We start from the raw sequence: 57401 nt of genomic DNA, 5'->3' as shown, positions 1-57401 counted from the left end.
GAGCCACCCCGCGGCGCCGCCGACGACGACCGCTACGAACGCGCCCACCCCCAGCGCCGCTGCCGCCTCACGCAGCCTCCGGCGGCCGAACCTGCGGGCCGGCCACCTGACCCCGTCCGCGAGGACGCGGCGCCACTTCCCTCCCGTACGTGCGGGCTCGGGTTGTGCCAGCAGGGCCCGCGTCCGGTGGCGCACGCCGCGTCCGCGCCACGACTCCCACGAGGAAGCCGCCGCGCACCCCGCGCTTCCGAGCAGGGTCGTCCACATCAACGTCCAGCCGACGAGGCCGGAGGAGCCTCCGACGCTCATGTCCGCTCCTCCCGGCGCTCCACCTCAGGTGCCTCACGGCGCCCCTCCGCCGTCCGTACGATCCTGGCGACCCATGCGATGCCCGCCCACTCCAGGAGCCCTCCGACGACGAGGCAGATCAGGCCGGCCTGGCTGTGCAGCAGCACCCGTACCGGCGCGGCGCCCATCGCCGTACCGAGCACGAGCCCGAACGCCGGAAGCAGCGCGAGCACGACGGCCGTCGACCGGGGCCCCGCCAGCAGCGACCGCAACTCCTCACGTCCGTCCCGCTCCGCGCGCAAGGCGTCGGCGACCTTGTCGAGACCCGCGGCCAGGCCCGCGCCTCCCTCGACGGCCACCTGCCAGCAGGCCGCGACGCCACGCAGCCCCTCCGCACCGGGACTTCGTGCCGCCTCCCGCATCGCGCCTGGGACGTCGCCGCCGAACCGCGCCGCGGCCAGCACCGCGGCGCCGCCGTCCCCCAGCTCCCTAAGCGCGATGCCTCCCGCCGACAGCAGAGCCCGGTCCGGGTGTCTCCCCGCGCGCAGTTCACCCGAGACGGCACCGCACAGCTCCACCACGGCCGTGGCCCTGCGCTCCTTCGCCCTGCCGCGCTCCCGCTTGCGCAGCCGGCTCCGTACGACCGGAACCGCGACGGCCCCCGCCGCCGGAGGAAGCCAGGACTCCCCCACCAGACCCAGGAACGCACCGCCCAGCGCACACCACCACGCGTGTACGCCCGGCCCTCCGAACCGCCCGCGTAAGAACGCGACGAATCCGGTCGGCCTCAAAGGCAGCCTCGGACCCGGCTCCGCTGCCTGGCCCGCCCCGGCCAGCAGCAACCGTGCCCGGCGGACCCCGTCGTCACCGCCCGCCATCAGCCAGGCCGCCGCGCCCGCGCACACCATCGCCGCGTACATCGGCGCCGACTCGGCACCCGCCACCGAATGCCCCACCATCCCCGTCACCGCGATCCCTCCTGCCGCGTGGCGCCGAGATCCACCGCGCATGCGGGAGGGGCGGGCCCCCGCTGCCTCTCTCCTCCGTGACCGAGGCCGCTCCGGCCCCGGCCGCACATCTCCCACAGCCGCGCCGCACCGCGCTTCTCCACGAATCCGCACTCGCCCCAGGCAACCGCCGGAACGGTTGTGACAAGCCCCTCCCGGTCCCTCGCCAGCACATGGATCTCCGCGATGCGCCGATTCCCGGACGAGTCCCGGACCAGGTGCACCAGCACATCGAGTGCCGCGGCCAGCTGACTGTGGAGAGCGATCCTGTCCAGCCCCGCCGTCGTGCCGAGAGCCTCCAGCCGTGCGGGAACATCGCCGGCGGCATTCGCGTGCACGGTGCCGCAGCCGCCCTCGTGCCCGGTGTTCAACGCCGCCAGGAGATCGGTCACTTCCGCTCCGCGGACCTCGCCGACGACCAGCCGGTCCGGACGCATGCGCAGCGCCTGGCGCACCAGATCGTCCAGGGCGACCCGCCCCGCGCCCTCCTGGTTCGCGGGCCGCGCCTCAAGACGTACGACATGGGGGTGGTCGGGGCGGAGTTCGGCCGAGTCCTCGGCGAGGACGATCCGTTCCTCCGGGCCCACGAGCCCCAGCAGCGAACTCAGCAGGGTCGTCTTCCCCGAGCCCGTACCGCCACTGATCATGAACGAGAGCCTCGACTCCAGCACCGCCCGCAGCAGCCGCTCGCCGCCCGGCGGGACGGTCCCCGCGTCGGCCAGCTCACGGAGGCTGAACGCCTTGTGGCGCACCACCCTCAGCGAAAGGCACGTCGACCCCACTGCCACGGGCGGAAGCACGGCATGCAGCCGCGTGCCGTCCGGGAGCCGGGCGTCCACCCATGGCCTCGCATCGTCCAGCCGCCGCCCCGCCGAGGTGGCGAGCCGCTGGGCCAGCCGCCGCACCGATGCCGCGTCAGGGAAGCGCACATCGGTACGCTCCAGGCCCTTGCCGCGGTCGACCCACACCTCGTCCGGACGGGTGACCAGCACGTCTGTGACGTCCGGCTCCGCCAGCAACGGCTCCAGCGGGCCGGTGCCCACCATCTCCGAGCGCAGGGCCTCAACCACGCCCAGCACAGCGCTGTCACCCAGCAGCCGCCCATGCGCGCGCAGCGCCGCCGCCACCCGCGCCGGCGTGGGCTCGGCTTCCGTCTCGGCGAGCCTCCTGCGCACCGCGTCGAGCAGGGTCCGCTCCCGTGCGGCGGCGGTGACCGCGCCGGAGCCCGCCGACGCCGGGCCTACACCCGGTTCGGCGTCCGCTCCCGAACCGTGTCCGCTCGCCACCGGCCTCTGCCTCGCGCTCATACGGAGACACCCCCGCCGCTCACTCCGCCACTCAGCGCCTGCGCCCAGAAGTCCCGGCAGAAGCGGGCCAGCACCCCGCTCGTACGCGTGCCCGGCGGCACTCCGCGCTCCGCCGCCTCCAACAGCCCTGGCTCCCATGGGAGTTCGCCGGCGAGCGGAAGACGCAGGAGTCTCGCGACCTCGCCCTCGTCAAGCCCGGGTCCGTAGCCCCGCGAACCGCCGGGGCCGCCTGGCGTCCGCACGACGGCCCTCAGGTCACGCAGCACCATCTGCGTACGCGAGGCGACCCGGTGCGCCGCAGCCACGGCACGCAACTCCGCGGGCACCAGCAGCAGCCCGAGATCCGTCTGCGCGAGGGCCTCGGCGACCGTCTCGTCCACACGCCTCGGCAGGTCTACGACGACCACGCCACCGCGCCGACGCGCGGCGGAGAGCACGGACTTCATCGCGTCCGCGGGGATCAGCACGGAGTCCCCCCGGTCCCAGCTGAGCACGCTCAAGTCGTGCAGTCTCGGCAGTGATTCCTCGAGCGCACCGCCGCCGACCCGCCCCCGCGACTCCGCGAACGCCGGCCATCGCAGTCCCTCCGTCCGTTCTCCGCCGAGCAGCACGTCGAGACCGCCGCCGAGGGCGTCTCCGTCGACGAGCATCGTGCGCTGTCCCTCCCGTGCGGCCGTGACGGCCAGGGCGCAGGCCAGCGTCGATGCACCGGCGCCGCCGCGCCCGCCGAGGACTCCGACCGTCAGGGCGGGACGGCCGACGCACTCCGACGCATCGGCGATACGGCCCGCGAGCCAGCTCTCGGCATCGGGCAGCATGACGACGCCCTCGGCTCCGATGCGGGCGCCGCGCTCCCAGACACCGGGGTCGTCCAGGTCCTTGCCGACGAGCAGCACGCCCGCCCTGCGCAGGATTCCGGACAGGTCCGGGCCGGGGGAGCCTCCGAACCCGTGGGCGCCCGCGCAGTCGTCACCGACGAGGACCAGCGGAGCCTTCTCCCATGCCTTCGCGCCGCTCCATCCCGCCCATGACATCCGGTCATGCGGCGCTCCGTGCACAACTTCCGCTTCTGCCCCGGCAGCCGCACACAGTCTCAGCAGATCGTCAAGGAGTTCTTCGTCTTCGGTGACAATCAGAATGGTTTCGGCCACGTTCCGGACCCCCTTCGCGGTTCACAGGCTCACTCCCGCAAACGCTTGCGGGCCCTGTCGGGAATCACTGTGCGGTGAACGCGAAAAGCTTGGTGATCATGGGTCAAAACTGTGGACAGACCCTTGGTTGTGAATAACTCCGTCACCCATCTTGGCGACTCCCGGAGAGCAGTCCGTCGATTACACTCAGTTACGAAGCGGATGCGCGGGATGATGAGCCCTCGAAGATCGCCGAGGAGGCGAAGGATGATCACTGAAAGGCGGAAAGGGCCTTGGACATGCGACGACCCCCGCCGGGGGGGAGAGCGGGGGTCGTCCCCAGGGCCGACTCGGGGGGGGAGGAGTCGGGCCGGGTTAGCACGGTCGCGAACGATCCGTGACTTCCATGGTGTACCCGAGGGCCTTCTCAGGCAAACCCACGCGCCCCAGCTTACGCCGAATGGTTGGCGCCTATGCTCGGCTTCGTGGAAAACCTAGCGATGCGCCGCACAGCCGCGTTCTTCGATCTGGACAAGACGGTCATTGCGAAGTCGAGCACGCTCGCCTTCGGCAGATCCTTCTACCAGGGTGGCCTGATCAATCGCCGTGCGGTACTCCGCACTGCCTACGCCCAGTTCGTATATCTCCTCGGGGGCGCGGACCACGATCAGATGGAGCGGATGCGCGAGTATCTCTCCGCCCTCTGCCGCGGGTGGAACGTGGAGCAGGTGAAGGACATCGTCGCGGAGACGATCCACGACCTCATCGACCCCATCATCTACGACGAGGCGGCATCCCTCATCGAGGAGCACCACCTCGCCGGGCGCGACGTCGTCATCGTCTCGACCTCGGGCGCCGAAGTCGTCGAGCCGATCGGCGAGTTGATCGGTGCGGACCGCGTGGTGGCGACCCGGATGGTCGTCGAGGACGGCTGCTACTCGGGCGAGATCGAGTACTACGCCTACGGCCCGGCCAAGGCGGAGGCGATCGCTTCGCTCGCGGAGTCCGAGGGCTATGACCTGAGCCGGTGTTACGCCTACAGCGACTCGGTCACCGACATCCCCATGCTGGAGGCGGTCGGCAATCCCTGCGCGGTCAATCCGGACCGGGCCCTGCGCAAGGAGGCGCTCGGCCGCGACTGGCCCGTCCTGACGTTCTCCCGCCCCGTCCGGCTCAAGGAGCGCATTCCCAGCCTGTCCATGCCGTCCCGGCCGGCGCTGGCCATCGCGGCGGCCGCGGTGGGAGCGGCCGCCGCCACCGCCGGACTGGTCTGGTACACGAGCCAGCGCAGGGGTGCCCGGTTCGAGCGTGTTTGACGGCAAAGGTAAAGATCAGAGGCCAGGGGTTCCACATCGTGGCAGCGCGCAGTACAAAGGAATTGACGGCCCGCGAGACCACCGGCAACAGAGAGTTCGCCGGTACGCACAAGGCCCCACGGACCGCCTTGCATGAATACCGGGCACCCACGCGACGCTGAGCCCGCGTAAAGGGCTGACCCGCCAGGAGACGGGCTAAGTCCTGGCCTGACGGGAACGATGAGAGCACGCACTGGTAACCCGGTATCCGTGCCAGCGGCGGCACTGTCCAGGACGGTGCCGCCGCAACTCTGCGCCCGTGGCACCACCCTTGCGTCCCGCAGTCCCGCACCTCCGGGTTCCGCCCCGCGGCGCTCTCTTCCCGTACTGGCGCTATGCGGCCCCGCGCTGCAGCGCCTCGCACACCGCCGTGGTCTCACGCGCACCGAGTTCGAGGGCTGTCCCGCAGTGCCCGATCCATGCGGCCATGCCCTCTGGCGTACCCGAGGCGTACCCGCCGAGCGCCCGCTCGTACGCGTCCCACCCCTGCTCGGCCTGGCCGACCTCGGCCGGACAGATCGACTTGGGGTCGAGACCGCTGCCGACCAGGACGACCCGCTCGGCGGCACGCGCCACGAGGCCGTTGTACGAGCCGAAGGGCCGCAGCGTGGCCAGTTCCCCGTGCACGACGGAGGCGAGCACCAGTGCGGGCGCCTCGCTGCCGTCCACCACGATCCGGGCGAGGGCGTCCAGCCGCGCCGCGACCTCGTCGGCGTCCGGCGGCTGACTCTCCAGGCCGGGCCCGGTCACCGGCTCGCCCTTGAGCCGCGGCCGGCCGGCCGTCCCGCCGGGCCCCGCTCCTCCCGCGGCGACGAGATGCAGCCGGGCCAGCACCCGCAGCGGCGACTGCCCCCATACGTCGAGGAGTTGACCCGCTTCAGCCGTCGTCCGGAGTGCGGCTCCGACCGTACGGGGCTCGCCTTCGTCTCCGAAGTCCGTGCGCCGGCGCAGCTCCTCCAGCGCCCAGTCGGCGCCTTCGAGCGCGGCGGAGGCCCGGGCACCGCGCAGCGCCGCCTCCGCGCTCACCTCGCTGCTGCGGCGGCGCATCACCCGGTGTCCGTAGATCCGGTCGACGGACTTCCTCACGGAATCCACGGCGTCCTGGACGCCGGGCAACGCCCCCAGGGGAGACAGGGGATCAGCGGTACTACTCATGCGGATGACCCTACGCGCAGGCCGTGCGGCAACCCCCGTCGCACGAACGAGTGGTCATTCCCAGCCCGTCCCGGCTCGTCCTCCACCCGCACCCCTACGCTCTTGTTCATGAAAATCGCTTTCGTTGGCAAGGGCGGCAGTGGCAAGACGACGCTGTCCTCACTGTTCATCCGTCAGCTGGCCGCAGCGCACGTGCCGGTGATCGCGGTCGACGCGGACATCAATCAGCACCTCGGTGCCGCGCTGGGAATGGCGGAGTCCGATGCGGCGGCGCTCCCCTCGATGGGTGCGCAGCTTCCGCTGATCAAGGAGTGGCTGCGCGGCTCGAATCCGCGTATCGCCTCGTCCGAGACGATGATCAAGACGACGCCGCCCGGCGAGGGGTCGCGCCTGCTGCGGATCACCGAGGACAACCCCGTCTACGAGGCCTGCGCGCGCACTCTTCCCCTGGAGGGCGACGATGTGCGGCTGCTGGCCACGGGGCCCTTCACCGAGGCCGATCTGGGTGTCGCGTGCTACCACTCCAAGACGGGGGCCGTGGAGCTCTTCCTGAACCATCTGGTCGACGAGCGCGACGAGTTCATGGTCGTCGACATGACCGCGGGCAGCGACTCCTTCGCGTCGGGGATGTTCACCCGGTTCGACATGACGTTCCTCGTAGCCGAGCCGACGCGTAAGGGCGTCTCCGTCTACCGCCAGTACAAGGAGTACGCGCGGGACTTCGGCGTCCCGCTGGCGGTCGTGGGCAACAAGGTGCACAGCGAGGACGACCTGGACTTCCTGCGGGAGGAGGCCGGGGACGACCTGCTGGTCTCCTTCGGCCACTCCGACTGGGTGCGCGCGATGGAGAAGGGGCGGCCCCGGCCGCTCATGGAGCTGGAAGCCTCCAACCGCCGGGCGCTGGAGGTACTTCAGGAGGCGGCGGACGGCGCGTACGAGACACGCGACTGGGAGCGCTACACCCGGCAGATGATCCACTTCCATCTGCGCAACGCCGAGAGCTGGGGCAACGAGAAGACCGGCGCGGATCTGACCGCCCAGGTCGATCCCGGTTTCGTGCTCGGCGAGGAACGGGTGCCCCAGCCTGTCCGATGAGATGCGAGGCCCCGGGAGTCCGCACCGCCGGGGGTCGCCCGGACCGCGGGCGGGAGCCCGTCGGCCGAGGCGCGACCGGGCAGCCAACGGGCAGACTGTGGACGGAGGATGAAGCACCGTCCGTCCACAGCCGTGCCGCAGGCCGGGCGCCGGCGGCTCAGCCGACCCGTCAGTCGGAGAGCAGCCGCGTGGTCCGCGCGTTCTTCAGGAACGGCTTCCAGCCGCGCTCCGGCCGTTCGCCGACCCCGAGTGTGCGCATCTTGGCCAGCACCTTCGGGTCCTGCTCGTCGAGCCAGTCGACCAGCTGCTTGAACGAGACGCAGCGGACATCGCGCTTCGTGCAGACCGACTTCATGACCTGCTCGACGGCATCCATGTACACGCCGCCGTTCCAGTCCTCGAAGTGGTTGCCGATGATCATCGGCGCACGGTTGCCCTTGTAGGCGCGCTCGAAGCCCTGCATCAGGCCGTCACGCATCTGTTTCCCGTAGGACGCGTGCTTCGCGGGCGGGCCGTTGACGGTCCCGGACTGGTTCGCCAGGAAGTTGTAGTCCATGGACAGGGTCTCGAACTTGCGCCCCGGCATGGGGACTTCCTGGAGCGGGATATCCCACAGGCCGCCCTTCTTCTTGGGCCAGACCTGGGTCCCGTTGCCGCTGGAGTCGTAGCGGAATCCCATGTCGCGGGCCGCGCGGACCAGATTCTCCTGGCCCTGGAGGCAGGGGGTGCGCCCGCCGACGAGTTCCTTGTCGTAGTCGAAGGGAAGAGGGTCCTCACGCTTGAAGCCCGTGGTCGTCTTCCAGTGCTCCACGAACCACTTGGCCTGGCGTATCTCGCTCTTCCACTGGTCCACGGACCAGCTGCCGACACCCCTGGGGCCGCAGAAGTGGCCGTTGAAGTGGGTGCCTATCTCGTTGCCTTCGAGCCATGCCTTGCGTACTTCGCGCAGGGTGGCCCGTATGTTCTTGTCCTTGAGGTAGCCGATGTCGGAGGCGCCGACCTCGTGGTTGGGGGGCGAGTACCGCTGGGCCCTGTCCTCGGGGAGCGTGTATATGCCGCTCAGGAAGAACGACTGCGACGCCCCGTACCGCTTGCCCGCCTTGCGGAAGCGGGAGAAGAGCTTCTTCCCGTCCTCCCCGGCTCCGTCCCAGGAGAAGACCACGAACTGCGGCGGCTTCTTGCCCTTGGAGAGCTTCCTGGGAGCCGGCTGATTCGGCTGCCGCCCGGTTATGGAGGTCGAACCGTCCCCGATGACGCGGGCCTGCTGCTCGGGCTTCTGTTCGGGGGCCGGGTGGCCCTTGCTTGCCGGGCTTCCCGTGGTGTCGCCGGCGCAGCCGCTCATCACAGTGGTGAGCGCCATTGCCGCCGATATGCCCACGAGCCACTGTCGGGTGGCTGTCATCGGATCACCTCGCCCTTGTAGATCTCTCTCCGTAACGGAGTGACTCCGGTACGTGAGTCAACCGTTGCATCTCAGGCATAACGGGCAACTCGGGCGGGGTCTTGGGGTGACGGCTTCACCCGTCGGGCGCAGCGGGGGGTGCTCCTCGCCGGGCCGCTCCGCACGACGCCAGGGGTACGGGCCGTACGCGGCACACCCGGGCGATCGGCGGCGGGGCACCCCCGTGACAGGTCTAAACCAATTTCGTCGCAAGCTCTTGTCACATGGGCGCAACGGCTGATGAGCTAGGGCGTGACCCTGGGACGAAGCCCAAGGTCGGGGGAGGATCAGGGCCTTGGGACCTGGACACAACAGACACCCTGGGAAAGGGAGATGTCGTGAGCAACGAAAGCCTGGCCAATCTGCTCAAGGAAGAGCGGAGGTTCGCGCCGCCCGCCGATCTGGCTGCCGAAGCCAACGTCACCGCCCAGGCGTACGAGCAGGCGCGGGCTGATCGGCTGGGCTTCTGGGCCGAGCAGGCACGCCGTCTGAGCTGGGGCAAGGAGCCGACCGAGACCCTCGACTGGTCCAACCCGCCGTTCGCCAAGTGGTTCAAGGACGGCAAGCTCAACGTCGCGTACAACTGCGTGGACCGCCACGTCGAGGCGGGCAACGGCGACCGGGTGGCCCTGCACTTCGAGGGCGAGCCCGGCGACTCCCGCAGCCTCACCTACGCCGAGCTCCAACGCGAGGTCTCCAAGGCGGCGAACGCCCTGACCGAACTGGGTGTGCAGGCCGGCGACCGCGTCGCCGTCTATCTGCCCATGATTCCCGAGACCGTGGTGGCGATGCTGGCGTGCGCCCGTATCGGCGCCCCGCACTCCGTGGTCTTCGGCGGCTTCTCCGCCGACGCGCTGGCCACCCGTATCGAGGACGCCGACGCCCGCGTCGTCATCACTGCCGACGGCGGCTACCGCAAGGGCGGCGCCAGCGCCCTCAAGCCCGCCGTCGACGAGGCGCTGACCAGGCCGGGCACCGACAAGGTGCGCAACGTGCTCGTCGTCAGGCGCACCGGCCAGGACGACATCGACTGGACCGAGGGCCGCGACGTGTGGTGGCACGACGTCGTCGACCGCCAGAGCGACCAGCACACGCCGCAGGACTTCGACGCCGAGCACCCGCTCTTCATCCTCTACACCTCCGGCACCACCGGTAAGCCCAAGGGCATCCTGCACACCACCGGCGGCTATCTGACACAGGTCGCCTGGACGCACCACGCCGTCTTCGACCTCAAACCAGAGAAGGACGTCTACTGGTGCACGGCCGACGTCGGATGGGTCACCGGCCACTCCTACATCGTCTACGGGCCGCTCGCGAACGGCGCCACCGAGGTGCTCTACGAAGGCACGCCCGACACCCCGCACAAGGGCCGCTGGTGGGAGATCGTCCAGAAGTACAAGGTCTCCCTCCTCTACACCGCTCCGACCGCGATCCGCGCCTGCATGAAGTGGGGCGACGACATCCCGGCCAAGTTCGACCTGTCGTCGCTGCGGATCCTGGGCTCCGTCGGGGAGCCGATCAACCCGGAGGCGTGGGTCTGGTACCGCCACCACATCGGTGGTGACCGCACGCCCGTCGTCGACACGTGGTGGCAGACGGAGACGGGCGGCGTCATGGTCAGCCCGTTGCCGGGCGTCACCGAGACCAAGCCGGGCTCGGCGCAGCAGGCGCTGCCGGGCATCTCCGCCACGGTCGTCGACGACGACGCCAACGAGGTTCCCGACGGAGGCGGCGGCTACATGGTGCTCACCGAGCCGTGGCCGTCGATGCTGCGCACCATCTGGGGCGACGACCAGCGGTTCCTGGACACCTACTGGTCGCGGTTCGAGAACAAGTACTTCGCGGGTGACGGCGCCAAGAAGGACGACGACGGCGACATCTGGCTGCTCGGCCGCGTCGACGACGTCATGCTCGTCTCCGGGCACAACATCTCCACCACGGAGGTCGAGTCGTCGCTCGTCTCGCACCCGAAGGTCGCCGAGGCGGCGGTCGTCGGTGCGACGGACCCCCAGACGACGCAGGCCATCTGCGCGTTCGTCATCCTGCGCGGCTCCGCCGCCGAGGACGAGGGGCTGGTGGAGGAGCTGCGCGGGCACGTGGCCAAGCAGCTCGGCCCGATCGCCAAGCCGAAGAAGATCCTTCCGGTCGCGGAGCTGCCCAAGACCCGCTCCGGCAAGATCATGCGACGGCTGCTGCGGGACGTCGCGGAGAACCGCGCGCTCGGGGACGTCAGCACGCTGACCGACTCCTCCGTCATGGAGCTCATCCAGGACAAGCTGCCGAGCGCGGCGAGCGAGGACTGAGAACCGGGAGATTCGAGAGGGCCAAGGACCGAGAGGGCCCAGGGCCGAGCGCGTACCGCGTGCACCGCGGACGCGGGAGAGACGCCCGGTAAGCGTGGAGGGGCATCCGGCACCGCCGGGTGCCCCTCCCGGCGTTCGGGGCGGCCTCGGCCGTACGCTTCGTCAACAACGGGACGGTCGGCGGCGCTTGCGGTTGTGGCCTCCTGGGCACACGTGCCGCACGATGGTCCGGCATGATCGGACCGGCGAGCAGGAACGGTTCGCGGTTCGAAGTTCCACGGTTCGACAGTTCCACGGTTCGACAGTCCGCCGGGTCCGGCCCGGGCCGGCGGAGAGACGGAGAGAGGAAGACACCCGATGAGTTCTGCCGACGACGGCCGCAGCCTCGGCCAGTTGGTCGCCTCGGCCACCGCCGAGTTGTCCGGACTGGTGCACGACGAGATCGCGCTGGCCAAGGCCGAGATCCGGCAGGACGTGAAGCGGGGGATCGTGGGCGGGGGCGCGGCGACGGTCGCCGGTGTGCTGCTGCTCTTCTCGCTGCCCGTGCTGAGCTTCGCCGCGGCCTACGGAATCCACAACCTGGGTCTGGGGCTGGCCTGGTCGTTTCTGATCGTCGGCGGCGCCTACATCGTCCTCGCGCTGATCCTTCTGCTGCTCGCGATGCGCAAGTTCAAGCGGATCAAGCCCCCGGAGAAGTCGATCGCCTCCGCGAAGGAGACGGCCTCGGTGCTTTCGCGGACCAAGCCGCATCCGCGTACGAGGCCCGCGAAGCAGCCGGAGAGCACCACTGCCGCATGAGCGTCACTGCCGCATGAGCGTGACTGCCGCATGAGTGCGGTTGCGGTCGCCGGCGCCGTGGCGGCCTGACCACCCGTTGCCGCACCAGCGGCGCTCCCGGCGTGAGCACCGCCGCCGCGAGACGTTCCGCGCACCCGGCGGACCCCGAGCCCGCCATGAGCGCGGCATTGACGGGTCGGGAAGTGTGACAGGCTCGGCACATGACCCATCCAGCAGGTCCAGCGAACCTGATCCGTCCCGAAGGCCCCTGGACGCACCGGGATGTCGCCGCGAACGGGGCCCGCTTCCACATCGCTGAGATGGGTGACGGACCTCTTGTGCTGCTGCTGCACGGATTCCCGCAGTACTGGTGGACGTGGAGACATCAGCTGACAGCGCTTGCGGACGCCGGGTTCCGTGCCGTGGCGATGGATCTGCGCGGTGTCGGCGGCAGCGACCGCACTCCCCGCGGCTACGACCCGGCCAACCTCGCCCTCGACGTCACGGGCGTCATCCGCTCGCTCGGCGAGCCCGACGCCGCCCTGGTGGGACACGACTTGGGCGGCTACCTGGCCTGGACGGCGGCTGTGATGCGTCCGAAGCTGATACGGCGTCTTGCCGTCTCCTCGATGCCCCACCCGCGGCGCTGGCGGGCGGCGATGCTCAAGGACATGCGCCAGACGGCGGCCGGTTCGTACGTGTGGGGCTTTCAGCGGCCGTTCGTCCCCGAGCGTCAACTCACCGCCAAAGGCGGCGAGTTGGTGGGCAAGCTGGTACGGGAGTGGGGCGGGCCCCGGCTTCTGGAACAGCCCGACGTGGACGAGGCGGTCGCTCGGTACGAGCAGGCCATGTGCGTGCCGTCGACCGCGCACTGCTCGGTGGAGCCCTACCGCTGGCTCGTACGGTCGATGGCGCGTCCGGACGGCTTCCAGTTCAACCGCCGCATGAAGCGGCCCGTTCGGGTGCCGACGATGCAGGTGCACGGGGCGCTGGATCCCGTGCTGCGCACGCGCAGTTCGGCCGGATCGGGACAGTACGTCGAAGCCCCGTACCGCTGGCGGCTGCTGGACGGGATCGGCCACTGGCCGCACGAGGAGGACCCGGCGGCGTTCTCCGCGGAGCTGATCGGCTGGCTCAACGACCCCGAGCCCGACCGCTGAGGGCGAGCCCGGTCATGGCGCCGGGAGGAACAGCCGCGTACGCCGTCAACACCGGCAACACGTGCCGCGCGCATAACCGTTTGATGACCCGTCAGACGGTTACCGGCTCCGGTACGGGGCAGAGTGCGCTGTATGGGCTGGACGCACGACTACCGTGACCTGGCACGTGGCCGCAGCGCGCGGAGGGGGATGATCCCCGGACAGCGTGTGTGGCGCTTACGACCGGACAGACTCGGCGAGGTCGCCGAGCCCGGAATCCCCCGGCTGCTCAGCCGCAGAGCGCGCTGGGTCGGGGCACGGTTGAGGCACTCGCGCAGCTGAGGCACCGCACAGCAGAGGCCGACGGCGGGTGAGACCGACGGCGGGTGAGAACCTTCGCGCGCCCCCGCCCGACTGCGCCTGCGCATGCCACGGGGCACACGCCCCGTACTCACATCGCACAACCCTGGCTGTCGGCCTGCCGCTCCGCGACGCGGCCGCGCCGTGCGTCGCCGCGCACCTCGTCCGCCGTGAGCGCGTATCCCGTACGGGAGTTGTCGAGCGACTTGGCGAAGATGACGCCGTAGACCTTGCCTTGAGGTGTGAGCAGCGGACCGCCCGAGTTGCCCTGGCGGATGGTCGTGTAGAGGGAGTAGATGTCGCGGCGGACCCTGTCCCGGTGGTAGATGTCCGGGCCGTCGGCGCCGACGCGGTCCCGTACGCGCGCGGAGCGCACATCGAACCCGCCGTTCTCCGGGAAGCCCGCGACGATCGCGCCGTCTCCCCTGCCCGCGTCCTCCGAAGCGAACTCCAGGGACGGGGCGTTCAGCGTCGGCACGTCCAGGACCGCGATGTCGCGCTTCGGGTCGTAGAGGACGACCCGCGCGTCGTGGATGCGGCCGACGCCGCCGATCTGCACCGTGGGCTCCTTGACGCCGCCCACCACGTGGGCGTTGGTCATCACACGCCGCGGGCTGAAGACGAAGCCCGTGCCCTCCAGCACCTTTCCGCAGCGCGTCGCGCTCCCGACGACCTTCGCGATGCTGTCCCTCGCCTCGGCCGCCACGGGGCTCCTGGCCAGCTGCGGGTCGGGGGCGGGGACGGCCCTGATCGGCTCGTTGGAGAACGGCGAGAAGACCTGCGGGAGTCCGTTCTGCGCGAGCGTCGAGGAGAAGTCGTTGAACCAGCTGTCGGCCTGCGGCGGCAGCACTCGCGAAACGCCCAGCAGCACGCTGGAGTTACGCACCTCCTTGCTTAGCGTCGGCAGCGACGTACCGGCCAGGGCCGAGCCGATGAGCCACGCGACGAGCAGCATCGCCAGCACGTTGACGAGCGCGCCGCCCGTGGCGTCCAGGGCTCGCGCCGGCGACCAGGTGATGTACTGCCGCAGCTTGTTGCCGAGGTGCGTGGTGAACGCCTGGCCGACCGAGGCGCACACGATGACGATGACGACCGCCGCCACCACGCCGAACGTGCCTGGAGGCGTCCCGTCCGTGAGCCCGTTCCAAAGCGGGGGCAGCACGAGGACGGCGACGAGCCCGCCGCCGAGGAAGCCGGTCACGGACAGGATTCCGACGACGAAGCCTTGCCGGTAACCGATGACGGCGAACCAGACGGCGGCAAGCAGGAGCAGGAAGTCCAGCACGTTCACGGGAGCCACCGTCTCATGCGGGAGGAGATGGACATCCGCCGCGGTCGGTTCGTACGACCGGAAGCGGAAGGGGGAGCGGAGACGGAAGCGGACAGCGGGTGCTGCGGGGAGGCGGGGCCACGGACCCGCTTCCGCTTCATGCCTTCCGGTCGATCGAGACGCGCCGCTCCCGGTCCCACGGCCGCTCCCAGCCCGCGTAGTGCAGCAGCCGGTCGATGACGCCCGCGGTGAATCCCCACACCAGCGCGGGCCCCACGCTGAACGCCGGGCTCATGTATCCGGAGGGATGGACGGCCGTCACGCGGTTGTCCGGGTCGGTCAGCTCGGACACGGGGACGGTGAACACCCGTGCCGTCTCGCCCGGATCGACCGGCGCGACGGGCGTCGGGCGCCGCCACCAGGCCAGTACGGGCGTGACGACGAAACCGCTCACAGGGATGTAGAGCGCGGGAAGCGTCGCGAAGATCTGCACGCCGGACGGGTCGAGCCCCGTCTCCTCCTCGGCCTCCCGCAACGCCGCGCGCAACGGGCCCTCGCGCTCCGGATCGCCGTCCTCGGGGTCGATGGCGCCACCGGGGAAGGAGGGCTGGCCCGCGTGGGAACGGAGACTGGAGGCCCGTTCCATCAGCAGGAGTTCGGGGCCGTGGGGGCCTTCACCGAACAGTACGAGCACGGCGGAGGGCCGGCCCGCGCCGTCCTCGGGCGGAAGGAAGCGGCTCAGCTGTCGCGGTTCGACCGTACGGGCCGCCCCAGCAACGGGGGCGAGCCAGCCGGGCAGCCCCAGGTCGTCGAACTCGACGCGGGGGACGTGCCCGGCCGGGTCCGGCCCGGGGCCAGGGCTCAGGCCGGGGTCGCGGTTCAGGTCGCGGTCGCGGTTCAGGTCGGGGTTCCGGGTCGGGTCCGCTTTCGGGGTCGGGCCGGAATTCGTACGGGGACGGCTCACCGGGCGGCCCCGTCGGCGCCCTCGGCGTCGCCGCCGCCGACAGCGTCGCCGGTACCGGCCGCGTTGCCGGTACCGGCCGCGTTGCCGGTGCCGTTGCCGACAGCGGTGCCGCTACCGCCGAGCGGGGGCGCGGGACGCCCGGGGTAGTCGGCCGGGGGCTTGAGACGCTGGCCCGGCAGCCCGCCCATCTCGTACTTGAGCAGCTTCTTCGCCTTGTCCGGGTCGAGCTCGCCCTCCCCGTACGAGGGACACAGCTCCGCGATGGGGCAGGCTCCGCAGGCAGGTTTGCGGGAATGGCAGATGCGGCGGCCGTGGAAGATCGTCCGGTGCGAGAACATCGTCCACTCGCTCTTGGGGATGATCTCGGCGATCTCGGCCTCGACCTTGTCCGCGTCCGTCTGCTCGGTGAGCTTCCAGCGGCGCACGAGACGCCCGAAGTGGGTGTCGACGGTCAGCCCGGGGACGCCGAAGGCATTGCCCAGGACGACGAAGGCGGTCTTGCGCCCGACTCCCGGCAGCGACACCAGGTCCTTTATGTTGCCCGGCACCTCACCGCCGAACCTGTCGCGGATCGCCGCCGACAGCCCGAGCACGGACCTGGCCTTCGCACGGAAGAAGCCGGTGGGACGCAGCAGCTCCTCCAGCTTCTCCGGGTCGGCGGCCGCCATGTCCTCGGGGGTCGGGTAGGCGGCGAAGACGGCGGGAGTCGTCTGGTTGACCCGGAGGTCCGTGGTCTGGGCTGAGAGGACAGTGGCGACGAGAAGCTGGAAGGGGTTCTCGAAGTCGAGCTCGGGGTGCGCGTAGTAGTACACCTCGCCCAGCTCGCGGTTGATACGGCGGGCGCGGCGGACCATGGCCAGCCGGGACTCGGGCTTCGCGGACCTGCGCGGGGGCTTGCCCGGGGACTTGCCCGCGGGCCGGGCCGCGGACTTGTCGGCAGCCGTCTTCTTCGCGGGGGCCTCGCTCGCGGACGTCTTCTTCGCCGGGGCCTTCCTCGCCGGGGCCTTCTTCGCCGGGGTGGTCGTCACGGGCTCACCGGAGCCGGCCGTCGCCTCCGTCGCGCCGGAAACGGACGCACGGCCCGCCCCCTTTGCCCGGCTTGCCCTCTTGACGGGCTCCTGTTCGCCCACAGCGGAATCTCCCATCGCGGTCACCCGCCCGGTCCCGCTCTGCGTGCGCTCACCGGGCCATCACTGGGTCATCGACACCCGGCCAGCGTAGAGGGGTCCGCTGACATCCGCCCCGCACGAAGGCAATTCCCGGCCCAATCGGCCCCCTGCCTTCGGGAGGGCGGGGGGCGTGCGTCAAACTTGTGACTGATCGCACTGTTTCACCGTCCGGCATCATGGGATTGAGGTCCCTTCGGCCTTCGGGCTTGGGGAGACCCCAGCCCTCGACCCTCGGGGCCTGGGAGGTCCATCCCTCGGCCCCGCGGACTCGAGGCGGCTCGGGGCCTGGGGAGACGCCGTCCCTCGGCCCGTGGGAGCCTTGTGAGGCCCCTGGGGATCCCATTGGGCCAGGTCGACAAGGAGAGAACTCGTGGACGACGTTCTGCGGCGCGCCCCGCTCTTCGCGGCGCTCGATGAGGAGCAAGCCGCTGAGCTGCGCGCCTCCATGTCGGAGACCACGCTCGCGCGCAGTGAGGCCCTCTTTCACGAGGGCGACCCGGGCGACCGTCTCTATGTAGTGACCGAAGGGAAGGTCAAGCTCCACCGCACCTCCCCTGACGGCCGGGAGAACATGCTGGCCGTGCTCGGCCCCGGCGAGCTCATCGGCGAGCTCTCCCTCTTCGACCCCGGCCCGCGTACGGCCACGGCCTCGGCACTCACCGAGGTGAAGCTGCTCGGCCTGGGCCACGGCGACCTCCAGCCCTGGCTGAACGTACGCCCCGAGGTGGCCTCCGCACTGCTGCGGGCCATCGCACGCAGGCTGCGCCGTACCAACGACTCGATGTCCGACCTCGTCTTCTCCGACGTGCCCGGCCGGGTGGCGAAGCAGCTGCTCGACCTCTCGCGCCGCTTCGGCGTTCAGTCGGAGGAGGGCATCCACGTCGTCCACGACCTCACGCAGGAGGAGCTGGCGCAACTCGTCGGCGCCTCGCGCGAGACCGTCAACAAGGCTCTCGCCGACTTCGCGGGCCGCGGCTGGCTGCGGCTGGAGGCACGTGCGGTGATCCTTCTCGACATCGAGCGGCTGGCGAAGCGGAGCCGCTGATCCCGCCGAGGTCCGCCGGCCCGAGACCGCCGGCGCTGTGCAGTGAGGGGCGTCCTCCCCGGAGGGCGCCCCTCAGGCGTTCGTGCGGTCCGGTGCACGGCTACGGCTGGGCGGCGCCGCGTTCCCGCAGGTAGACGAGCTGCGCCCGTACGGACAGCTCGGCGGCGGGCCACAGCGACCGGTCGACGTCCGCGTACACGTGCGCGACGACCTCCGGTGCCGTACGGAATCCCCGCTCGACGGCGTTCTCGACCTGGGCGAGGCGGCCCGCGCGGTGCGCGAGGTAGAAGTCGATGACGCCCTGTGCGTCCTCCAGCACGGGCCCGTGCCCCGGCAGCACCGTCGATACCCCGTCGTCGACGGTCAGGGAGCGGAGGCGGCGGAGTGAGTCGAGGTATTCGCCGAGCCGTCCGTCGGGGTGTGCGACGACCGTCGTGCCGCGGCCCAGCACCGTGTCCCCCGTCAGCACGGCCCCCTCGTCGGGCAGGTGGAAGCAGAGCGAGTCCGCGGTGTGCCCGGGGGTGGGCACGACGCGCAGTTCCAGTCCGCCCGTACGTACGACGTCCCCGGCGGCCAGGCCCTCGTCGCCCAGCCGGAGTGCCGGGTCGAGCGCCCGTACGGACGTGCCCGACAGCTCGGCGAAGCGTGCCGCGCCCTCGGCGTGATCGGGGTGGCCGTGCGTGAGAAGGGTGAGGGCCACGCGCTTGCCGAGGCGCTCGGCGGTGGCGAGCACATCGCTCAGATGCACCTCGTCGAGCGGTCCGGGGTCGATGACGACCGCGGAATCGGAGTCCGGTTCGGCGACGATCCAGGTGTTGGTGCCGTCCAGAGTCATCGGGGACGGGTTCGGTGCGAGTACGCAGTGGGCGCGTGCGGTGGCCTGGCCGCCGATGACACCGCCGCGCGGCTGGCCGGGCAAGGATGCGGCGTCCGTCATGCGGGGCTGCTCCCCTCGGGTCCGTCGGTTCCGGTTCCGGTGGTTCCGGTTGCGGGTCCAGGTCCGGTTGCGGGTCCGCCAGTGGTTCCGGTGTCCACACGCTTGGTGAACTCGTCGTATCCCGGCCAGCTCAGCACCACCTGGCCGTCCTCAAGGCGCGCCTGCGCCAGCACCGGCGAAAGGTCGCGACGCGAGCTCGCAGCCAGCGCCTCGGCCGCCGTACGGTACGGCGCGAGCTGGCGCAGCATCGCGATCGTGGGCGGCATCATCAGCATCTCGCCCCTGTCGTAGCCCGCGGCTGCCTCAGCGGGACGGGCCCAGACTGTACGGTCCGCCTCTGTGGACGCGTTGCGTGTGCGCTGGCCCTCGGGCAGCACGGCGACGAAGAACCAGGTGTCGTAGCGGCGCTTCTCGAACTCCGGCGTGATCCAGTGCGCCCAGCCGCCGAGGAGGTCGCTGCGGAGCACAAGCCCACGCTGCTCCAGGAAATCGGCGAACGGGAGTTCGTGTCCGGCGAGGGCCGCGCGGTCGCGCTCCCAGTCCTCGCCGGTCGTGTCGTCGACGACGCTCGCGGCGTCCGGCCCGGCGAGCAGCACACCCGTCTCCTCGAACGTCTCACGCACCGCGGCGCAGACGATCGCCTGGGCTGTCGCCTCGTCCGTACCGAACCGCTCGGCCCATTGCCCGCGGGACGGACCGGCCCAGCCCTCGCCGGGCCTGCGGTCCCCGCCGCCGGCTGTGCCGCGCCCGCGCCAGTGCTCGTCGCGCGGGTCGACGGCGCCGCCCGGGTAGGCGTACGCGCCGCCGGCGAAGGCCATGGACGTACGCCTGCGCAGCAGGTGCACCTCGGGCCCGTCCGCCGCGCCGCCGCCGTCACGCAGCAGCATGACCGTGGCCGCCAGGCGCGGAGTCACCGGCGTGAGCTCACCCGCAGCCAGGGCGCGGATCCGCTCCGGCCATTCCGGCGGATACCACTGACCGTTCGTGGAGGACGACATGGACGGATGCTACGGGCCCCCTCCTCCCGGCGTCGCGGGGTGGGGGCCCGGCCGTCCGGGGGCGGGTCGCCCTCGAGGGCTGCCCTCCGCCGGTCTCTCCGCAGGTCACTCCGCCCAGTCGGCCAGCTCGACCTGGATCTCGACCTCGACCGGCGCGTCCATCGGCAGCACGGCGACGCCGACGGCGCTGCGCGCGTGCACCCCCCTGTCGCCGAAGACCTCACCGAGCAGCTCGCTGGCGCCGTTGATGACGGCGGGCTGAGCGGTGAAGTCCGGAGCGGAGGCGACGAATCCGGTGACCTTGACGACCCGTACGACGCGTTCGAGCCCGCCCGCCGCCGAGCTCACCGCCGCCAGTGCGTTCAGCGCGCACGTACGTGCCAGGTCCTTGGCCTCCTCGGCCGTGACCTCGCCGCCGACCTTGCCCGTGAGCGGCAGCTTGCCCTCGACGAGCGGGACCTGGCCCGCGGTGTAGACGTACCGTCCGCTGCGCACCGCGGGCACGTACGCGCCCGCCGGGGTGGCGACTTCGGGCAGCGTGATGCCGAGTTCGGCGAGCCGGGAGGCGACTTCGCCGCTCACTGCTTCTCCCGCTTGAGGTATGCCACCAGCTGCTCCGAACCGGTCGGGCCGGGGACGACCTGGACGAGCTCCCAGCCGTCCTCTCCCCAGGTGTCGAGGATCTGCTTGGTCGCGTGCACAAGCAGCGGCACTGTCGCGTATTCCCACTTCGTCATGGTGCCGAGCGTAGCCCGTCCACTTGCTGGTTAGGCTCCCGGGAGTGAGCAGGCTGCATGTTGTCACAGGCAAGGGCGGCACCGGCAAGACGACGGTCGCCGCGGCACTCGCGTTGGCCCTGGCCAGTGGAGGGAGGCGCACGCTCCTCGTCGAGGTCGAGGGGCGGCAGGGCATCGCTCAGCTCTTCGAGACGGAACCGCTTCCGTACGAGGAGCGCAAGATCGCCGTCGCGCACGACGGCGGCGAGGTCCACGCGCTCGCCATAGATCCCGAACGGGCGCTGCTGGACTACCTCCAGATGTTCTACAAGCTGGGCAGTGCGGGACGCGCGCTGAAGAAGCTCGGAGCCATCGACTTCGCGACGACCATCGCGCCCGGGCTGCGGGACGTACTGCTGACGGGCAAGGCGTGCGAAGCGGTGCGCCGGCGGGACAAGCAGGAACGGCGGCTGTACGACGCGGTGGTGATGGACGCCCCGCCCACCGGCCGGATCACCCGCTTCCTCGGTGTGAACGAGGAGGTGGCCGGGCTGGCGAAGGTCGGTCCCGTGCACAACCAGGCCCAGGCCGTGATGCGGGTGCTGAAGTCGCCCGAGACGGCGGTGCACTTGGTGACCCTCCTGGAGGAGATGCCCGTCCAGGAGACCGTCGACGGGGTCGCGGAACTGCGCGAGGCGGGACTTCCGGTCGGCGCGGCGCTCGTGAACATGGTGCGGCAGCAACTCCTCGACGAGGAACTGCTGCACCACGCGGGCCGCAGCACCGACGGGGAGCTGGCCTGTGCACTGGCCCGGGCCGGCCTCTCGCGCGCCGACCGGTTCGTGGGGCCGCTTCTCGAGCAGGCGCACGAGCACGCGGAACGGGTGGCGCTGGAGCAGGAGCAGCGCTCCGCGCTGGCGAAGCTGGACATGCCCGTCTACGAACTCGACCTGCTCCCCGAGGGAGTCGAACTCGCCGGGCTGTACCAGCTCGCGGCGGACCTGCGCGAGCAGTTGCCACCACGCCAGGAGACGGCATGACGGACAGCGGAACGGACACCAGGCCGGACGCCGGGAACCCCCTGGCATCCGAGGTGGCGCTGCGCGTCGACCCGTTGATCGACGACCCGGAGACCCGGATCATCGTCTGCTGCGGTGCGGGCGGCGTCGGCAAGACGACGACGGCCGCCGCGATCGGCGTACGGGCGGCCGAGCGCGGGCGCAGGACCGTCGTGCTCACGATCGACCCCGCGCGGCGCCTCGCCCAGTCCATGGGGCTCACCGAACTGGACAACACCCCGAGGCCCGTACCCGGCGTCGACGGGGAGGACGGCGGCGAACTGCACGCCATGATGCTCGACATGAAGCGGACCTTCGACGAGATCGTCGAGGCACACGCGGAACCCGAGCGCGCCCGCGCCATCATGGCCAACCCCTTCTACGAGTCGCTGTCCGCGGGCTTCGCGGGAACGCAGGAGTACATGGCGATGGAGAAGCTGGGTCAGCTCAGCTCCCGCGGGGAGTGGGATCTGATCGTCGTGGACACCCCTCCGTCGCGCTCCGCGCTGGACTTCCTGGACGCGCCGAAGCGGCTGGGCTCCTTCCTGGACGGCCGCTTCATCAAGATGCTCATGGCGCCCGCGAAGGCCGGCGGACGCGCGGGCATGAAGTTCGTGAACCTGGGGATGGCCGGGCTGTCCATGTTCACCGGCGCGCTCAACAAGCTTCTGGGCACCGGCCTGTTGCGGGACGTGCAGACGTTCGTGGCGGCGATGGACACCATGTTCGGCGGCTTCCGTACGCGTGCGGACGCCACCTACCGGCTGCTGCAGGCCCCTGGCACGGCCTTTCTCGTGGTGGCGGCCCCGGAGCGGGACGCGCTGCGCGAGGCCGCCTACTTCGTGGAAAGGCTCGCGGAGGAGCGGATGCCGCTGGCAGGGCTGGTGCTCAACCGCGTGCACGGCAGCGGCGCCTCGTCGGTCGGCGCGGAACGGGCGCTGGCCCTCGCAGAAAATCTTGAAGAGGGCGGCATTGTCGATCGAGGGCCCGGGAAGGGAAACAAGCACGACGCCCACTCCCCCGGGCGCGGCTCACCGGACGAACCGGACTCCACCCTGCGGCCCGAATCCGCAGAGGCGTTGACGGGAAACAACGGGCATACCAGACAGACAGAACAACTCGCCGCTGCGCTGCTCCGGTTGCATGCCGAACGCATGCGGCTGCTCAGCCGCGAGCGGCGCACGCGCGACCGCTTCGCCGCACTCCACCCCGAGGTGCCGGTGACCGAAGTGGACGCGCTGGCAGGCGACGTGCACGACTTGGCGGGGCTGCGCACCATCGGTGAGCTTCTCGCCCGCTGACGGGCACGGACCCTTCACCCGGGCGGACCCCGTGCACGGCGGGAAGCGCCGCGATCACACGACTGCGCTCCCGGCACTCTTGCGGCAGCTGTCCGGGATTCCAGCAGCCCGCTGGGAGCCGGGACTTGAAGCGCCCGGATTCAGGGCGTCACGAACCCGGAGCATCCGCGCAGCAGACGGACAGCCGCGCGACGCACCTCCCGCCCGGAGTCGGCCGACCCGAGCGGTGCGAACGGTGCGTCGCGTCATGTGCGGCATGTCATGCGGAGTGGGAGCCGCAGGGAGCGTGCGGTGAGAGAGACATACCTCGGCGGTGCGTGTACTGCACGACGGACGACGCCGCGTGAGCCCGGACGAGCGGTGGCACTGCCGCCCACCACCGTGCGGCCAGGGGACTCGTGCGGTCGGCGGACTTCGACTTCCGTCCGCCTCACCCGCCGTACCGGATCACGCCTGGGCGTCTCTACCCGGCCGTCGCGTAGTCCTTCACCGCGTTGACGGCGTAGTCCTTCGCCTCCTCGAGGTCCAGAGGCAGAACTCCGCCCGTGTCACGCTCGTACTCCAAGCGTGCGGTCTCAAGCAGGCGGCGCCATGAGGTGACCGTGGGACGGCGGCGCAGCAGCGCCCTCCGCTCCCGCTCGGTCATCCCGCCCCAGACACCGAACTCAACACGGTTGTCCAGAGCGTCGGCCAGGCACTCGGTGCGCACAGGGCACCCGGTGCAGACGGCCTTGGCGCGGTTCTGAGCCGCCCCTTGCACGAACAGTTCATCCGGATCGGTAGTGCGGCAGGCTGCCTGCGCACTCCAGTCGGTTACCCAGCCCATAGCCGGCGCCGTCCTCTCCCGAATCGAGGCTCCCCCACGGCGGCAAGCGGCATATTCGCCGTTGCCAGTTCGAGACGTTACGGAAGGCAGGCAGGGTGCAACACCCCCTGCGGGCCCAATCTTGGATGGCCCGAACGGACTATGTGTGCGCAGCAGATCACCCACCGGAGTGGGCCGGTAACAACCTGGACTCGAATTGAGCTCAACTTGGGCCGACTTGCACCTACTTGAGCCCAAACTGCGCTTTCGCGGAGACACAGAAGTACACGGCGGTGCGGTGGGGAAGAACTTGCCGGACTCTTCACGGCACTTGGCGCTGTTCCGGACAAGACCTCATCACTCACAAAGGTGAGTGGTAGGTCGCGGTGGAGCGAGGCCACAGTGACGGTGTGAGGTTCGCTGTGTCCGCCAGCTTAGGCGAACTGAGGCTCCCCTGTCCGGCGATTGAGAACGTAGGCTGCCGGACATGGTGAAGAAGCGTTCGGGCGGCGGTGAGTCCGCCTTCCAGCAGGGCGCCAAGTTCCTCGGCGTCAGCGTGCTGGCGGGTGCGGTGCTCGCCGGGCTGGCGCTGCCCGCGGCCGGTGGCCTGGGACTCGTCACGAAGAACACCGTCCAGGGCTTCGACGAGCTTCCCGCCAACCTCAAGCGTCCGCCGCTCAGTCAGCGCACCACCATCCTCGACTCCGAGGGCGGTGAGATCGCCAAGGTCTACTCACGGGACCGTACCGTCGTCGGCCTGGACGAGATCTCCCCGTCCATGCGCAAGGCGATCATCGCGATCGAGGACGCGCGCTTCTACAAGCACGGCGCCGTCGACCTCAAGGGCATCCTGCGCGCGCTCAACCGCAACGCCCGCAACGGCGAGGTCGAGGAGGGCGCCTCCTCGCTCACGCAGCAGTACGTGAAGAACGTCTTCGTGGAGGAGGCGGGCGACGACCCGGACAAGGTCGCGCAGGCCACGCAGCAGACCGTCGGCCGGAAGATCAAGGAACTCAAGTACGCGATCCAGGTCGAGGAGAGCCTCGGCAAGAAGAAGATCCTTGAGAACTACCTGAACATCACCTTCTTCGGGCAGCAGGCATACGGAGTCGAGGCCGCGGCCCAGCGGTACTTCTCGAAGTCCGCGGACGACCTCGCACTTGAGGAGTCCGCCCTGCTCGCGGGCATAGTGCAGTCCCCCGCCCGCTACGATCCGGTGCAGCACGAGGAGGCGGCCAAGCAGCGCCGGGACACGGTGCTCTCGCGCATGGAGGCCCTCGGCCACGTCTCCGCGAAGGAGGCCCGCGCGGCGAAGGACAAGCCCCTCGGTCTCGACATGAGCAGACCCCAGAACGGCTGCATCACCGCGTCGAACGGCGCCGGCTTCTTCTGCGACTACGTGCGCGAAGTCTTCCTCAACGACGAGGCGTTCGGCGAGACGCGCAAGGCCCGCTCCAAGCGCTGGAACCAGGGCGGGCTGACGATCAGGACGACACTGGACCCGAAGGCGCAGAAGTCGGTCGAGGCGTCGGTGAAGAAGCACGTGTACAAGTCCGACAGGGTCGCCACGGCGACCTCGATCGTCGAACCGGGCACCGGCCGCATCCTCGGCATGGGCCAGTCGCGCCCGTACGGCTTCGGCAAGAACGAGACGCAGATCAACCTGTCCGTCGACGACGACATGGGCGGCGGCGCCGGCTACCAGCCGGGCTCCACCTTCAAGCCGGTGATCGCCGCGGCGGCGCTGGAACGCGGCATGAGCGTGTACAAGAAGTACCCCGCGCCGTACAAGATGCAGTATCCGTCGCCGGTGCGCACGTGCGGCGGGCAGTGGAGCGGCAGCGCCCCGGTGGAGAACGAGAACCGGAGCGAGGTGGGCCCGTACGAGATGAAGGAGGCCACCGCGAAGTCGGTGAACACCTACTTCGTCTCACTCATCGGCGAGACCGGGATCTGCCCCGTGACGGAGATGGCCGAGAAGATGGGCGTCCAGCGGGCCGACGGCAAGGAGATCGACCAGGTCCCCTCCATCACGCTCGGGACGCAGGAGATGTCGCCGCTGACGATGGCCGAGGGGTATGCCACCTTCGCCAACCGCGGCGTGCACTGCACCCCGGTCGCGGTGGAGTCGATCACCGACGCGCGCGGCAAGAAGCTGCCGGTGCCGAAGACCTCGTGCGAGCGCGCCATGAGCCAGCGGACCGCCGACACCGTCAACTCGCTGCTGCGGGGCGTCGTCGAGGACGGTACGGGCAAGAAGGCCGGCCTGAGCGGGCGCGACAGCGCGGGCAAGACCGGTACGACGGACCAGCGTTACGCGGCATGGTTCGTCGGCTACACCCCGAACATGTCGGGCGCGGTCTGGGTCGGCGACCCCGCGCACAAGACACAGATGACGGACATCACCATCGGCGGCGTACCGCACGACAAGGTCTTCGGCGGTGAAGTGCCCGGCCCCATCTGGCGGGACGCGATGGCGGGCGCGCTGGACGGCGAGCCCGCCCCGCGCTTCAACCTCGTCCCGATCGACGACGACAAGGGCAAGGGCCGGGACAAGCCGAAGCCACCCGACGACGATGACAGCCCCTGGCCGGACATCACCCTGCCGCCCGACTTCATCGGTGGCGGCGGTAACGGGGGTGCGGACTCCGGCGCCACCCTCGGCCAGAACGGCGGCGCGGACGCGGGCGCGCTCGGCGGCGCGGACGCGGGCGCGAACGCCGGTACGGCCAACGGCGGCAACGGGCGGGGCGGAGCCACCGGCGGCAGGTTCGGCGGGACGGGCTTCTGACCGGAGCGGCCGCTACGACCGGAGCGGCCGTGGCGGCCTGAGGGCTGGCGGCGACCGGAACGACCGTAGCGGCCTGAGGGCTCGCAGGGGCCGGAACGTCCGGAGGGCTCGCAGCGACCGGCGCGGTCCGAAGGCCGTCCGAAGGCGGTGAGGTGCGTTCCGGCGCGGTCAGCCCGCCGCCAGCCGCTTCTTGACCGCCGCGGCGACGCGGCCGCCCTCGGCCCTTCCCTGCACCTTCGGGTTGACGATCTTCATCACGGCACCCATCGCGCGAGGGCCCTCCGCCCCCTGGGCCTGCGCGTCCGCGACGGCCTCGCCGACGAGCGCGTCCAGTTCCTCGTCCGTCAGCTGCTGTGGCAGGTAGTCGGCGAGCACCTCGCCCTCGGCACGCTCCCGTTCGGCCTGCTCGCCGCGGCCGCCGCCGGCGAACGCCTCCGCTGCCTCGCGGCGCTTCTTCGCCTCCCGCGTGATCACCTTCTGCACCTCGTCGTCCGTCAGTTCGCGGGCCGACTTGCCGGAGACCTCCTCCGTGGTGATCGCGGCGAGAGTCATGCGGAGGGTGGCGGAGCGCAACTCGTCACGCTCCTTGATCGCTGCGGTCAGGTCGTCCTGCAGCCGGGACTTGAGCGTAGTCATAGCGTTTTCGTGTCCTCCAGAGAATCCGGTGCCCATCATCTCGTACGCGCCAGGGGCGGCGCCGCATCGGTGGGTGCATCAGCGGGCACGGAGTGCGAGGGGAACGCCGGGTCTGCGACGATGGGCTCATGCGCGCGCGATACGGACTCCCGCTCACCCTGACGGCTCTCGGCGCGGCCTGCGTGGGCTATTCGACGCTCATCGAGCCCCGGTCCTTCCGCCTGCGACGGGTGACGGTCCCCGTGCTTCCGCCCGGCATGCAGCCGCTGCGCGCCCTGCAGATCTCGGACGTCCACATGGTGAGCGGGCAGCGCAAGAAGCAGCGCTGGCTCCGGTCGCTCGCCGGTCTGCGCCCAGATTTCGTGATCAACACGGGCGACAACCTCTCGGACCCCGAAGCCGTGCCCGAAGTGCTGGACGCGCTCGGTCCGCTCATGGACTTTCCCGGCGCCTACGTCTTCGGCTCCAACGACTACTACGGACCGAAGCTGCGCAACCCCGCCCGCTATCTGATCGAGAAGGCCAGCGGCCGGCACGGCCTCAACGGGAACGCGCCGGCCGTCGGCGCCGTCCACAACCCGTGGGAGGGCCTGCGTGACGCCTTCGACGCGGCAGGCTGGGTCGGCCTGAGCAACACCCGCGGCCGGCTCAAGCTGGAGGGCGGCCAGGAGATCGCCCTGACCGGCCTGGACGACCCGCACATCAAGCGGGACCGCTACAGCGCCGTCATCGGAGGCCCTGAGCGGGACGCCGACCTGGCACTCGCCCTCGTCCACGCCCCGTACCTGCGCTCCCTGGACGCCTTCAGCGCCGACGGCTATCCGCTGATCCTCGCCGGGCACACCCACGGGGGGCAGCTGTGCGTCCCCTTCTACGGGGCTCTCGTCACCAACTGCGACCTGGACACGGACCGCGTCAAGGGCCTCTCCAGCCACCTCGCCGGCGGCAACCGCTCCTACCTCCACGTCTCGGCAGGCTGCGGCGCCAACCGCTACACGCCGGTGCGCTTCGCATGCCCGCCGGAGGCGACGCTGCTGACGCTCACCGCCCGCGACTAGGCGGCGACGCGGGAGCTGTCCCGGTCCCGCGCTGCGAGGCGAGGCGTGGCCCGGCGTCGTACGAGTGGTCGCCCGCAAGGCCGACGGCCGCGACGGGCCGGCAGGCCCCGCCGCAGCCGGACGGCCACCCTGCTCGGGGCGGCCTGTCCCCCGGAATCCGGATTTCACCTCAGCCCCCGGCTGGGCTAGAGTGGTGCGCGTTGCATCGGGGTGTGGCGCAGCTTGGCAGCGCGCTTCGTTCGGGACGAAGAGGTCGTGGGTTCAAATCCCGCCACCCCGACCAGATGAAACGCAGGTCAGCCCCGCCTACTTCCGGAAGTAGGCGGGGCTCACTCTTTGTGCATGGCCGTCTGCGTGACCACGGTTCCGGTCCGCCCGAGTGGTGGCCGCTGTCAGCGGCGGTCGAGTATCGCTGCCTCGATGCGCAGTCCTGTCCCGACGACGGCGAGAGCCAGTACGGCAGGAGTGACCCAGTCATGGGCACCCGTGGTGAGCGTGTCCAGGACGAGGGTCAGAAGAGCGACGGCGAGGGCAGCGTTGCCCGCTGCCCTCGCCGCATTTCCACGGTCAGTCACGGCCTACAGCCTGCCAGCCTTCACCTGTTCAGGAGGCGGGGTTGTTGTAGAAGACCTTGGGCGACTTCTGCATGGTGTCCCCGCCGCTGCCGTTGTAGGACAGCGTCATGACACCGATGCTGATGGAGGCGCCCCAGCCGCCACTGCCGTCCTGATTGTGCTCGTAGTGGTACGAGGCGGCCATCTTGTCGTTGTTGTCGCAGTTGTAGCCGACACGGCGCAGGTGGAGCAGGTGCGTGCCGTGGTCCGCCTTCATCGCGAACCCCTGTACGCGGTCCCGGATGTTCCAGATGTTCGAAGTGGGGCTCGAAGAGTGCCGCCACATCTGGTCGTAGGGCTCGTTCTGCCAGTCCGCGGCAAGGAGATTGTCCCCGTCGTTCTCCCAGCACTTCTTGTCGACCTCGTCGAGGGCGATGCCTGACGCGTCGTCGGGTGCGGAGCCGTTGACGAAATCGTCGCGGAAGTTCCAGTGACCCGAGGCGGTCCACCACTCCCCGTACTGATCCTGGGTGTGGTACCAGGAGCCGGATACCTGGAAGGCGTCACTGGGGACGTCCTTGGTGGAGACATCGCCGTCCCCGTGGGCGTTCTCCGCCTTGGCATATGCCTTCTGGACCTGGGAGGCGGTGGCGTTCTCCATGCCGACGGCGGGAACGTTGAAGCGCAACGAGTCCCCACCCGCCTTCTTCACCGCCTTCTCAAGAGCCAGATAGTCACCGGGACGCTCTTGCCAGGACTCGGCGTAAGCCTTCGCGGCTCGGTCCTTGGCCGTGACAGGCGCCTTGCCGGACGCGGCGTTCGCTGCTCCGGTCAGGCTGAGAGGTATTAACGCCGCTGCGGTGGCCGCAGCCACCAAGGTGCTCTTCCTGTGACGCACGTCGACTCCTTCGTCGCCCCCCGTTGGGCGCATTGAGGATGGAAGTCCAGTTTTGAACTGGATCGGTTGGAGTCTTGCATGCGCGTAACTTGATCGGGTTGTGGCGGAACAAGCATCACAGTTCTCTTTCAACTGAATGGTCCGGTTCCAGTCGCGCACGGTGGAACGCTTGATGCTCATGAATCCAATGAGGAAGGAGGGGAGTTGGCTGCGCACCTCGTCGGTGACACCGAACGGGCCCGCACCCGGGTTCGGGTGCGGGCCCTGTCAGTGCCGTGGGTGCCGCTCAGTCAGCCCGGCACAGCGCGCCGTGGTCACCGCCAGCTGGCGACGCGCTCGCCGATCGAGTCGAAGTTGGGCACACCGGTGGCGGGGTTGATGGTCTGCCCGCCCCCTGTGCAGTCGGCACCGCTGTAGAACGTGTAGACGTCGCGGGAGTTGTTGTAGACCGAGTACGCGATGAGGGGCGTCGCCCCGCACACGGGCAGGTTGGCCGGATTCACGTTCTGCGGCGTCCCCGTGTAGTCCTTGCCCGGATAGAAGCAGACGTGCTCTGCGGGACAGGTCGCCTGAGCCCGGGCCTCCGCAGCACTCGCCGGCCGCTGATCGCCGGCGGTGGCGGCGGTCCCGGAGGCGGTCACGATTCCGGTGGCGAGCAGCAGCGTGGCGGCTGCGGCTTTTGCCTTGCGCATTGGTTTTCTCCCCGTGGTGAAGGAACTCGAACAGTGCTCGCGGGGAAGCCAGGAAGCGCCCCCGCATTCACGATGCTGGCGTCGCGGCATGTCCCGTCTCAAGGGAAGACCGATTCGGTACGCGCCTTCATTGACAAGCCGTTGGTTATCAGTCGGGCGGGCGTGGTTGTTCACAGACGTGACGGTCAAGTCGCCCTGCACACACGTTGGTTGCCCGTGATTTCCCTGTTCGGGGGCTTGTCGATTGATAGCATGCTCCTGAATGACCAGGGGGACGGCGCGCATGGCAGGCCATCAGAATGCGCCCACGGCACAGCAGCTCAACTTCTTCCTCACGCTCACCGAAGAGCTCCACTTCGGCCGCTCCGCTCAGCGCAGCTACACATCACAGGCGGCGTTCTCACAGCAGATCGCCGCTCTCGAGCGTCGCCTCGGCCTACGGCTCGTCGACCGCACCACCCGGCGTGTGGACCTCACCCCCGCCGGCACGGCCCTCATCCCCCACGCCCAGGCCGTGGTCGCCGCCCACGACAGCCTGCACGACGCGGCACGCCGGCTCCACGCCCCCGCCGGCCGGCTCACCATCGGCTCATTCGGAGCCGTCACGACCCTGGCGCCCATCCCGGCCGTCCTGGAGGAGCTGCGTCGCAGCGTGCCCGGCCTCGACATCCGGGTCCGTCGCCACGATTTCGCCGAGTCCCCCCGCGCCCTGCTCGACGAGGATGTCGACGCCGCCTTCCTCTTCCAGCCCGTGCCTCCCGACGTCCAGACCCTCCCCCTGGTCACGGGTTGCCGCTGCGCCGCTCTGGCAAGCACCGACCCTCTCGCCGAGCGCGACGCGTTGACCCTCGCCGACCTGAGGCACCGCCCCGTCATCGGCTGGTCCCCAGCCATCCCCAAGAACTGGCGTGACTTCTGGGCGGCCGACCCCCGTCCCGACGGCACACCCGTGTGCTACACCGCCCACGAAGTCGCCGACTACGAAGACGCCCTCGCCGTCATCGCCCTGGGCGAGGGCATCCAGCTACCCCCCGTCTCCGCCGGCACTCTCTATCCTCGCCCCGGCATCACGTACGTCGACGTCAAGGACCTCCCACCGTGGACGGCAGTCCTGGCCTGGCTCCCCAAGAACCGCGACAAGCCCCTGGTCTCGGCCCTCCGGTCCACCGCCGGCCATGCCCTGGAGAACGGCCCCCTCCGGTACGGCTGTTCATAGAGACCACGGGGAACCACGGTCGTCGGCCGAGAGCAGCGCATGCAACAGCCCCCGGCCGACTTGCCTGGTCGGGGGCCGAGTTGCCGGTGATCCGCCGTTACCGGCGCCGCTCCTGGGAGTACGCCACGGTCACATGGAAGCCGCGGTCCGCCAGCACTCCTTCGGAGTTGTACGTCTGAATGAACAGGCAGTTGTCGGTGCCGATCCGGCCCACGACGGTGATCTCACCGGGAGCCGAAGTGCCGACGTTCCCGGGGAGCCCGATGCTTGCGACGTAGGTGCCCTTGTTGACCGGCACGTCGAAGCAGACCTGGTACGTGCCCGTGGACGTACCGACCCTGGTGGCTGACGCGGCTCCGAAACTCTGCCTCTTCACGAGGTTCCCCTCGGAATTCACGACGGCCCGCACGATCTTCTGCTGCTTCTTCTTTTCGTGCTCGCCGAGCCCCTTGGCGGGTGTTTTGGCGACATTCGAGGCACTCGTGTTCGGGGGAACCGGCTTGTCGGCGGGAATGCTGCTGTGGGCGACCGCGGGCGACGCGATGAGAACGCCGACGATCACGGTTCCGGCCATCACGGAAACACCTCTCGCGGCCCAAGTGATGCGCTTGGACCGCCCATTGCGTCGTGGAGTCCTGACCTCAAGTCCCATTCCTTCGCTCCTGTTCTGTGCGTGTGAATGCCACCCAGAAAAGGCAGTCCGGCCTTTCCGGACTGCCTCCGTCGCGAACCTCATGCATGGAAATCCCGGGGGTACAGATCTCTTGGGAATCATGCGGGATTGGTGAAACCCTCAAATCGATGGACGCAACTGCCCGTTTCGAATCGACAATTCCACGGGCGGCGTATTCGATACCATAAAAATCTGAATAATCACCCGCGCGGGCCATTGAAGTGCTCCGGATGGCCAGCGCGACCGGCTGTCCGAAGCCCGGATGCGCGCATGACTCAACGGCGCAGCAGCCCCCGCTCCAGGGCGACCACCACGGCATGCGTCCTGTCGTTGACGTCCAACTTGGCGAACAGCCGCAGCAGATGAGTCTTGACGGTGGCCTCCGCGATCACCAGCCGCGTCCCGATCTCCGCGTTCGTCAGCCCGTCGGCCACCGCGCTCAGCACGTCGGACTCGCGTGCCGTCAGCGGAACGTGGGCGGGCTGCCGCATCCGGGCCACGAGCTTCTCGGCGACCCGCGGCGCCAGTACGGTCTCCCCGCGCGACGCCGCGTGGATCGCGTCGACGAGCTGGTCCCGGCTCGTGTCCTTGAGCAGGTAGCCGATGGCGCCGGCCTCGACGCCGCGTTCGATCTCGGCGTCGGTGTCGTACGTCGTGAGGATCAGCACCCGGGTCCGCGGATGCGTGGCGGCGATCCGGGTGGTGGTCTCGACCCCGTCGAGGACAGGCATCCGCAGGTCGATCAGGGCCACATCGGGTGTGTGGCGGTCGACGAGTTCGAGGGCGGCCACGCCGTTCTCCGCTTCGCCGACGATCTCGATCGTGGGTTCCGAGGCGAGCAGTGCGACGACCCCCGCACGCATCACCGTGTGGTCGTCCACCACGATGATGCGAATCTTCTCGCCGTTCAGGCCGGTGGTTGCGCCGCTGGTCATCCGGGGGTCCCGTTCTCCGTGGGAATCATGGCCAGGACGCGTGTGCCGTCGCCCACCGAGCTGGTGACGGTGAGCCGGCCGCCCAGTTCGGCGAGGCGTTTGCGCATGCCGTCGAGGCCGAAGCCCTGCGACTCACCGACCGCGAAGCCGGTGCCGTCGTCGGTGATCTCCAGTTCCAGCCCGAAGGGCCGGCGCATGAGGACGGCGCTCACGGTGGAGGCAGCGGCGTGCTTGCGAACGTTGGCCAGCGACTCCTGCGTGCAGCGCAGCAGGGCGATCCTGGTGGGCTGGTCGCACTCGGTGTCTGCCAGATCGGCGAGAACCGTGAGCCCGGTGTCCTCCGCGAACCGGTCGAGGGTCCTTCGCAGCGTCTCGTCCACAGAGCCTACGGCCGTACTGTTCTGCTGGGCGGAGCCGACGAGTTCGCGTGCCTCGGCGAGGTTCTCCCGTGCGGTGCTCTCGATCGAACGCAGCTGCTGCGCGCTACGGCCCGTGTCCGTCTCCAGTCCTTCCCGTGCTGCTTCGGCGAGCACGATGATGGACGCGAACCCCTGCGCGAGCGTGTCGTGGATCTCGCGTGCCATGCGTTCGCGTTCATCGGCGGCGCCCTGGAGCTGGTGTGCCTCCGACAGTTGGAGCTGTGCCTGTTCCAATTCCTCGATCAGACGGGCCCGTTCACCGCTCTGCGCGACAACGGCATGCACCCACAGCCCCATCAGGACACCGGCGGCGACCACCACCAGCGTGGAGACGAGAGTGGACCCGAGGAACTCCGGACTCCAGCCCTGCCGTTGGAGAGTGCCGGTCAGCGTACCGAGGGTGGCCAGCCCGATGAAGCCCATCGAGGCCCGCACGGTCCTGCCGAACAGCCAGAAGTGCGGCAGGGTCACGATGAACAGCGCCGCATAGCCGCTGCGCAGGTACGAGATCGCGCCCAGGCCCAGCACGAGCACCCACAGATACGTGTGCGGGCGCACGACCGGGTTGCCCGGGAACCGGTCCAGGACGAGTAGCAGAGGACCACGCAGCCCAGCACCGCCATCGCCCAGTGCTTCTCACCGCCGGGGTGGTCCATCACCGCGACTCCGACGAACATCGCTCCGAACAGCACCCAGCACACCGCGTTCCACTGGCGGAGCGCCTTGGTCCAGAACGGGTCCGCGGAATGGCCGAGAGCTCCGCCGCCCAAGGAGTTCTCACGGCTGCCGGCCCTCGTCCATGTCTTCATGGCACTCAACGTACGCCGACGGGTACGGAGTCGGAGTCCCCGCCGGATGAGAGGGGAGGAACGGGGCGGCCCCGGCTCGCACCCCGCGAAGGCCACCAACTGGCCTTCCCGAGCAGCAGCATCGCCGACGGCAGGATCATGATCCGCACGACGAAGGCGTCCAGGAGTACGCCCGCTGCCAGCACGAAGCCGATCTGCTTCATCTCGATCAGATGCAGGGCTACGAAGCCGGCGAAGACGGTGACCATCACAACGGCCGCGCTGGTCACCACACTCGCCGAACTGCTCATTCCGTCGAGGACCGCCTTGCGGGTGGGTACGCCGTCCAGCGCCGCCTCCCTGATCCGGCTCACCACGAACACCTGGTAGTCCATCGAGAGCCCGAACAGGATCACGAACAGGAACAGCGGCACCCGCGAACCGATCGACCCCGTGGAGGTGAAGCCGAGCAGCCCCTCCGCCCAGGTGCCCTGGAAGACCAGGACCAGCAGGCCGAGCGCCGCCGCGGCGGACAGCAGGTTGAGCACGACGCCGAGCAGCCCGAGCACCACCGAGCGGAAGGCCAGCACCGTCATCGCGAAGGTGACCAGCAGCAACGTCCCGATGACCAACGGCAGTTTGCTGTTCTGATGAGCCGGATAGTCGGCGTAGCGGGCGACGTCACCACTCACGCCCACTTCCGCGCCGGGGATGCGGCCGGTGGTCGCGGGCACGTAGTGGTCCCGGAGGAGGTTCAAGGACGCCTTGGCCTTCTCGGAGTCGCCCCGGTGCGGGACCGACAACTCCAGTGAACCGGTACGGCCGTCCTCGGACGTCCGCAGCCGGGGTTCCCCGGTGAACAGCGGTTCTGCCTGGGCACGTCGGCCGAGTTCCTCCAGCGCCCGCTTCACCACGCCCGTACTGCCTTGCTCGGTCCGCAGCACGACCTGGTGCGTGACCCGCAACTCCGGGAAGGCCACGTGCAGCCGGTCATACGTCTGCATGGCGGGGATGGCGCGGGAGTGCGTGTCCCGGCTCATCTCGGTGATGTTCAGTCCCAGCACGGGGGCGGCGAGGGAGAACATGAGGGCTCCGGCGAGGCACAGGGTGGCGGCCGGGCGCGTGGCGGCGGGCCGCATCAGCACGGCCCATACACGTCCGTTGCCGCTCTCCCGCGTCCGCCGCTGCCTGCGCCTTCCGCGTACCGCCGCGGCCGCGCCGCCAAGGCCGGCGGCACTCTTCCGCCTGCGTCGTTCCACCCGTCGCTCCGCCCGCTGGGCGGTCTTGACCAGCAGCGCCGGCAGCACGGTCAGCGAGCTGGCCACGGCGACCAGGACGACCACGATGGTGCCGGTGGCCAGCGAGGAGAAGATGACGTCGGAAGCGAGGTACAGCGTGGCGGTGGAGGCCGCGACCGCGAGCCCGGAGACCACGATCGCCCGGCCCGAGGTCGCCGCCGCCAGCTCCACCAGGGCGTCCGGTCCGAGGCGGCCCTCGGACCGGGCCCGTTCCTCCCGTTCCCGCTTGAGATAGAAGAGCGTGTAGTCGACACCGACTGCAAGACCGATCAGCAGGATGACGTTGGTACCGACACCCGCGTCCGGCGAGATGTGGGAAACCACCATCGACAGGCCCATGGCCGCGGCGATCGAGGACAGCGCCAGCAGCAACGGCACCGCGGCCAGCAGCACGGACCCGAAGACGATCAGCAGGGTGACGAGCGTGACCGGCAGGGCGATCTTCTCGGAGAGCGCAAGATCGCTGCTGCGCTGGGCATCGACTCCCTTGCCGACAGAGGCACTTCCGGTCTCCTCCACCAGCAGACCGGGGTGGTCCTTCTGCACCGCTCCGGTCCGGGCGAGCAGCGGGCCGACGTTCTTCTTGGCGTCCAACTCGTCGCCGGTCATCGTCACTTCGACCAGCAGCACGTCTCCGCCGGCCGACATCCGGGGAGGCGCCACCCTCTCCACCTCGGGCAGACGGCTCATCCGGGCGGTCAGGTCCCGTGCGGCGTCCTTGGCTGCTGCCTCGTCCAAGTCGCCGGATCTGGCGGAGAGCAACACCTGCTCGACGGGCTTGCGTTGCACGCCTCCCTCGGCCGCGATCGCCTCGGCACGGCCTGCCTCGCCGATCCGGAAGTCCTCGGTGGTCGCGCTGTTGGTGCCGACCGCGATGCCCGTGCCCAGGCAGAGGACCACGAACACCAGCCAGCCGATGATCGCGCGCCACGGGTGCAGGGCGCTCCAACGGGCAGCACGCACAGGAAGTTCGTTCATGGGGAAAGCCTGTCCGGCCAGGGCATCTGCCCGACAGCATCGTCCGGTTGCACCTTGCGTCCACCGTCCGGTGGACCCCGCGGGTGGTGCCGGGCCCCGCACAGGGTGCCGGCCCCCGCACAGGGGCGTGCCGTCCGAACGGTACGACCCCGCGAGGGCGCCGGGGTCGGACTGAGCCGGGGGACTCGTCAGGCCTGCGTGCCGCTGCCCGCAGGTACGGCACGGCCGGAACGGCTGCGCCGGAAGTAGCCGTTGGCCGCGGGGAGGAACATCAGAACCACGGCCGAGAGCACGGCAGCCACGTGCAGCACCCGGCAGGCCCCGAAGGCGAGGTCCATGGCCCCGGCCTGCGCCAGCTCCTCGCCGATGGTGCTGCTGCCCTGGGCGAGGGCGTGGACCGGTTCAACCACCATCGACGCCGTACCCACCACGCCGAGGCCGAGCGTCAGAGCGATCCGGGCCCAGCCGTGGCCGCGGCGCATCCGCAGCGCGACCAGGATCGCGGCGGTGAAGACGGCACCCCGCACCGCGAGGCCTCCAGCGATCTCAGCCGTGGAGCCGACGCTGCCGCCCACCGACCCGCCCACCGCCAGGGCCGTTTCGAAAACGCCGGCGGCGACAGCCGTCGCCCAGAGCGTGAATGCGGCGCGCACCGCTGGAGGGGGTGCAGGGGGGACCTGGAGACCGGGCACGGCACACGGCCCGCCCGAAGCACGAGCGCGGCTGGTGGGACGGTTCCGTTGCGCAGCGCGCGACATCGTGGCCTCGATTCGTGACGTGAGGTTGGGGGAATCAGCGCTCCCGATACTCCAGGCACGTCACGGCAGTCGCCCGCCTGCTGGCCGGTGGATTCTCCGGGGGCCTGTCACCACCCCCCACCGTCAGGCCCTCTCATCGCCCTTCACGGTGCTTGCGCTGTGCTGCCGCTCTGCCGCTCCGTCGGCGGACAGGACGGTGCCGGCGCTGCTGTGATCGTGGCTGCCGTGGTCCTGGACGCCGTGGTCCTGGACGCCGTGGTCCTGGACGCCGTGATCCGGAGTGCCGTGGTCCTGGGTGCCGTGATCGTGGGTGCCGGTGCTCGCGGCCCGGTTCGGCAGCCTCGCCGCGACGACGATCGTCACCACGGCGAGGGCCGTCGCGACGCCGAAGGCCAGCTTCATTCCGCTGACCTGTGCGGGCACGGCGGCGACGCCGTCGGCGACCAGGCTGCTGGTGCGCGCGGACATCACGGTGACCACGAGCGCGGTCCCGAACGCCGCGGCGACTTGCTGCAACGTGCCGAGCATCGAGCTGCCGTGCGAGTACAGATGCGGGGGCAGCCCGCCCAGGCCGAGCGTGAAGACCGGGGTGAACGTCGCCGCCAGGCTGACCATCAGCAGCGCGTGCAGTCCCAGCACCTGCCAGTACGGCATCGTCATCGAGATCTGGGTGAACCCGGCGAGGGCGAGCAGCGTGGCGATCGAGCCGGGCAGCACCAGTGGCCTGCTGCCGAACCGGTCGAACACCTTCCCGACGGTCGGTCCCAGCAGACCCATGGCCAGACCGCCCGGCATGACCAGCAGGCCGGTCTCCAGCGGGCTGAGCCCGCGCAGGTTCTGCAGGTACAGCGGCAGCAGGATCATCGATCCGAGCATCGCCAGGAAGCCGATGGACATGAGGACCAGGGACAGGGTGTAGGTGCGGTGCCCGAGGATGCGCATGTCCATCAGAGGCACACCGGTGCGCTGCAGCTTGAGCTGCCGGACCACGAAGACCGCGATCGCGGCGACCCCGGCGACGACGATGCCGATGCCGAGCCCGACTCTGCCGTCCCCCTCGCCGAAGAGGCTCAGGCCGTACACCAGGCCGCCGAAGCCGAGTGCCGCCACGCCCACGCTGAACCAGTCGATGGAACTCACCCGCGGCTCGCTGATGTTGTCCATCTTCCGCAGCCCGAACACGGTCACCAGAGCCGCGATCGGCAGGACGACGAGGAACAGCAGTCGCCAGGAGCCGGCCTGGAGGATCAGCCCGGACACGGCGGGGCCGAGCGCGGGCGCCACCGAGATCGCCAGGGTGACGTTGCCCATCACCCGTCCCCGGTCGTGCTCCGGCACCACGATCATCAACGAGGTCATCAGCAAGGGCAGCATCACGGCCGTGCCTGCGGCCTGCACGATCCGGCCCAGCAGCAGCACCTCGAAGGACGGCGCGACGGCCGACAGGGCGGTGCCCGCGAGGAACACACCCATGGCTATCGCGTATGCCTGGCGGGTGGTGACCCTTTCCAGGAACCAGCCTGTGACCGGAATCACGGCGGCCATGGTGAGCATGAACGCTGTGGTGACCCACTGCGCCGACTGCTCGGTGATGCGCAGCGAGTCCATCAGCCGCGGAATGGCGTTGATCATGATGGTCTCGTTGAGGATCACCACGAACGTGGCCAGTACCAGCAGCCGCACCACCGTCGGTGTGCGGCCCGCCTGCACGGCCGGACGTTCTTGGATCGCAGCTGACATGGCAGTACCTCGTTGGGTTTCAGGTCACGGTCGCTTCGCAGCCAGGGGCCGCCAGCACGGACGTGGGTGTTGGCACCGGTGAAGACTCGGCACGCCTGGCAGAACTAATCGGTCGGCCCGAGTGTTCCGTATCGCTGCTCGGATATCCCCCGAATTCTCGCCCGTTCGACGAAGCATCCGCCGGCCGCCCCCCTCCGGACCTGCGGGATTCTTCGAGGGCGCGCGGCTAAGGGAGTTGTGGGTCACAGACCTCGCACGGTTCGATGCGCCGGCCGTCACGGCGCCGCTCGGCCTGGACGGTACGGGCGTCGACAGGCTGGCCGGTGGCGAGCATGCAGTCGGCGGCGTGGAGGACGCCGACGCGGGTGTGCCCGGCGGGCGCGCGGCGCCAGTTGATGCACCAGCGGCGCGGGATCCTTGCCGCGGCCCGCGGGCGGGGGTCCTCGGCCTCTTCGATGGCGGCGTTCACCGTCGTGAGGAGCGTCAGGAGCAGCGTCCTGATCGTGTAGAGGCGCGGGAGGTCATCCGGCAGTGGCAATTCGGGCACGTGTTCGAGAGTAGTTACCGCCATACGCCCGGCCCACCCCGGTGCCGGTGTCCGTGACCGCGAACCCTGAGCGGGCCGATGGCGTTCGAGCGCGGCGTCCCCGGCTTCCGCTGCCCGCCGTCGCTTGCCGGTGTCAGCCGGAGGTGAAACCGCCTGCGAACGGCGTCGACCGCCACTGGGCGATTGCCGGGTTCAGATACCCGAGCAACGGGGGCAGTTGCGGCGCGAGCATGAGGGCGGAGATGGTCCGCAGCATCCCCACGGCGTTCACGAAACTCAGGACGTCGTCGTTCAACGGCCTCATCCCGTTGCGCCGGGCGCCTCGGTTGTAGGCGGATTCGAGATCGGGCCCGAGGGTGGCCAGGTCCCACTCGACGGGACCGAGCGTGACCAGTTCGAAGTCGGCGTAGAGCTTCCCGTCCACCCCGGGGAAGATGTTCGCGGGCGGGCAGTCGCCGTGGACAGGCTGGAGGTCCACCCCAGGAAACGCCTTCTCGAACGCCGGGCGTGAGCGTACGAGAGGTTCCAGGACCTGCCACTCGCGGCGTGCGCGGTCCAGATCGTCCGGACCGATGAGGTCGGGGCGCTCTTCGAGCAGGACAAGGCTCTCGGTGACGACCTGCGGTTCGGCCGCGGACAGGAACGACAGCCGGCCGGGGTATGCGCGCAGCGCGGCGTGCAGGTCGGCGACGAGCTCGGCGTTCGCCACGTAGTCGGGCTCCTTGCCCCGGTCCTCCTCGACGAACTGCCAGAACGTCATCGAGAACCCGTCGCGCTGAACGGGTTCCCGTGGCACGAGCGGGCTCGGAGGGATCACGGGGGTCCCCTGGTCGGCGAGCCACCCTGTCACGTCCAGTTCGGTCTGCTGGCGGGGCGCCTGTGACCCGAGGCCCGCGGAGTGCGGCAGGACGGTGGGGACCCGCGCCACGACCGGTGAGGGCGCGAGGTGGACGACGACGGAGAACAGGTCGTGGAGCACCTTGGCGTCGGTCACGGTGAGTCCGAGCGCGCGTCCGGCTCCGACAGCGGCGTCGACTGCGGCGGAGGTGCGACGGGCGATCTGTTCCGGCGTCACGAAATCGGGCATGGCCCGATCGTTCCATGAGCACGCCGCCAGACGTGCGGGCCGGGCGGAACTGCCGGGCCCGCACCTGCTGGCCGCTCCACTCAGCGGTACGGACCCGGCTCGATCGTCGTCGGCCTGGACAGCCCTGTTCCCGGCGTGGACGATCGCTTGCCCTCAGGCAACGAACGGTCGCCCACGGCCATTTGGCCTGACCACTGCCGGGAGCCGCTCGCGCGAACCCGGCAAGCGCTTCGAGGAGCCCGCTGCCCCTGCCGCTCGCAGGGATACGGGTAAGAGGGGAGGTCACGCGCGGATCCCGCCCAGGTAAGCGTCTGTAGCGTATTCCTGCTGATTGCTCGCCCGTGAAACTCAGTCGATGTTCATTTCAGGGGAGAACATGCTTCGATCCCGGCCTCGTCCGGCCACGGTGGTCGCGCTCGCCACCACCGCTGTGACGGTCACCGCACTCGGCACCCCGTCCGTTGCTTTCGCAGAAGGCGGTGAGCTCGGCGGATCCGGCAAGTCGACGGAACCGGGGCAGAGTGCCTTTCGGCAGCCCGACAAGTCGTTCGCGGCGTACGTCGGCAAGAACCGGTCGTCGAACGGGCACACGATGCTCGGGGGCTTCGGGCACGAACCCTCCAGTCACTGGATGGAGGTTGTGCCGGCGCAGGATCATCCCAAGGGCTCCGAGATCACCGTCGGGTCCACCGGCGAGGCCGACATGCCCGGCAAGCTGACCAAGATCCCGCAAGCCCGGCACACTTACCGTTATCTCACTTCCAACTACTCCGAGTTCACCGGCATGCCGGCCCCTCTGACGAACGGAGGTCTGAACGAAAAGGGTGTCGCGGCCCGGGACGTCTGGTCCAACTCCCGCAAGGAGTTGCTGGACATGACCCCGAAGGACCAGACCGGTCCGCAGTACTCCGACCTCTCCAGGATCGCGATGGAACGCGCCGGCTCGGCACGCGAGGCGGTGGAGATACTCGGCGACCTCATAGACACCCACGGGTACACCACATACGGCGGCAACTCGCATCTGTTCGCGGACGCCGAAGAGGGCTGGGTTCTCGTGGAATACGCCGGCGGCAAGGGGCTCTGGGCGGCCGAACGGCTCGGTCCGGACGACATCCGCGTCTCCTACCCCGGCTACATCAAGGAGTTCCCAACCGACGCCGTGGAGGGCAAGAACCCTGACTTCATGGGATCGGAGAACCTCGTGTCCTTCGCCGAGAAGAAGGGCTGGTACGACCCGTCGGAGGACAAGACCTTCAATCTGCAGAAGGTTTATCAGGAGCCTTTCCCGACGAAATCCTTCCCGGTGGGCAAGAACGCCGACCCCAAGGACCCGGCGCCGTACCGGAATCCGGTCTCGCTGGAGAAGGAGTTCGCGGGCCTGGGCAAGGTGAGGCTGCAGGACATGATGCGGATCGTCCGGGACCCCCGCTGGTCCGACGACCGGTCGGGTTACGGACAGGTCGCCGAACTCGACCCCGGTCTCCCCGATCCCCGGCTCGCGACCTTGTGGACGGCGCCTACGGCAGCCGTTACTGCGCCCTACATACCGGTGGCGATCGGGACCGGAGAGCTTCCCGTCGAGTACACCCAGCACCGGTACATGACCGCCGGCGCCTCGGCCGAGTACCTGGACCCCGAGTACGCCGAGCAGGAGGCGACCGAGTCGGCAACCCAGACCTTCAAGCGCCTCATGTACGCCACATGCGCCCGCCCGCGTCTGTACCTGGGAGATGTGACAGCCGCCTTCGAAGGGTTCGAGGCACAGCAGATCAAGGACTGGAAGCAGGTGCAGGGGAAGGCAGAGGCGGCCCCCGACCGGACCGCGGACATCCTCACCGGCTACACCAACGAGCAGGCACTGGACGGGCTCAGGCTCGGCAACCACCTGCTCGACGACATTCTCAGCAGGTCACGGGCGGCCAAGGGCGGGCTCCGCGAGCCCGGCACCGGCGAAACCCCGGACGACGACGGCAGCACCGCGTCGGCGCGTTCCCGGCCGATGGGACTGCGGGGACCCGAATCCGCACGTGACCGGATGAACTGCGATGTCGGCGGCGGCTGGGCGGACGGATCCAGCGTCGACCGGGCCGGCCACTACGGCGATCCGTCCGAGGTGCCCGACTACTCCGATGCCCGCGTCTCAGGCCGTACGGCGGCATCGGCCGAGCGGTCCGGCGACTCGTCCTGGCGGAACTGGGCCCCGTGGAGCATCGCTGCCGTCTCACTTCTCGTGGCCGCAGGGACGGTATGGCACTCAAGGCGGCGCGCGGGGTCTCCATAGGGCGGCACCGGCCTCCCCTTACATCCGTTCGCTCCGCGCACCGTGCGTGCGTGTGCCGTCGGTCCGGGCTTCCAGCGCACGCAGCACGGCCACCATGTCCTGCGCTCCGTGGCCCTGTTCGACGGTCTCGTCGAAGAGGCTGTGGCAGACGTCCAGGACAGGGGAGGCCAGGCCGGCCTTGCGGGCGGCCTCCGCGATCAGCCGGTTGTTCATCAGGACGTCCTCGGCCGACGCCTGCACGGCGAAGTCGCGGTCCAGCAGCTTGGGCGCCTTCATACGGAAGACAGGGCTCGCCATCGGGCCTGCCTCCAGGACGTCCAGGAACCGGCGTTGGCCGAGCCCGTGCCGGTCAGCGAAGTGGAATGCCTCGGTCAGACCGGTTACCAGCGTGATCAGGAACAGGTTCACGGCGAGTTTCATCAACAGGGCGCCCGGGACGGGACCGCAGTCGAACGTCTCACGGCACATGAGGGCGACCAGGGGCCGTACGGTCTCCACGGAGGCTTCGTCGCCCGCCAGCATCGCCACCAACTGCCCCTGTTCGGCGGGGACTCGGGAGCCGGAGACCGGCGCCTCGGCATACCTCCCGCCCGCGGCACGGATGTCGGCCTCCAATGCAGCCGAGTATTCCGGCGAGGTCGTTCCCGTGTGAAGGACGGTGTGCCCTGCGACCCGTCCGGCGAACTCCGGGGTGCCCCGCCCCAGAACCGCATCGATGGCCGTCTCCCCGGCCAGCATGAGGATCACGACGCCGGCCCGGTCGAAGACCCCGGCGGGGCTCGCCGCGACTTCGGCTCCCACCGCCCTCAGTGGTTCGCACCGAGCCTTGGTGCGGTTCCACACGACGAGCGGCGTCCCGGCCCGGGCGAGGTTGAGCGCCATGGGCTGCCCCATGACGCCGAGTCCGACGAAACCCACGTACACGATGCACCGCCATCTCTTACCGACGCCCGGACCGAGCCGCTGCCTTCGCCCCCCGAAAGGTCCGCGAGGCCGTCGCGCTCACCGGTCATGACGGCCGTCATAGTAGTAGGGCTTATGACGGCTGTCATAGGGTGGGGCCGAAACTCTCAAGTGGTAGTGGGAGGTCGAGAGATGACCGTGTCCGAACGTGGGCCACGTGAGCGGATGGTCTTCAGCGCGGCTCAGCTCATCCGGCGCGACGGAGTCTCCTCCGCGGGTATGCGTGACGTCGCCGTCCACGCCCAGGCGCCCCGCGGATCGCTGCAGCACTACTTCCCCGGCGGTAAGGAGCAGCTCGTCAACGAGGCGGTGGGCTGGGCCGGCCGGTACGCCGGCGATCGTGTCGCGCGCTTCGTTGCCGCGCTGCCCGAGCCGAAACCCAGCGCGCTGTTCGCCGAGATGGTGCGCCAGTGGACCGACGAGTACCGGACGACCGGCTTCGAGGGCGGCTGCCCCGTCGCCGCTGCCACGGTGGACTGCGCTGAATCCACCGAGTCCACACGGGAGGCCGCGTCCGCCGCGTTCACCACCTGGAGCGGGTCGGTGGCCCAGGCGCTGGCGGAGTTGGGTGTGCCCGAGGAGCGGACCGAAGCGCTGGCCACACTCATGATCGGCACACTGGAAGGGGCGATCCTCATCGCCCGGGCCGACCGGGACGTCCGCGCCCTCACGACGGTTTCCCGGGAGCTCGGTCCCCTCCTCGACGCGGCCGTGGACAGCGCCGGCTGACCGACGGAGACGACTGCGGTCCCGGAGGGGAGACGCAGGTCACAGACGGGCATGTCACACGCTGCCGAGCTGCGCCGTCGTACGAGTGCAAGCACCTGCAACGCAATCGCCGACAGCGGCAGAGGAGATCTCATGAGTGCCCGTTTGGACGCCTTCACCAGCCCGACCGTAGGCAAGGTCTTCAAGCACATCATCGCTGCGAACAAGGTGCTCGAAGACTCGACGCTGCCGGTCAGCACGCAGGAGCTGGTGAAGCTCCGCGCCAGTCAGATCAACGGGTGCGGTTTCTGCACCGACATGCACAGCAAGGACGCCGCCGCCGCCGGTGAGACCTCGGTACGTCTCAACCTGGTCGCGGCGTGGCGGGAGGCCACGGTCTTCACGGAGGCCGAGCGGGCCGCGCTGGAACTGGCGGAGCAGGGAACACGCATCGCGGACGCGGCCGGCGGGGTCACGGACGAGGCCTGGACGAACGCCGCCAAGCACTTCGACGAGGAGCAGCTGGCGGCCCTGGTGTGCGGGATCGCGCTCATCAACGCCTTCAACACGGCGAACGTGATGGTCCGGCAGCCCGCGGGCGACTACCAGCCCGGCCAGTTCGGCTGAGGCGGGGGCCGGGACGGGGCCTCCGGGCCTGGACCGGGCCGGGACTGCCCGTACCTGGCCCAGGCCCGTCGGCCGCGGCACACGCCCCCAGGGGCCCCTGACCGGGGCGCCCGGGGGCGTGATCTGCGTGATCAGCCCGGTCAGCGCTTGAGGACCGGCCGGAAGGCGTCCCTCACATCGGACTTGGCGGTGGAGACGAACTGGTCGCCGGGCGGCCCCAAGTCGGTCGGAAGGTAGCTCTTGTAGTGCAGGACCCGCGGGCAGCTTCCCCCGCTGATCTGCACGTCGTCCGGGCCGACACGCTTCCCGGTGCGCAGTTCGTAGACCTTCAGCGGGATCTTGACCTTGCGGAAGGTCACTTGGTGGGGCAGGTACTCGGACCTGTCGTTCTCGTAGCTGCACGTCTCGACGGCGGTTCCGTTCTCCGCCTCGTCCGCGCAGACCACGAGCGCGGCCTCGGCCGGGTCGCCGGTGCGCCAGTCTCCGGGGAGCTTGCCGGTGTACTCGGTGTCGCCGAGGAACAGCGCGGGATCGTCTCCCTTGCGGTACGAGGGGGCGCCGCTGTACGCGGCGGGGTTGTCGCAGTAACCGGACTCCGCGCCGGCCGTGTTGACAAGGCGGCGCACCTTGGCCAGTTCGATGGCGCGGGTCGCCTTCTTCACGCCGCCGCGTGCCTTGTCCGTACGGTCGTCGTCCGGGTACTGGTCGAGGAGGCGCTGGTAGTGCGTCCGTGCCTGCTGCCAGTCGTCCTCGTCCATCAGGTCGTCGCCGCAGCCCACCAGCGCGGCGGGTTCGGCACGGGACGCGGTGGCTGCGGACCGGTCCAGCAGGTCGCGGGTGGGCTCGCGGTCGCGGAGCCAGTCGGTGATGCCGGCGGTGTCGCAGGAGTCCTCGGTGGGCAGGCCGTCGAGGAAGGCGTCCAGAACCGCCTCGGCGGTGTTGTCGTTGCCGGGCTCCTCCAGGACGCGGGCGAGGGTGCCGAAGCCTCTCTCCAAGTCCTCAACGTCTCCGTCCCGTTCGGCGTCGGCCAGTGCGAACGCGGCCTCGTCCAGCCGGTCGCACGCCGCCACCACCGCATCGCCCGGGCCCACCACGGGTGCGCCCGCCATGCGGTGGCCGAACCACACCTCGTCCTGCGCGGCCACGGCCCTCGCGCAGTCGCCGCCCTCGCGGGCCTTGTTCACGCGGTCCTCGATTGCGTACGCGTCGACGCGCAGCAGCACGGCTGCCAGCAGCACCGTGCCCGTGACGGCGAGCGCGCCCGCGCGCTGACCGCGCCGCAGGACCCGCCCCGCGGGCCCGCCGGCCAGGAACCAGCCGTGTACGGTCCCGGCCGCCCACCACAGGAGCAGGAGGATCTCGGACCAGGTCGTGGCGGCAGAGGCCGTGAGGTTGAGGAGGACGCACGTGCCGAGCGCGGCGATCGCGGCCAGCCGGCGGTGACCCAGCAGCAGATAGCCGATGCCGAGCAGTGAGGCGTTGCCGAGCGCCACCGCCGCGCGGTCGTGCGGGGAGGTGGAGACGGGCGGCCCGTGAGGGTCCGGCGGTTCGAAGGGCGGCCCGTACGGGTCGCGTTCGTGCGGGTCGCGCTCGTGCGGCGGCCGGTTCATGGACGGTCACCACCCGGAGGTGAGGCGGGCTCCGTGCCGCGTACGGAGAACCAGCGCCGGCCAGGCGCGCCGAGCACCGCCCACAGGGCCGCCACGTCGACGGCCAGGACCACGAGCGCGACGAGACCGGACGTCCCGGTCGACAGCGAGCCGAAGAAGGCCAGGCCCGTGGAGGCCACCACGAACATCATCGATGCGGCGAGCGTCACCTGGATCCAGGGGCGCCGCTCGCGAGCCGATACGACGCAGAAGAGCTGGACCGCCGCCAGCACCCAGCAGAACAGCGTCATGAACCAGGCGGTGCCCATCGGCATGACCGCACCCTGGCCATGCGCCCGGTTGTTGTAGTTCTCCTCGAGGAGTGTCCAGCCGCCGTACGCGATACCCAGCGCGTGCACGGTGACGACCACGAGGGCGAAGACGAGAGGCCCGCCCATGTGTGCCTTCTCCGGCGGTGCGGAAGGACCGGGCTGATCGAGCTGACCGGGCCGGCCGGGTGGCCCAGCCTGACCGGACTGATCGGCCCGGCCGGCCGAATCAGGCTGCGGATAAGGCGAGTTCGGCATGACGGATCACCCCGTGCTTTCGTTGTCCGGCAGGTCGTAGACCCGCGCCCAGTCCACTTCGTAGACGGCGCTCTGCAGGTCGTCCCCGTGGAAGTTGTCGAGCTGGATGGTCTGGTGCATGGACGGCGCGCACTGGATGCAGTCGCGGTCCTCGTTCGCGCCGCCGGCGAAGCGGAACCACTCCTCGCCGTCGATGAAGCCGCGCAGCCCGTGAGGGGTCCACTCGACGGCGACGTTGTGCCACTGCGACAGGTCAACGCCGCACTTCCGCACGAACTCCTGCTGCACGGGCACGCTCTCCGGGTGCGGGTAGTGCAGGAACGCTTCGGCGCACTGCTCGCCCGGGGCGCCGTTCTCCAGGTAGTCGTACTCGCCGTCCTCGGGATGCTCGTCCGAGTCGGGCCAGAGGATCAGCAGCGGGTGGTACTGCCGCCCGTTGTCGGGGGCGGTGGCGCGGGAGCGAACGCGGGCCTCCCAGCGGCCGTACTGCCTGCCGTACGGCGAGGCGAGCCAGCCGGTGTCGCCGTCCGCCTCGCCGGTCATGCGCAGGACGCCGCCGACGACCCGCGTGTTGGCGTCGCAGCGGCGGCCGTTACCGCTGTGACCGGGCCAGCACTTGCCGGGGCCGCCGCCCGCCAGGCGCCACTTGTCCCGGTCCGGTACGGCGGGACCGGTCTCGGAGCCGTAGTCGAACTCGTCCGACCACTCGGGCAACGGGCTGCCCCAGCCGTGCCGTTCGGCCGCGGTCGCGGGGCGGTCGGGCACGGTCGCCGGGCGGTCGGCCGCGGCGTTCACCGGGCTGCCGGGCGCGGCGTCCACCGTGGTCTCCGTGACCGTGACCGCGAGTACCGCCGCGGCGAGCACCGCCGCGCCCAGCCCGACGGCGGTACGCCGGGGGCGAGGTCGTCCGTACATGACTCTCCTTCAGCCTTTCGTGTCCTTGCTGACACCCGTGCGGACAGCGGACGCGCGGCCCGAGCCCTCCCCCGAAGGCGGGCTCGGGCCGCGTGAAGGCCTGCGGCCACGTCCCTCGGGTATTCGACCGCCGTACGCCGTTGTTCAGCAGGCCCTCTCCGGGCTCCGAACAATCCGGCTCCGCTGCGGCACCGGGCCCGAACCCGGCGGCCTGGACGGGAGGTTGTGAAGGCCGGGTGAACGCTCGTGCCCGGCCTGCCGACAGTTGGGAACTCCGGTTGCGGGCCGCCCCAGCCGCTACCTACCGTGGGCGGTCGGGCGGATGCGCTGAGTGATTGCCTGGGGACGACTTGGGCGTACGGGGGAAGGGCGGGCACGTGTCGGGACAACCAGGGCCGGGGCGCAGCGAGGGCGAGCTGGACCCGGAGGCAGGGCCGGTGCCGAGGTTCGCCGCCGGGCTGCGGGCGCTGCGCGAGTCCGCGGGGAGACCCACGTACCGGGCGATGGCGGGGCAGGCGCGGTACGGGGTGACGACCCTGTCGCAGGCGGCCGCCGGGAAGCAGCTGCCCACCCGCGCGGTGACGCTCGCCTATGTGAAGGCGTGCGGCGGCGACTTGATCGAATGGGAGCGGCGCTGGCGCGAGGCGTCGGAGGAGCTGGCCGCCGACAGCGCCGGGACCGCCGAGGACGGCACCGCCCGGCCCCCGTACCGGGGCCTGATCCGGTTCGAACCGGGCGACGCTGGGCTCTTCTTCGGCCGCGACCAGCTGGTGGAACGGCTGACCGAGCTGAACCGCAAGCATCGCTTCACCGCCGTCTTCGGCCCCTCCGGCAGCGGCAAGTCCTCGCTGTTGCGCGCCGGCCTGATCCCCCGGCTGCGCACCCCGCGCGACGGCGACGGCGAAGGCGGCAACAGCAACGGCGACGGGGCCCGTGAGGCGGCTCCCGCGGCCGTACGGATCCTCACGCCCGGTGCGGAGCCGCTGCGCACGCACGCTGACCGGCTCACGCCCGTGGCGGACACCGACGCCGACACCTGGCTGATCGTCGACCAGTTCGAGGAGCTGTACACGCTCGGCGCCGGTCCGGCCGACAGGGACGCCTTCATCGACCGCCTCGTCGCCGCCACCGAGGCCGACAGCCGGCTGCGCGTCGTCATCGCTGTGAGGGCCGACTTCCTCGGCCGCTGCGCCGAACACCCGGGCCTCACGGCCGCGTTGCAGGACGCCACGCTGCTCGCCGGGCCCATGAGCCGCGCGGAGCTGCGGGAGGCCATCGTCCGCCCGGCGGCCGCGGACGGCCTGATCGTCGAACGCGCCCTGACCGAGCGGCTTCTGGACGAGGTCGAGGGCGCCCCGGGCGCACTGCCGATGATGTCGCACGCCCTGCTGGAGACCTGGCGCCACCGCAGAGGGCGCGCGCTGACCGAGACCGCGTACGAGGCGGCAGGCGGGCTGCACGGCGCCGTCGTCCGTACCGCAGAGCAGGTGTACGCCGAACTCACGGCGCCGCAGGCCGAGTTGGCGCGCCGCATCCTGCTCCGCCTCGTGACTCCCGGAGGCGGTTCCTCCATGCTCGGGGGAGACCGGGAGCCCGGGGAAGGCACACCCTCCCCCGCTCTCCGTTTCGCCCGAGCCGGGGAACCCCCGTCGCGGCGCCCCGCCGAACACGCCGAGCTCGACTTCGGCAGCCCCGCCGACACCCGGGCCGTGCTGGAACGCCTGGTCCGCGCCCGCCTGGTCACCTTCGACGACGGCACCGCCGAGCTCGCCCACGAGGCTCTCATCAGCGCGTGGCCCCGCCTGCGCGAATGGATCGACGCCGAACGGGACCGGCTGCGCGTGCACCGGTCGCTCTCCGAGGCGGCCCGTACCTGGCAGGCGCTCGGCCGGGAGAACGCCGCGCTCTACGCCGGATCGCGTCTGTCCGCCGCCCGGGACGCCTTCCCGCAGGACTCTGTACGTGCGCGCGGCCCGGCACGGGCGCACGGCGCCGCGCAGGAGGATGACGAGGGCTCCGGTCCGGCCGAGGGCGCCCGCTCCGACGAACTCACCCCGTCGGAGCGGGAGTTCCTCACCGCCTCGCTCCGGCGCCGGCACCGCGCCGTACGGCTGCGCCGCACGGTCGTGGCTGTGCTCGCCGCACTGGTGCTGCTCGCCGGCGGCACCGCGGTCGTCGCCCTCCAGGCCCGCGCCAGTGCGCAGACCGAAAGGGACGACGCCGTATTCGGCCGCCTCACCGCCGAGGCCGACGGTGTCCGCGAGACCCGGTCCGGGATGGCCGCCCGGCTCGACGTCGCCGCGCACGGCATGCGCTCCACACCGGACCTGCGGACCCGGCTGGCATCGGACGCGGGCCGCGCGCTTCCAACCGTGCTGCCCGGACACCGCGGTGTCGGCAGCTCCGTGGCGTACGCGCCCGACGGCCGCACCCTCGCCAGCGGCGGCCACGACGGCACGGTCCGGCTGTGGGACACCGCCCCGCGGCCGGGATCAGCGGACACACCTGAGGGTTTGGGCAAGCCGCTGGGTGAACCGCTGCACCTGGGTGAGGGCCGGGTCGGCGCGGTCGCCTTCTCCCCGCCGGACGGCGGCCTGCTGGCGGCCTCGGGGGACGGCGGCACCATCCGCCTGTGGGACGTGCGCGACCGGAAGCGGCCCCGCGCCACCGGCCGGCCGCTGGTGAGCCACGACAAGGAGAACATCGCCTCGGTCACCTTCTCCCCGGACGGGAAGACGCTGGCCACCGCCGGCGACGACGGGACCGTACGGCTGTGGGACCTGAGCGACCCGGCCGAGCCCTCGCCGCTGGGCAAGCCCACCGAGGCAGACGAGTCCGAGGAACGCAGCGTCCGCGACGTCGCGTTCGCCCCGGACGGCCGCACCCTGGCCACCGCCGGCTACGACGGGACCGTACGCATGTGGCGCTCCGGCGAGGACGACGGTCTCGAGCCGCTCGGCAAGCCGCGGCGCGAACACACCGACCCTGTCTGGACGGTGGCCTTCTCCCCGGACGGGAAGACGCTGGCCACCGCCGGCTACGACGAGACCGCGCGGCTGTGGGACGCGTCCGACCCGGACCGGCTCCGGCCGCTGGGTGAACCGCTCACCGCGCACACCTCGGCCGTCCTGTCGGTGGCCTTCAGCCCCGACGGCCGCACCCTGGCGACCGCGGGCGAGGACGACTCCCCGGTCCTGTGGAACGTGGCCAACCCCGCGTACCCGCAGCAGCTCGGGGAGCCGCTGACCGGCCACACGGACGCCGTGTGGGAGGTGGCCTTCAGCCGGGACGGCCGCACCCTCGCCAGCACCGGTGCCGACCGCAGCGTCCGCCTGTGGCACCGGCCGCCGACGGTCCTCACCGACTTCACCAATCCCCTGACCGCCGTTGCCCACAGTCCGGGCGGGCGGCTGCTCGCCGCCGCCAGCACCACCGACGCGCTGATCCGCCTGTGGCACGTCGGTGAGTCGGGCCTGCCGGGCCGGAAACCGCGGATTCTCGCCGGGCACGACGACGAGGTGCTGGCCGTCGCCTTCGCCCCGGACGGCCGCACCCTGGCCAGCGGCTCGAAGGACGGGACCGTACGGCTGTGGGACGTATCGACCGGCGGGCGTCCCGCTCCGCTCGGCGAACCGCTGGAGGCGGGCGAAGGCGGTGCCCCAGCCGTCGCGTTCGCCCCGGACGGCAGGACCCTGGCCACCGGCGGAGCCGACGGCGCGGTACGGCTGTGGGACGTACGCCGGCCGGAACGTCTGCGCCCGGTCGGCGAACCGCTGCGCGGCCACGAGGACGCGATCACCTCCGTGGCCTTCGCGCCGGACGGCCGCACGCTGGCCACCGGCGGCGAGGACGACACGGCGCGGCTGTGGCATGTCCCCAAGCTCGTCGAGCAGGGGATACCCCATGGGCGGTCGCGGGCACGGCCCGCGGGCGAGGCCCTGACCGGGCACGACCAGCCGGTCAACTCGGTGGCCTTCGCCGCGGACGGGAAGACCCTGGCCACCGGCAGCGAGGACCGTACGGTGCGGCTGTGGGACGTACGGCGGACCGACCGCGTTCGTCCGGCGGGTGAGGAACTGGCCGGGCACCGCGGTCCGGTCAGGTCCGTCGCCTTCGCCCCGGACGGCAAGACCCTGGCCACCGGCAGCGGCGACAGTACGGTGCGGCTGTGGGACGTGGCCGACCGGGCCCGCCCGGAACCCCTCGGGCAGGAACTCACCGGCCACCTCGACACCGTCACCTCCGTGGCGTTCAGCCCGGACGGCGACTCCCTCACGTCCGCGAGCTACGACCTGACGGCCCGGGTGTGGACCCTGGACGCGGACCGCGCGGCGGACTACGTCTGCGGCCGCACCGGCGGAGCCCTCACCCGCGAGGACTGGGAGGAGCACCTGCCCCAACTCGGCTACCGCCAGGCGTGCTAGCGCCCCTCCGGGCACTGGACGCACTGACTGCGGGCGCCCGGTGCACGTCGGAGGCGGCGGGCACGTCGGAGACGAGCGGGGCAACCATCGTTCGGATGCCTGAGGCTTGATCCTGCGGGTCGACGACCGGGACATGCGGGTCTATGTCGAGGACGTGACCGGGGACGTGATCAACGCGTGATCCAGGAAGCTACCGGAGGCCGCTGACCGATGGCGGACGCCAGCCCGTCGTACGAGAATGCGGCAGGGCTTTGTGGCGGCCGATCGGGAGCGCACACACGGGGGTTGAGACGTTGAGGCAGGTACCGCCGACGGCGGAGGGCACCGTCAGGAGCACGAGGTCGTGGTTGAGGGTGACCGCGCGGGGCCGGCCCCGCCGATTCCTCTTAGCGGGCCTGCTGTTGGGCTTTCTCTGCATGGGCTTCACTATCAACCTCACCTTCGACCCAAGCTCCGGCTCCGGCGGAGGCAACGCCGGGGATTACCCCTGCAACGGCAGCCCCCTGCCACCGAGCGCACCCAAGTTCGACTGCCATGCAGATGACCGAGCCGAAATGATCTCAGCAGTGGGAACGGCGGCGAGTGGCCTTGGAGCCCTCGTAGCCGTGGGCCTGTCCTGGTATACAACGCACCGTCGCACACCGCCGATGCCACCGATGCCCCAGGTACCGGCGATGCCGCCGAAGCCGCCTGAACCGCCCGAGAGCGAGGGCTACATGTAGGGCGAGCCGGCCAAGTACCGCGGTACTAAGCTGCCACGCTGCTATCTCAGCGAAGCGGCAGTTCAGCGAGCATGACCGCGTACTTCGGGGAGTCGGGGAACGGCTGACGCTCGCCCACCTTCCTGAAGTCCCAGCGCTCGTACAGGGCCTGGACCCTGGGGTGGGTGGTGTCCACCAGGAGGACCGCCAGGTCTTCGTCCCGGCCATCGAGCAGGGCGCGGGTCAGCTGGTCCGCTGCTCCCGTCTTCCGCCACTTCTCGCGAACCATCAACTCCGAGAAGGAGAACGTGGCCGTACGCTCCGGTGCCGGGTCCAGGTGCTCCCGCCACCACTCGCGGTCCGGCTTCGCCGGGGCGCCGTAGGCGAAGCCAGCCGGCTCGCCCCCGTCGTACGCGATCACACACGAGAACTCCGGGTGACCGCCCCAGTGGTCCACGAACCAGGGGAACTTCTGCCGGAACTCGTCGTCATCCATCCGGTCGGCGTGCACGTCCGCGTGCACATCGATCAACGTCTGCCGAATGTCCGGCAGATCGTCGTGGCTGAAGTGGCGCAGCTCCAGGGCATCGGCGGTCTTCAAGCTCGGCTCCATTCGGTGCGGTATCGGTCTCCCCACTCCCGCGCCGCCGAAGCATCCGGTGCCAGGGTGAGCAGATCACGGTAGAAGTCCCCGAGGCGAGACCGCATCCGGCCCGGGATGGGGTCGCCGTCCATCAGGGCGAACGCAGTGTCGGCAGACGCACACGCCTGCTCGATGTCGTGCTGGTGAAGCTGGGCGAGGGCGAGTTGCGCCGTGGCGAGGGCGCGGTTCCTGCGGAAGCGCTCGGGGATCGCGACGAGCGCTCGGTGTGAGGCGGCTTCCGCCTCGGCGGCGTCCCCGATACGCCCCAGCACGATGGCGGTGACGGCCAGCAGCTCGGCCGGGCCGTAGAAGGCGATCCAACTCGGGCGGGGCTCGTCCAGCCCGGCCCTGGCCAGCGCCTCCTGGGCGTGCCCCAGGGAGCGCAGGGCGGCCTGCCGGTCCCCGCAGTTGGCATGCCCGACGCCTGTCCGTGCATGCGCGAGGGAGGCGAACAAAGGGTCCCGGCGGGTGATGGCCGTCGCCTGCGCGGCCTGGCCGGAATCCACGGCCTCCGTGTGGCGCAGCTGCTGACGTGCCAGCATCGCGTGCGCATTCCATACGCGCATCTCCGCCGTGGAGTCCTTCGCCATGCCCGCCAGGTAGAGGGCGCGGTTCAGGTGTCTACGGGCACGCTCGGACTGGTGCGCGTCGACCGCCGACCACGCGGCCGTGGACGTGTACTCCGCAGCTACGGCAAAGAGTCGTTGGCGAATGCGCTGGGAAGCCGCCTGCTTCTGCTTCTCCAGCGCGTCGGCGGCCCCTGCCAAGGCGGCCCGCTCCAGGGCCTCATGCCCGCCTCTGGAGGCATCGAGAGCCGTCAGGGCGTCCAGGCCGCTGCGGAGCCGGATCACGTCCGTGGTACCGACGGCATGCGGGCGGGCGGCGACCAGGGGGATGGCTGCGGCGGCCGTGGTGGCGGTGAAAAAATTCCTTCGCCGCACGGGGTCCTCCGGGGTGCTGGTGGAGTCGCTTCGGGCCGCCGGAGGTGCGAATCCCAGTTCCTCGGCGGCACACCCGAACACCGTCTCCAGCGCCTCACGTTGCCGGGGGTGTGGCCAGCGGGTTTTCCCGGTCAGCCAGTGCCGCACCGTGCGGTCACTGACCGTGCCCTCCCGGCCGAGGGAGCGCAGGTAGGCGTTCACGGCCTCGGCCAACTCCGCCTGAGTCAGCCCGGCTTCGCGTAGTGCGTCGGCCAGCGCCTCGTTCGCCTCCACACCCTCACGCTAGCCAGGCAGCGCCCTTCCGGTGCCTCAACAGCCGCGAAATTTCCGGTCGTCGGCGATGCACACGGCCCGGACTTTTCCTCACAGTCCGTCACAATCCGTCGTTGAGTGGCGCACAGGCCGTCGCGGACCAGCGCGGCAGCCGGTACCGCTCACACCACCGACGAGGGTCTGTGATGACCGTGACCGCCACTGCACGCCCGACCGGAGTCCCTGGATACAGCGAGTCGCTTCCGCGCACGCCGGAGAGCGTGGCCACAGCGAGACGGCTCGTCCGTACGGCACTCGCCACGTGGCGGCTGGAGCAACTGGCCGATGAGGGCGCGCTGATCGCCTCCGAGCTGGTGACCAACGCCGTGCAGCACGCCCGCAGCAGCGCCATCCGGGTCAGCGTCACGCGGCCCGAGCCCGCGTCCGTCCGGATCGCCGTGGTGGACAAGTCCCGGGTGGAGCCGGTCCGTTGTGAGGCCAACGAGGACGACGAAGGCGGCCGTGGGCTGGCCCTTGTGGAGCTGCTGGCCGACGAGTGGGGTACCGACCCCCTGCCGTGGGGGAAGCGCGTCTGGGCGGAGCTGGTGGCACCGTGAAGTGCATCCGCTGCGAGGCGAGGGGTGTCGTGCTCGTGCATCAGGTCGACGCCGGGAACATGCAGGGGATCAACCCAGGGCCGCGCACCGGCGACGTGTACGCCTGCCGCCCGCATGCCCGCGAGATCGCCGCCCTGCCCGGCTCCTGGCCATGGCTCGCCGCAGAGACCCGGGCCAAGCGATGAAGCAGCGCCTCGCCGTATTCCTGTGGTGGCTGCTGTGCGTCGCCGTGTGCGTGTGGGCGCTCTGGGACCCGCAGCCCACTCCCTGAGACCGGCCCCGGCTGTCCGTTCCTCCTCCCCCGTGGCGGATGGCCGGGGCCTTACTGGTCTGCGGTCGTGGCCAGAGCCTTCCGGGCTGTCTCCACGTAGGCGTCCAGCGCCGTCCAGATGCCATCCGTGATGTCTCTCAAGCCGAACGGTCGTCCATCGTCGTCCGTCTCCCCGATCTCGCCCGCGATGAAGGCTTGGTGGTCCAGGTCGCCGAAGGCGTCCATCACGGTGTGGGCGGCCTTGCCGACGGAGTCAGGTCCGCCGGGCGCCGCTTCTGGATCTCCTCCGTGGACACCCCGGACGGCAGAGTCGCGTCCGCCTTCACGCCGCACCCGGCGTGGTGATGGGCGAGAGCATGCCGACGCCCGCGTCGGCCCCCGCATCGCTCAGGGGATCGAGAACTTCAGCACGGCGCCGTCCTCGTTCTGCGCGACGACCGTCACCTTGACGTCGTCGCCGAACTTGGCCACACCGCCCTGGCCGCCCAGCCGCATGTAGCCGCCGTCCGACTGGAAGGTGACGGAGTCGCCGTCCGCGGTGACGTGCACGTTCAGCCCGTTCGCGGTGATGTCCGCCTCGGAGGTCACCAGGACCTCGCACTTGCCGTCCGAACAGGCGCCGGTGTCCTTGCCGTCCGCCGCCTCGGGCAGTGGCCCGGTGGGGTCGGGCGCGGGCTTGGCCGTCTCCTCCTCGCCGGGCTTCCAGCCGGGAGCGCACTGCTTGGCGCGCTTGTGCGCGGTGGCGAGCCGCGGGTCCTTCTTCGTCAGCGCGCCGAGGTCCGGCTCGGGCGGGGTGAGCGACTGGATGAGCTCGTCGACGTCCGCGGCGCTGCCCTCGGCGTCTTCGAAGGCGTCGGCAGGGGACATCTCGTCAAGCTCGGGCACGACGTTCTTCAGCTTCTTCAGCCAGGCGTCGCGGAGCCGGTCGGCGGCTGGGACACCCGAGGAACCGAGGTCCTTCAGGTCGCTTTCGGCCTCCTCAACCGGCCACGGTGTCCGGGAGATGTAGCTCGCGGCGAGGTGTTCGGCCGGCGGGCCGGGCTCCTCCGGTTTCCGGATCTCCTTCAGGTCCTTCGCGCTGTCCTTCCGTACGGTCTTCAGCGCGGACGTCGACTCGCACACGGCGCCGACCCACTTCACCAGCTTCCTGGACGGCGGCCCCGCCTGCGCCGCATCGGCCGAGCCGCTTCCCGA

The 57401-nt window shown here is 70.4% G+C and carries 50 protein-coding genes, 1 tRNA gene and 1 pseudogene (2 of these 52 cut by a window edge); 18 read left to right on the top strand and 34 right to left on the bottom strand.

The features are described from left to right. The 4 genes in view from AN215_RS13865 to ssd are tightly spaced (at most 5 nt apart) and all read right to left on the bottom strand, a layout consistent with a single transcriptional unit that may run on beyond the window. Positions 1-309 carry the start of a type II secretion system F family protein gene (locus AN215_RS13865; protein WP_216093801.1) on the bottom strand. It extends 525 nt beyond the left edge of the window, so only the first 309 of its 834 coding nucleotides appear in the window; its start codon is at positions 307-309; the stop codon falls past the left edge of the window. Continuing rightward, positions 306-1247: a type II secretion system F family protein gene (locus AN215_RS13860; RefSeq protein WP_070009384.1), complete on the bottom strand. Its 942-nt coding sequence runs from the start codon at positions 1245-1247 to the stop codon at positions 306-308. The genes AN215_RS13865 and AN215_RS13860 overlap by 4 nt, the downstream gene beginning before the upstream one ends. Before the next feature lie 5 nt (positions 1248-1252). Next, positions 1253-2602, bottom strand: a complete 1350-nt coding sequence (locus AN215_RS13855; protein ID WP_079122960.1) for a TadA family conjugal transfer-associated ATPase — start codon at positions 2600-2602, stop codon at positions 1253-1255. Next, positions 2599-3753, bottom strand: a complete 1155-nt coding sequence (gene ssd, locus AN215_RS13850; protein ID WP_070009383.1) for a septum site-determining protein Ssd — start codon at positions 3751-3753, stop codon at positions 2599-2601. The genes AN215_RS13855 and ssd overlap by 4 nt, the downstream gene beginning before the upstream one ends. 452 nt (positions 3754-4205) lie before the next feature. On the opposite strand from ssd, the gene AN215_RS13845 reads away from it, so the two are divergent. After that, positions 4206-5048, top strand: coding sequence for an HAD family hydrolase (locus AN215_RS13845; RefSeq protein WP_070009382.1), 843 nt, complete (start codon positions 4206-4208; stop codon positions 5046-5048). 372 nt (positions 5049-5420) lie between these two features. On the opposite strand, the gene AN215_RS13840 is transcribed toward AN215_RS13845, so the two are convergent. Beyond that, positions 5421-6242 (bottom strand): Fic family protein, encoded by an 822-nt coding sequence (locus tag AN215_RS13840; protein ID WP_070009381.1) that lies wholly within the window; start codon positions 6240-6242, stop codon positions 5421-5423. 108 nt (positions 6243-6350) lie between these two features. Between AN215_RS13840 and AN215_RS13835 the strand changes: the two genes are divergently transcribed. After that, entirely contained in the window at positions 6351-7337 is a 987-nt protein-coding gene (locus tag AN215_RS13835; RefSeq protein ID WP_070009380.1) for an ATP-binding protein, read from the top strand. Between the two features lie 169 nt (positions 7338-7506). On the opposite strand, the gene AN215_RS13830 is transcribed toward AN215_RS13835, so the two are convergent. Continuing rightward, positions 7507-8739 (bottom strand): polysaccharide deacetylase family protein, encoded by a 1233-nt coding sequence (locus AN215_RS13830; RefSeq protein ID WP_245694436.1) that lies wholly within the window; start codon positions 8737-8739, stop codon positions 7507-7509. Positions 8740-9116: 377 nt separating this feature from the next. Between AN215_RS13830 and acs the strand changes: the two genes are divergently transcribed. From acs to AN215_RS13815, 3 genes are all read left to right on the top strand, one after another. Next, positions 9117-11081, top strand: a complete 1965-nt coding sequence (gene acs, locus AN215_RS13825; protein ID WP_070009378.1) for an acetate--CoA ligase — start codon at positions 9117-9119, stop codon at positions 11079-11081. Between the two features lie 357 nt (positions 11082-11438). Further along, a complete protein-coding gene (locus AN215_RS13820; RefSeq protein WP_070009377.1) occupies positions 11439-11879 on the top strand; it encodes a phage holin family protein in 441 nt (146 codons plus the stop codon). A 200-nt stretch (positions 11880-12079) separates the two neighbouring features. Continuing rightward, positions 12080-13018: an alpha/beta fold hydrolase gene (locus tag AN215_RS13815; RefSeq protein WP_070009376.1), complete on the top strand. Its 939-nt coding sequence runs from the start codon at positions 12080-12082 to the stop codon at positions 13016-13018. Between the two features lie 430 nt (positions 13019-13448). Here the strand turns inward: AN215_RS13815 and AN215_RS13810 are convergent, their stop codons facing one another. From AN215_RS13810 to nth, 3 genes are all read right to left on the bottom strand, one after another. Beyond that, positions 13449-14648 (bottom strand): MarP family serine protease, encoded by a 1200-nt coding sequence (locus AN215_RS13810; RefSeq protein WP_070009375.1) that lies wholly within the window; start codon positions 14646-14648, stop codon positions 13449-13451. 136 nt (positions 14649-14784) lie between these two features. After that, a complete protein-coding gene (locus AN215_RS13805; RefSeq protein ID WP_070009571.1) occupies positions 14785-15432 on the bottom strand; it encodes an NUDIX hydrolase in 648 nt (215 codons plus the stop codon). A 155-nt stretch (positions 15433-15587) separates the two neighbouring features. Beyond that, positions 15588-16736 (bottom strand): endonuclease III, encoded by a 1149-nt coding sequence (nth, locus tag AN215_RS13800; RefSeq protein WP_171904185.1) that lies wholly within the window; start codon positions 16734-16736, stop codon positions 15588-15590. A 394-nt stretch (positions 16737-17130) separates the two neighbouring features. On the opposite strand from nth, the gene AN215_RS13795 reads away from it, so the two are divergent. Next, complete coding sequence (locus AN215_RS13795; RefSeq protein ID WP_028438501.1) at positions 17131-17805, top strand: Crp/Fnr family transcriptional regulator; 675 nt, start codon at positions 17131-17133, stop codon at positions 17803-17805. Between the two features lie 100 nt (positions 17806-17905). On the opposite strand, the gene AN215_RS13790 is transcribed toward AN215_RS13795, so the two are convergent. From AN215_RS13790 to sp36, 4 genes are all read right to left on the bottom strand, one after another. After that, positions 17906-18742 (bottom strand): MBL fold metallo-hydrolase, encoded by an 837-nt coding sequence (locus tag AN215_RS13790; RefSeq protein WP_070009374.1) that lies wholly within the window; start codon positions 18740-18742, stop codon positions 17906-17908. Continuing rightward, the gene (locus tag AN215_RS13785; RefSeq protein ID WP_245694434.1) at positions 18739-19740 is read right to left on the bottom strand and encodes an NUDIX hydrolase; all 1002 of its coding nucleotides are present in this window, start codon (positions 19738-19740) and stop codon (positions 18739-18741) included. Before AN215_RS13785 ends, AN215_RS13790 begins: the two co-directional genes overlap by 4 nt. Before the next feature lie 105 nt (positions 19741-19845). Further along, positions 19846-20322: a RidA family protein gene (locus AN215_RS13780; protein WP_070009373.1), complete on the bottom strand. Its 477-nt coding sequence runs from the start codon at positions 20320-20322 to the stop codon at positions 19846-19848. Further along, entirely contained in the window at positions 20319-20477 is a 159-nt protein-coding gene (gene sp36 / locus AN215_RS29225; protein ID WP_107374329.1) for a Sp36 family protein, read from the bottom strand. Before sp36 ends, AN215_RS13780 begins: the two co-directional genes overlap by 4 nt. Positions 20478-20521: 44 nt before the next feature. Here sp36 and bagA point away from each other — a divergent pair, with 44 nt between their 5' ends. Then, on the top strand, positions 20522-21496 hold the full coding sequence (gene bagA, locus AN215_RS13775; protein WP_070009372.1) for an ATPase BagA: 975 nt from the start codon (positions 20522-20524) through the stop codon (positions 21494-21496). After that, positions 21493-22815, top strand: a complete 1323-nt coding sequence (gene bagB, locus AN215_RS13770; protein WP_070009371.1) for an ATPase BagB — start codon at positions 21493-21495, stop codon at positions 22813-22815. Before bagA ends, bagB begins: the two co-directional genes overlap by 4 nt. A gap of 463 nt (positions 22816-23278) precedes the next feature. On the opposite strand, the gene AN215_RS13765 is transcribed toward bagB, so the two are convergent. Then, entirely contained in the window at positions 23279-23641 is a 363-nt protein-coding gene (locus tag AN215_RS13765; protein WP_070009370.1) for a WhiB family transcriptional regulator, read from the bottom strand. 466 nt (positions 23642-24107) lie between these two features. Between AN215_RS13765 and AN215_RS13760 the strand changes: the two genes are divergently transcribed. Continuing rightward, a complete protein-coding gene (locus AN215_RS13760) occupies positions 24108-26411 on the top strand; it encodes a transglycosylase domain-containing protein (RefSeq protein ID WP_070009369.1) in 2304 nt (767 codons plus the stop codon). Between the two features lie 168 nt (positions 26412-26579). Here the strand turns inward: AN215_RS13760 and AN215_RS13755 are convergent, their stop codons facing one another. Then, the gene (locus AN215_RS13755; RefSeq protein WP_070009368.1) at positions 26580-27047 is read right to left on the bottom strand and encodes a GatB/YqeY domain-containing protein; all 468 of its coding nucleotides are present in this window, start codon (positions 27045-27047) and stop codon (positions 26580-26582) included. 128 nt (positions 27048-27175) lie between these two features. Here AN215_RS13755 and AN215_RS13750 point away from each other — a divergent pair, with 128 nt between their 5' ends. Both AN215_RS13750 and AN215_RS13745 read left to right on the top strand, forming a co-directional pair. Then, on the top strand, positions 27176-28105 hold the full coding sequence (locus AN215_RS13750; RefSeq protein ID WP_070009367.1) for a metallophosphoesterase: 930 nt from the start codon (positions 27176-27178) through the stop codon (positions 28103-28105). A gap of 206 nt (positions 28106-28311) precedes the next feature. Next, a tRNA-Pro gene (locus AN215_RS13745) sits at positions 28312-28388 on the top strand. A 109-nt stretch (positions 28389-28497) separates the two neighbouring features. On the opposite strand, the gene AN215_RS13740 is transcribed toward AN215_RS13745, so the two are convergent. The 3 genes from AN215_RS13740 to AN215_RS29850 form a co-directional block, all read right to left on the bottom strand. Continuing rightward, positions 28498-28680 carry a hypothetical protein gene (locus AN215_RS13740; RefSeq protein ID WP_070009366.1) on the bottom strand — a complete coding sequence of 61 codons (183 nt, stop codon included), beginning with the start codon at positions 28678-28680 and terminating at the stop codon, positions 28498-28500. A gap of 28 nt (positions 28681-28708) precedes the next feature. Then, positions 28709-29557: a hypothetical protein gene (locus AN215_RS29220; protein ID WP_070009365.1), complete on the bottom strand. Its 849-nt coding sequence runs from the start codon at positions 29555-29557 to the stop codon at positions 28709-28711. 314 nt (positions 29558-29871) lie between these two features. After that, positions 29872-30249, bottom strand: a complete 378-nt coding sequence (locus AN215_RS29850) for a peptidase inhibitor family I36 protein (RefSeq protein WP_070009364.1) — start codon at positions 30247-30249, stop codon at positions 29872-29874. 262 nt (positions 30250-30511) lie between these two features. On the opposite strand from AN215_RS29850, the gene AN215_RS13725 reads away from it, so the two are divergent. Then, the gene (locus tag AN215_RS13725; RefSeq protein WP_070009363.1) at positions 30512-31465 is read left to right on the top strand and encodes a LysR family transcriptional regulator; all 954 of its coding nucleotides are present in this window, start codon (positions 30512-30514) and stop codon (positions 31463-31465) included. 97 nt (positions 31466-31562) lie between these two features. On the opposite strand, the gene AN215_RS13720 is transcribed toward AN215_RS13725, so the two are convergent. The 8 genes and pseudogenes from AN215_RS13720 to AN215_RS13685 form a co-directional block, all read right to left on the bottom strand. Beyond that, entirely contained in the window at positions 31563-32039 is a 477-nt protein-coding gene (locus tag AN215_RS13720) for a hypothetical protein (protein ID WP_070009362.1), read from the bottom strand. A 374-nt stretch (positions 32040-32413) separates the two neighbouring features. Beyond that, positions 32414-33073, bottom strand: a complete 660-nt coding sequence (locus AN215_RS13715; RefSeq protein WP_171904184.1) for a response regulator — start codon at positions 33071-33073, stop codon at positions 32414-32416. Next, positions 33070-34301, bottom strand: a pseudogene (locus AN215_RS13710) (sensor histidine kinase). Before AN215_RS13710 ends, AN215_RS13715 begins: the two are co-directional and overlap by 4 nt. A 5-nt stretch (positions 34302-34306) precedes the next feature. Continuing rightward, positions 34307-36556: an MMPL family transporter gene (locus tag AN215_RS13705; protein ID WP_070009361.1), complete on the bottom strand. Its 2250-nt coding sequence runs from the start codon at positions 36554-36556 to the stop codon at positions 34307-34309. A 188-nt stretch (positions 36557-36744) separates the two neighbouring features. After that, on the bottom strand, positions 36745-37209 hold the full coding sequence (locus tag AN215_RS13700; RefSeq protein ID WP_079122956.1) for a hypothetical protein: 465 nt from the start codon (positions 37207-37209) through the stop codon (positions 36745-36747). A 228-nt stretch (positions 37210-37437) separates the two neighbouring features. Next, on the bottom strand, positions 37438-39054 hold the full coding sequence (locus AN215_RS13695; protein WP_245694432.1) for an MDR family MFS transporter: 1617 nt from the start codon (positions 39052-39054) through the stop codon (positions 37438-37440). Between the two features lie 226 nt (positions 39055-39280). Continuing rightward, positions 39281-39601: a hypothetical protein gene (locus AN215_RS13690; protein ID WP_139140733.1), complete on the bottom strand. Its 321-nt coding sequence runs from the start codon at positions 39599-39601 to the stop codon at positions 39281-39283. Between the two features lie 133 nt (positions 39602-39734). Beyond that, positions 39735-40688, bottom strand: a complete 954-nt coding sequence (locus AN215_RS13685; protein WP_070009358.1) for a phosphotransferase — start codon at positions 40686-40688, stop codon at positions 39735-39737. A gap of 376 nt (positions 40689-41064) precedes the next feature. Here AN215_RS13685 and AN215_RS13680 point away from each other — a divergent pair, with 376 nt between their 5' ends. Continuing rightward, positions 41065-42969, top strand: coding sequence for a C69 family dipeptidase (locus AN215_RS13680; protein WP_070009357.1), 1905 nt, complete (start codon positions 41065-41067; stop codon positions 42967-42969). 18 nt (positions 42970-42987) lie between these two features. On the opposite strand, the gene AN215_RS13675 is transcribed toward AN215_RS13680, so the two are convergent. Further along, a complete protein-coding gene (locus AN215_RS13675; protein ID WP_070009356.1) occupies positions 42988-43893 on the bottom strand; it encodes an NAD(P)-dependent oxidoreductase in 906 nt (301 codons plus the stop codon). A 171-nt stretch (positions 43894-44064) separates the two neighbouring features. On the opposite strand from AN215_RS13675, the gene AN215_RS13670 reads away from it, so the two are divergent. Together AN215_RS13670 and AN215_RS13665 are read left to right on the top strand one after the other, a co-directional pair. Then, the gene (locus AN215_RS13670; RefSeq protein WP_070009355.1) at positions 44065-44661 is read left to right on the top strand and encodes an LmrA/YxaF family transcription factor; all 597 of its coding nucleotides are present in this window, start codon (positions 44065-44067) and stop codon (positions 44659-44661) included. A gap of 132 nt (positions 44662-44793) precedes the next feature. Continuing rightward, entirely contained in the window at positions 44794-45267 is a 474-nt protein-coding gene (locus AN215_RS13665; RefSeq protein ID WP_070009354.1) for a carboxymuconolactone decarboxylase family protein, read from the top strand. Between the two features lie 140 nt (positions 45268-45407). Here the strand turns inward: AN215_RS13665 and AN215_RS13660 are convergent, their stop codons facing one another. The 3 genes from AN215_RS13660 to AN215_RS13650 form a co-directional block, all read right to left on the bottom strand. Continuing rightward, positions 45408-46877: a tetratricopeptide repeat protein gene (locus tag AN215_RS13660; protein WP_079122955.1), complete on the bottom strand. Its 1470-nt coding sequence runs from the start codon at positions 46875-46877 to the stop codon at positions 45408-45410. Further along, entirely contained in the window at positions 46874-47314 is a 441-nt protein-coding gene (locus AN215_RS13655; RefSeq protein WP_070009353.1) for a hypothetical protein, read from the bottom strand. Before AN215_RS13655 ends, AN215_RS13660 begins: the two co-directional genes overlap by 4 nt. Positions 47315-47449: 135 nt before the next feature. Continuing rightward, positions 47450-48358, bottom strand: coding sequence for a glycoside hydrolase family 16 protein (locus tag AN215_RS13650; RefSeq protein ID WP_070009352.1), 909 nt, complete (start codon positions 48356-48358; stop codon positions 47450-47452). A gap of 377 nt (positions 48359-48735) precedes the next feature. On the opposite strand from AN215_RS13650, the gene AN215_RS13645 reads away from it, so the two are divergent. Further along, on the top strand, positions 48736-52782 hold the full coding sequence (locus AN215_RS13645; RefSeq protein ID WP_070009351.1) for an nSTAND1 domain-containing NTPase: 4047 nt from the start codon (positions 48736-48738) through the stop codon (positions 52780-52782). Positions 52783-53550: 768 nt separating this feature from the next. Here the strand turns inward: AN215_RS13645 and AN215_RS13640 are convergent. Next, complete coding sequence (locus AN215_RS13640; RefSeq protein ID WP_070009350.1) at positions 53551-54096, bottom strand: GNAT family N-acetyltransferase; 546 nt, start codon at positions 54094-54096, stop codon at positions 53551-53553. Next, entirely contained in the window at positions 54081-55340 is a 1260-nt protein-coding gene (locus tag AN215_RS13635; RefSeq protein WP_070009349.1) for a helix-turn-helix transcriptional regulator, read from the bottom strand. The genes AN215_RS13640 and AN215_RS13635 overlap by 16 nt, the downstream gene beginning before the upstream one ends. 185 nt (positions 55341-55525) lie before the next feature. Here AN215_RS13635 and AN215_RS13630 point away from each other — a divergent pair, with 185 nt between their 5' ends. Beyond that, complete coding sequence (locus AN215_RS13630) at positions 55526-55936, top strand: ATP-binding protein (protein ID WP_070009348.1); 411 nt, start codon at positions 55526-55528, stop codon at positions 55934-55936. Then, positions 55933-56121 (top strand): hypothetical protein, encoded by a 189-nt coding sequence (locus AN215_RS13625; RefSeq protein WP_070009347.1) that lies wholly within the window; start codon positions 55933-55935, stop codon positions 56119-56121. The genes AN215_RS13630 and AN215_RS13625 overlap by 4 nt, the downstream gene beginning before the upstream one ends. A 137-nt stretch (positions 56122-56258) precedes the next feature. Here the strand turns inward: AN215_RS13625 and AN215_RS30075 are convergent, their stop codons facing one another. Beyond that, positions 56259-56540, bottom strand: coding sequence for a hypothetical protein (locus AN215_RS30075; protein WP_139140732.1), 282 nt, complete (start codon positions 56538-56540; stop codon positions 56259-56261). A gap of 54 nt (positions 56541-56594) precedes the next feature. After that, positions 56595-57401 carry the 3' portion of a hypothetical protein gene (locus AN215_RS13620; RefSeq protein ID WP_070009346.1) on the bottom strand. It continues 93 nt past the right edge of the window, so only the last 807 of its 900 coding nucleotides appear in the window; its start codon lies beyond the right edge, outside the window — the gene reads right to left on this strand; it ends in the stop codon at positions 56595-56597.

The organism is Streptomyces abyssalis (assembly GCF_001751365.1).
GTDB classification, from domain to species: Bacteria; Actinomycetota; Actinomycetes; order Streptomycetales; family Streptomycetaceae; genus Streptomyces; species Streptomyces abyssalis.
This window is presented reverse-complemented; position numbering and strand designations above follow the sequence as displayed.

Coding starts and splice junctions, on each gene's coding strand:
- AN215_RS13680 (WP_070009357.1), top strand. CDS start 41,065: ATGCTTCGATCCCGGCCTCGTCCGGCCACGGTGGTCGCGCTCGCCACC.
- AN215_RS13835 (WP_070009380.1), top strand. CDS start 6,351: ATGAAAATCGCTTTCGTTGGCAAGGGCGGCAGTGGCAAGACGACGCTG.
- AN215_RS13755 (WP_070009368.1), bottom strand. CDS start 27,047: ATGACTACGCTCAAGTCCCGGCTGCAGGACGACCTGACCGCAGCGATC.
- AN215_RS13790 (WP_070009374.1), bottom strand. CDS start 18,742: ATGACGGACGCCGCATCCTTGCCCGGCCAGCCGCGCGGCGGTGTCATC.
- nth (WP_171904185.1), bottom strand. CDS start 16,736: ATGGGAGATTCCGCTGTGGGCGAACAGGAGCCCGTCAAGAGGGCAAGC.
- AN215_RS13830 (WP_245694436.1), bottom strand. CDS start 8,739: ATGACAGCCACCCGACAGTGGCTCGTGGGCATATCGGCGGCAATGGCG.
- AN215_RS13725 (WP_070009363.1), top strand. CDS start 30,512: ATGACCAGGGGGACGGCGCGCATGGCAGGCCATCAGAATGCGCCCACG.
- AN215_RS13760 (WP_070009369.1), top strand. CDS start 24,108: ATGGTGAAGAAGCGTTCGGGCGGCGGTGAGTCCGCCTTCCAGCAGGGC.
- AN215_RS13840 (WP_070009381.1), bottom strand. CDS start 6,242: ATGAGTAGTACCGCTGATCCCCTGTCTCCCCTGGGGGCGTTGCCCGGC.
- AN215_RS13670 (WP_070009355.1), top strand. CDS start 44,065: ATGACCGTGTCCGAACGTGGGCCACGTGAGCGGATGGTCTTCAGCGCG.
- AN215_RS13650 (WP_070009352.1), bottom strand. CDS start 48,358: ATGTACGGACGACCTCGCCCCCGGCGTACCGCCGTCGGGCTGGGCGCG.
- AN215_RS13685 (WP_070009358.1), bottom strand. CDS start 40,688: ATGCCCGATTTCGTGACGCCGGAACAGATCGCCCGTCGCACCTCCGCC.
- AN215_RS13750 (WP_070009367.1), top strand. CDS start 27,176: ATGCGCGCGCGATACGGACTCCCGCTCACCCTGACGGCTCTCGGCGCG.
- AN215_RS13660 (WP_079122955.1), bottom strand. CDS start 46,877: ATGAACCGGCCGCCGCACGAGCGCGACCCGCACGAACGCGACCCGTAC.
- AN215_RS13855 (WP_079122960.1), bottom strand. CDS start 2,602: ATGAGCGCGAGGCAGAGGCCGGTGGCGAGCGGACACGGTTCGGGAGCG.
- AN215_RS13630 (WP_070009348.1), top strand. CDS start 55,526: ATGACCGTGACCGCCACTGCACGCCCGACCGGAGTCCCTGGATACAGC.
- AN215_RS13815 (WP_070009376.1), top strand. CDS start 12,080: ATGACCCATCCAGCAGGTCCAGCGAACCTGATCCGTCCCGAAGGCCCC.
- AN215_RS13845 (WP_070009382.1), top strand. CDS start 4,206: ATGCTCGGCTTCGTGGAAAACCTAGCGATGCGCCGCACAGCCGCGTTC.
- AN215_RS13860 (WP_070009384.1), bottom strand. CDS start 1,247: ATGGTGGGGCATTCGGTGGCGGGTGCCGAGTCGGCGCCGATGTACGCG.
- sp36 (WP_107374329.1), bottom strand. CDS start 20,477: ATGACGAAGTGGGAATACGCGACAGTGCCGCTGCTTGTGCACGCGACC.
- AN215_RS13695 (WP_245694432.1), bottom strand. CDS start 39,054: ATGTCAGCTGCGATCCAAGAACGTCCGGCCGTGCAGGCGGGCCGCACA.
- AN215_RS13765 (WP_070009370.1), bottom strand. CDS start 23,641: ATGGGCTGGGTAACCGACTGGAGTGCGCAGGCAGCCTGCCGCACTACC.
- AN215_RS13640 (WP_070009350.1), bottom strand. CDS start 54,096: ATGGAGCCGAGCTTGAAGACCGCCGATGCCCTGGAGCTGCGCCACTTC.
- AN215_RS13720 (WP_070009362.1), bottom strand. CDS start 32,039: ATGGCCGGAACCGTGATCGTCGGCGTTCTCATCGCGTCGCCCGCGGTC.
- AN215_RS13665 (WP_070009354.1), top strand. CDS start 44,794: ATGAGTGCCCGTTTGGACGCCTTCACCAGCCCGACCGTAGGCAAGGTC.
- AN215_RS29850 (WP_070009364.1), bottom strand. CDS start 30,249: ATGCGCAAGGCAAAAGCCGCAGCCGCCACGCTGCTGCTCGCCACCGGA.
- AN215_RS13705 (WP_070009361.1), bottom strand. CDS start 36,556: ATGAACGAACTTCCTGTGCGTGCTGCCCGTTGGAGCGCCCTGCACCCG.
- bagB (WP_070009371.1), top strand. CDS start 21,493: ATGACGGACAGCGGAACGGACACCAGGCCGGACGCCGGGAACCCCCTG.
- AN215_RS13655 (WP_070009353.1), bottom strand. CDS start 47,314: ATGGGCGGGCCTCTCGTCTTCGCCCTCGTGGTCGTCACCGTGCACGCG.
- AN215_RS13820 (WP_070009377.1), top strand. CDS start 11,439: ATGAGTTCTGCCGACGACGGCCGCAGCCTCGGCCAGTTGGTCGCCTCG.
- AN215_RS13715 (WP_171904184.1), bottom strand. CDS start 33,073: ATGACCAGCGGCGCAACCACCGGCCTGAACGGCGAGAAGATTCGCATC.
- AN215_RS13785 (WP_245694434.1), bottom strand. CDS start 19,740: ATGTCGTCCTCCACGAACGGTCAGTGGTATCCGCCGGAATGGCCGGAG.